Raw genomic sequence first — 56,129 nt, 5'->3', positions numbered from 1 at the left:
GTTTTGAACACGCCAGCCTGGCGAGCATTATTGATAGCACGCTGTTGCTGGCTCAACAGAAAGTCGCGGTAGACTGAGACCCCCATATTCGGATTGGCTTTCTCAAGCACCTTTGGATCAGTCCAGTCGTCACCTTCATCAACCGTATAGATCACGCCAAACAACTCGTCGTTCGGTACCGTGCCATTCAGCATTTCAATCACTTCACGTCGTTTGTCGTAGCACGGTCCTTCGATGTTGTAACCTGCTGTGGTGATCGCCCACATCAGCGGTTGTCGACGCGCCCCCATCCCCGTCAGCATAGTGGTGTAAAGCGAATCAGTAGGGTGTTCGTGATATTCGTCGACAATCGCACAATGCGGTGAAGCACCGTCGCCGGGATTGCCGATCAGCGGCTCAAAGCGGGCACCATCTTCCGGGCGGTTAAGATTTGATGCGTTTACCTCAATGCCGAACGCTTCCACCAGCATCGGCGTACGCTTGCACATCAGGCGAGCTGGGCGGAATACTTCCCACGCCTGCTTTTCCGTTGTCGCGCCAGAGTAAACCTCAGCACCGAACTCGTTATCACAGGTGAAACAGTACAGCGCCACACCAGCTGAAATCGCAGATTTGCCGTTCTTACGGGGAATCTCGGTATAGACCTCCCGAAAACGGCGAAGCTTCGTTCCCTTCTGTACCCAGCCAAAAGCACTGCACACGATAAAAAGTTGCCACGGTTCCAGGGTTATCGGCATTCTTTTGAACGCCCACTCTCCCTTTGTGTGCGGCAGCAGTTGAATAAACTTTGCGGCCTTCTCCGCTGCATCTTTATCGAAGCGGTACCTGAATTTCTTACTTTTCTCAGCGGCCATATCATCGATGTGGCGCTGGCATGCCTGAATGACGAACTGACATGCCGGAATCTTTCCCCGCACTACGTTACGGGCGTACTGATTCGCGGCATTAACGTTGGGGTACGATTTCCGGCTCATGAGCTAATCATCTTAAGGAATGGGTTAGAGGCTTGTTTCTTTCCGGCCAGGCCAACGAGCCGCTGACGGCTGCTTGGGTCAAGGCCAAGCATTGAACCGGTAGAACTCATCTCCGATTCCTGCTCTTTTTTGGCGGTGAGTTCGGGGTTTTTTATTTTACCGCCCATGGCCCCAGTGACTGAAAGACCTTCCACGGCGATATTTTTCACAGCCCTTCGCCAGAATTCATATGCGACACACCAGCGCTCCAGTACAGCTAGATCGGTGACACATAAAAGTCCCTGGCCGCATAACTCCTTTGTAGTCAGCTCCCACATGATCGTTGCCAGCGGCAGACCATCGTCTACATCGGAAAACCATTCTGGTGGCTCCACGCCTTTAATCGGCGTGAATACCGGTTCATCTTTATTCAGGGCTCGCTTGCCGGGATTTCCAGCCAGCTCCTTGCGCGCCGTTGGCTTAGGCCGACGCCCGGAACGCCCCGCCGTTCCAGCCATAAGCGACACTCCTGGTTAAATTTGATTTTTCGCGGGTAAAAAAATTCGAGGAGGCGGGCAGTCCGGAAGGCGCGCGGTTGCAGAGATTTAACCTCCCCCTCCCCTGAGTGATGATGACATTGATTCTCACTTGAGCCGCTCACGCGCGGTCTTCGCGGCGTGACACGACCAACACAGGCTTTCAAGGTTACTGTCATCATCAGTGCCGTCGTGAGCCTTCGCCTTAATGTGGTCCACACAGGAAGCCTGCTTTGCAATCCCCTGACGCAGATGGTTCTGGCACAGCCCTTTGTCACGCTTAAGTATCCGCTCCCGTATAACTTCCCATTTTGTTCCATATCCACGCTGCTGCCGTGATTGACCTGGTTTGTAGGATTTCCAACCCTCACCTTTGTGGGTTTCGCAGTAGCCTAACGGATCTGTGGTGGTAAAACGGCAGCCGCGAACACGGCAGGCTTTTGGTGTTCGTGGTGGCATATCCATTCCAATGAAAAAGCCACCAGTATTAACCGATGGCTTATATGTACTGTGGCATCCTGAGCAGATTGCTCTAGTTGCCATCCGAAGACATTCTGAATCAGATCCCCAATAATGGTCTTAAATCATTCAGTTTCTCTGCTTTTATAACTAACCCAAGGTTCATTCCAATCGAAGAACGAACAACGGCAGTTGCAGCAGTAGGAACATTTATGATTTCTATACTTCCATTCACATTAACCATTGGGCCTGCATAAAGTAACCCAAGAAAAATCAGTCGTTCCCCCATTGCCAACCCGTTTTCAGTTGCAAAAGACCCTTGATTCATAATATACACAGGGGATCCACTAGACCCGCCAAAGCATGCCATGTCGATCAAAAACTCCGGGTTCCCTTGCCAGTCATCAAAAGGCGATGACGCTGTTATGCCCTTTCTTGTAATCGGTCGATTATTAACCATATCCCACAAGCCGTTAGGGTAGCCCGTCATATAAACTTCTTCAATGGGGGTAATAAATGCAGTCGACAAGAAGTTACGATCAGTAAAGGAAAAAATGTCAGGTGCAAAACCCTGGGTTTCCAACTGGTTAAAAAAATTCGCAACCGGCAGTATACAGATATCAATGTTAGGGTCTGGATGCATAATGAAGTCACTTTCCCCATTGGGAATGACTCCATCATAAAATCGGATACTTTGGTTATCCTGGCGGCTAACATTTATCCGGATCCTAGTTTGTGTAGCCCCTTGTACAACATGCTTATTAGTCACGAGGAGGGGCACTTGCCTCTGATCGTCGACCATAAAACTGAACCAAAAGCCAGTTCCAACAGACAAACCATTACCAACATCACTCTCAATGCGTACTGTAGATTTATGCATCATTTGACTGATAGGCATAGACACGACCCTTATGTATTATGGGATAGTCGTTATATCACTATGTTCTTCTTCAAATTTTGATATTTGTTAGACTATTTCATTCACACATTGCATTTATAAGAATGAATTACTGGTATTGTCACAACCACACTCACGCAGTGGCCTCGCTCATGCCCTTGAGATCGTCACCCCAGTTCGTCTCAACTCCCCGTTAGCTCTAACCTGGGCGCGACTGGCTATCGCGCTGCGGACCGGTACGTCTTCTTCTTTATTGACCCTGACCAGCGTGTATTGCAGTTTGGACCTGCATCTGGCTCTCATTGAGACTCGGGGCCACATCATGACTGCGGCTTGTTAGTGCGGTCTGTCCGCTTTACTGCTTCATTTCAGTTCCTCCATTCAGACAGTTCGACTGCCACGCTTTGTTATGCGCCAACACATCACGCTTCGTCTGCTTATCCATCGCGGTAATTTCGTGGTCGGTAAGATAAATTGGCTTTACCCAATCGCACGCCGTATCAACGACTACCGGGACGCTTCCACGATTCCCGCAGCTCGTGATCAACATCGTCATCAGGAAGATGATTAACAGTCTGCTGTACATTGCTGGCCTCTTTGGTTACTTCAACCCGGCGTTTTGCTGCTGCGGCCGTCGCTGCGGCGTGTTCTTCAGTTCGCTGTTTCTCGGCTTTTGCTTCCGCCTTGCTGGTACCGCGAATATGGCCAATACCAAAACCGCCCGCAGCTGCAACGCAGATTGCACCAATAACACTAATGATGATTTCAACAATGCTCATACGATCACCGCTTTCGCTTTAGCGTAACGTTCACGGCGGTCATTTATTCCGTTCTGTCCGCCGTTGATGATCTGGGTGATACGAACCAAATCACCTGAGTGGCTCAGGCAGCCGCTGGAGGTGTAGAACCATGCTGCAGAACGGGCGGCGTTAATATCACTTTCCAGTTGGGAAGGATTAGCTACCAGGTCCAGTTTTAACGCAGCACCGCACTTAGTGTAATTTTCCCGCCCAGTGATCTGAATAAGCCCACGGCCACGAAACGCCCAGCCATCACCAGGCTCTTTGTTACCCATTCGACCACCGTAGACCAGATTAGCTATCTGTGGCTGATGGGCAACCTGCTGGATACCTACGCGCCCCAGCATCTCGCACTGGTACGCCGTAAGGCGGTTGCCAAACGTTGCTTTTAATCCTGCTACCGTGTAATTGAAGCTCTCAATAACACGGGTAAACCCTGCTGATTCATGCCCACATTGCGCAATAAACATCGCCTGGTCTAACGGCTTGGTGATACCACGCTCTTTCATCGCATCCTTGATAGGCTGAAACCAGCGCGCGGCTAATCCGGCGCTAATACCAGCCGCCTGTTGAAATTGTGATTGGTTCATTAGTGCCTCAGGTAATCGATCAGACGCGCAACGTTTCCACGAGCCCAGACAACAGCAGCGCAAATAAGAACGTTGACCAGCACCACAACCCAGTGGGATTCCTGATACAGGCCAAACAGATAACGGAATGGAACGCTGGCATACACCAGGACAGAAAAGTAAGCCACCAGCGATATTAACGGGCGATGTCTCGCCCCTTCGCGTTGGTAGAACATCAGGAACACAACAATCACCGCGCAAATCACAGCGTTAACCGTTGCGCTTGGGTCACTTGTTACCATTATTGGTCCCTCCTCCCCGCATGCGGGAAAGCATGCCGAACAGATTTGCCAGTTCCTGGTTGTTGATGAATGTAAGGAGCTTGATAGCCATTGCAGCAACTGCCACCGCGCCTAGTGCGTCCAGTGGTCGGTCACTATATCCCGTCCACTTGGCAAGATAGGAGCCCACCAGACCAGCACCGAGAACACCGACAATGAACGATGTCACGAAATAGCCCACCAGCTTCAGCCGGGTAATGTTTGCTGCTGTCGCTACGTAAAATACAGCACCTGCGAAAGCGCCAAACACCACGCCGTAATCAATACCGGTTGCGAAACCGAAAACGCTAGCTCCCATCAGGCCACCAGCAGCAACCGTAGTGCCAGAAACAGGATCGGACATAATCCCCCCATTGATATTGCTGTGAGTCCTCTCAGAATGAGGGGAATAAAAAAGGCCCGCCGAAGCGAGCCTTAAAAATGAGTAGTGCTTATTTGCAAATATATGCTGCTGAAACTGATGAAATCAGATCGCTTCTACAGGCGGGACACCAAGATTGAGGGATGATTCTTCCATCGTCCATCACTCTGTCGCCAAAATCTTCTAGCCGATAAAAAACGTGTGCTCCAACTCTTCCTGAACATTCAGGACAAGATTTCAGAGTCCCATCTTCATGATGCACGGTCAAAGAACGACGTAAGGGTTTAGCACATCCGCGACATACACTCATACCTTCTCCTTGCTGTGTGGAACATCATTTCTAACAGGGCAAGTAGAAGCAATCTATGAGCCGAATCACGAAAGTAAACACCTTAAGTTCGCGTTCAAGTGACCACTCTTAACAGATTACGATAGTTTTTGCGTACGCGTTAGTTTTTTCTTATGATGGTTCAACAATAATTTCCCATGGAGGTTTTATGGATTTCAAAGACATCCTTCCATTCATTACATTCTTTCTTGGTATATTTTTAACACCCTACATCGAAACCAGAAAAGAGAAAGCAAAAATAAAATCACTAAAGAAGAATATTTTGATAGAGCTCGAAGATGAACGTTTACTTCTGGAAAGGACGATAAAAATAACAAGCGACAGCATTGAAACAAGAAAAAAGCACCATAAAAAACACAAGCATATTTCCCTTGGAAAAAGATTCACCCCCATTCTTTTGAGCAAATATATTGACGATGTCTATTCAGACTTCAATCAAGACACAAGAAAAATATTAAAAAACATATTATCACTTTCCGATATAATAAAAGAAAAATATGATTTCGTGTGTGAAAACTGGAATTCTGACAACTTAGAATGTCAAGTAAAAGAGGAATCAATGCTCTACAGCATGCTAAGTGTTTATTATGCCTTAAATCAACTCAAAAATGAGGGGGATCGTTTCTGCCTTCAAGACCTTTCGAATGACGAAGTCGTTGAAAGAGCTGCTAAAGCTTTACAAATCCCCACCCCTTTTAAAGCGCCATGATATGGCGCTTAAACCAAAACTGACATTACTCCATCAATAAAACCCAATGCCGTCTGTAACTCCTTCCTGATCGTCCCATCAGAGCACCTACGCTTCTTCGCAATAGTGCGCAATGAAATTCCAACCACGAAGTGAGCAATAATTAACTCATACTCATCAGTTTTATACTTGCGTAAACGGGCCACACACCCATCAATTACGATGCCCTCATCGTCGCTGCATTGAAGCCGTGATTTCTTACCATGTGGTAAAAGTCCCTTGAACCCAGCGGCAATTGGTTGCCAGTCAACACCACTGCTATCAGCTGCCGCCCACGCGCCCCATAAATCCATTACTTCGTACATATCACGCATTAATGTTCCCCACTTAATCACTCCAGTACGCCGATTGCCAGCGCACGATCTAAAACGCGAAACAACAGCACCAGCTGGTCACCATATTTCGCTTCAAATGCCACAGGACTGGCATGCAACTCGTCGTGATGCTCTCTGCACAGAGGAATCACAAACAGGTCGTGTGCCTTGGTACCCATTCCACCTTGCCCGTGGCCTATCAGGTGGTGGGGGTCGTCTGCTGGGTTGTTACAGCACATGCACTGCTGTGACTTCACCCAGCGGGTATACTTCTCGTTCTCCCAGCGTCGACGCTTTGGCTTCAACATCAGGGATTCTGGCGTCTCGGGGTCAACCTTCACCGCGACTATCCGTTTGGCTTTTTCCTGCACCAGCTGCGTGGCCGCTTTAGCCGGAACAATGTCACATTCACGCATCACAGATTGATGGCGTTCCGGCGGCATGCGTAATGCTTTTCTCGCGATACTCTCCGGGATAACTGCAGCCAGGTCTTTTGTGACCAACCACCAGCAGAACTCCGGCAGGGTCAGTTCATGTTCCGGAGGAAAGCCAAGTTCACGACACGCAACAGAGATAACCCAGGATACCAGGTTTGCCCTCGCAATGCCTGCCTGACGTTCAGTCGCCTGGTCACGCTGCTGGTTATCACAGTGCCAGCACAAACGGATGGCGCCAGGGGAACGGCGCAACGTCGTGAAGTTGTGGTCATGGTAGTCGCTGAGTTCCCACTGACAGACAAGTTGTTGTTCCAGCCAGTCCTCAAGGCCCGGAATCCCGCCAGCGGCATTAACTACCCTCTCATCTTCAAACACACCAGCCATAAACGGATCGGCAGCCAGTGGTTGAGCGGCTGCAGGTATCGCGCCGGTTGCAAAGTTCGCGTATCCCTGCGGCTCAGTTTCCAGCAGCACGCGGCCGCGAGTAAACAGTGTCATCAGGTCAGCGCCGGGGCGAAACAGCACAATCCCCAGACGCGGGGCTACTTCCGGTGTTAACAGTGCTCTCACGCTGTATGCCCCTTAGCGACATGCTCTGCCCACAGACCGCCAATCCACTTCACCCCCTTGGGGGTGAATCGCGCCTGGCTGAAGGCGTAGTTTGATGCGTTTGTGGTCCCGGTCTTCACTTCGAACCGTCCTGCCTCAATGTGCTGGTGATACGGTGTCAGCACGTTACTCAGGCGATACATGATGTGGTTATCCAACAGGAATAACCTGAACTCCGGCTCTTTGGCGTTCAGCAACTTCGCCACCTGGCGGAACGACATTGAACCGGTAACCGTGACGTAACGATCCACAAACTCAGCCTTTGGCGCGGCGAGGGCCAGTTCTTCATGCAAGCGTTGTTTCTGCTCTTCCAGCTCAGCAGCCAGGCGCAATGCCTCGGAAAATGACTGCGGGACCTTCGGTTGAAGGCCCTGCTCCAGTTCCTGCCAGCGGTCCACCAGGCGGGCGGTAAACTCAGGGCAAAGCTGAGCGACAATCACATAGCTGTCACGTTTGTTGACTTCATAATGGTGGTAGGTCTGACCGTTCTGGGGATGGGTGTACTGCAATGCAGCATACCCCCCAATTACGCCACTTTTCATCAAGCGTTCGATGGCCACACACACATTGCCGTGCCGGGAATCCACGAGCGTGGCGATCTCACGACTGGACATCGTAATGCTCTGCCCTGACATAGCGGCGTGATGTGTCGGACAATTCACATTGATATTCATCTGGTTCATGCTCTTCTCCACTCAGGCGGCTGCACCCGCCGATTGATATCGGTTGATCGTTATCTCAACCTTTCCCTTCGGTACCACTGGTCCCCACTCCACCAGCATCCGCTTAACCTGACTGTCGTCCTCCCACACGCCAGCATGCGTCAGCGCGTCAAACAGCGCTTTGTTGTAGTTGTCGATATCCCGGCGGCGCTGATCTGGTGGATACAGGGTGATCTCTACCGCCGCGGCTTCGGATGATGGTTTTGGTAACTTGCGGAGCTGCTCAATAATGGCTGCACATGCTGCGCTCTGGAATTCGCGGCCCTTCTGGCTAATCAGATGGCGTCCCTTCAATGGGCCGCTGTGCGGTGCGCGCCAGTAGGTGTTCACGCTCGGCGGGAACGGCAGAACCAGCCTCATAATGAAGTCTCCTGTGCTTCCAGCCAGGCGATGGCAACTTCGCGAGCGTTGTCCTTACCTTCCAGCAGGTCTCTAACGATCGAAACAACATCGTGATCCACGATATCACCAGTTATCGCTATCCCGCGGGCGACACCCGGCGCGACGGTGATATAGCCCTTACGCTTCAGTGCGTTCACATGTTCTGCGGCGGCGTTTGGCGATGCGCAGCCGATCAGCCCCGCCAGTTCAATCATCGTCGGTGGGAAGCCCACTCTGGCCTTGTAATCCCTGATTGCGTTCAGAACATCACCCTGACGCGACGTTAACTCGTTCATTTTCTCACCCCATAGCGGTCATTCATGCGGCCAATGACACTGTAGAATTCATACAATTTCACACCCAGCGGAGCGACCTGCTGGTGATGTTTACGAAGGATCTGCAGGCATACTTTGTCCCATACAGGTTTCGGCTTAACCCGCATCGCGGCGCGCAGTTCCTCTGCACAACGGCGTGCTGCTGCACGAACAGCATTTTCATGCTCAGGCTTCACTCGACCACCTCCAGTACGGCTACCAGGTCCCGTGCAACTTCGCGGGTGCTGCTTTTGCAGGAAATTGATCGACGCGCCGGAATGGTGTGCAGACGGAAGCCGTGCTGTTCGTACAGATCAACGATGCGGGGCGCTATTGAGTTTGAGATAACGATGCTTGCGCCACGGCGGTGTGCAGCAACGCAGCATTCCACCAGTTCAATCTGGTTATCCCAGGTGAAGCCACCAGCGGAATATGCAGTAAAGCCACTGGTACCCGGCAGCGGTTCATACGGCGGATCGCAATACACCACATCGCTCTTCCCGGCCAGGCCGATCGTCCGACGGAAACCGGCAGTCATGAACACGCAGTTGTGCGCCATGCCTGCAAAGGCTTTGAGTTCCTTCTCTGGGAAGTACGGCGCTTTGTACTTGCCCCAGCCCACGTTGAACTGGTGAGACAGGTTGTAGCGCATCAGGCCGTTGAAGCAGTGGCGGTTCAGGTACAGGAAGGCAGCTGCACGTTCAGCAGCATCCAGAGTCTGGGCGTTGAACTCCTGGCGGATCAGCTCGTAATTTTCCGGCGTTCCCATCCGTTGGAACATCCAGCGCGCGCTGCTCTCGACGGTATCCGGCACAACCGCCAGCATCTGGTACAGGTTGATCAGGTCAGGATTCACGTCAGCCAGCAGGAAATTGGCGTGCTTATCGCTATTGAGAAACACCGAACCACCACCGACGAACGGTTCAATCAGGCGAAGTCCACTCGGGATGTGCTGGAGCAGATCGTTCAGTTGGGTAAACTTCCCGCCCGCCCACTTCAGGAATGGTTTACTCATGAGCGGAACCCCGTATTTTCAGGCAGTGAGTAATCCACACCCTGGTAGCTTGCGCGGTTAATCGCTGAACCGGGAACTGACGCACTGGAGGAAGCCGATAGCTTGAGGCTCAGTTCATCCCACTTTTCACGCAGCTTGGATGGGCTCAGGATGTTCTTGCACCAGAACGGGTCCCGGTTCACCCGACCATACAGCTCGCAGATCTGGCGATGAGTGCGACCATCCTGTGAGCACATCAGACGAACTTCGTTAGCCCAAGCAGTCCAGTTCGGGTCTTTCGGGCGAACCACTTCACCGTCAGATTCGGCAGCCTGTTCGTACAGCTTGATGATTCGTCCCCACAGCCATTCGGCACAGGTTAAATCCTCCTGACTACCCCACTGACGTTTTGCAGCGTTATGGACCACCGCTGTTGGGTAACGAGTCAGAAAATCATCTGGCTTGCCAGCGTCGTCCGGTTGCGAAGCTTCCGGACAAGAAGGGGTTTTATTCTCTGTAGTACTCTCTGTTGTAATCTCTGTAGGATCATCAGTGCAATTTGACCCGATGACAGCGGTTCGTTTTGACCTGATGGAGCGTTTCACTTTGACCTCTTCCATCGTGTCATTTTGACCTGATGGAGAAGCGCATTTTGACCTCTTCAATGCGCTCACTTTGACATCATCTAAAAGTGGACTTGCGTAGTCGATCGTGTAGTAGTTCGTCATGTCTCGCTGAGACTTATTCAGTTGCTCAACACGCAGAACGCCCAGTGTCCTCAGGCGGGTGAATGTGCGCTTCAGCGTGGACTCAGACCAGAACGGAAACTGCTCCAGCCACTGTTCGGTGGTGTTGTAGATCCACCGAACACCGTCGCGCTCCAGACCAGAGGTGGTTTCTTTCAGCCAGTAGTTCACCTGCTGCAATGCAATGGCCTCGTTCAGGCCAATACTGTATGCAAGGTCAGGATTTATCACTATCGGCCGCGTTGTCAGTAACAGGCTCATGGTCTTCGGCTATCCTTGTGAATTTTTCACGGAAACGCTCAACAGGCTGCATGCATTCAGGCGCATACCCTGCTCGCGTGAAAATGACCTGGCGTTTCTCACGCTCATAGCCAATGACATGGACTTCGATTCCCCTGTGGTCGCGGTAGCGCCGGTTAAGTTTCTCCACTCTTTGCGCCCCTTCTGGTTCATCTCAGCAAACGCCCCTACCAACACTGCACACGCCTGGTAGTTGTGACCGCCATTCTCACCACGTACTATTTCCACATAGCCGAACGGGGAGTTCTTCCCCACCAGCGGCAGGCATCTGAATTGCTTAGCTGGTCTGAATCGGTTTAAACTGTTCATGCGTTAGTTTCTCCACTTAAAGAACCGGCGCACCAGACGCCTCGAGCTGCACACTCGGGGCGTCACCTTTTCTGCCGGTTGAAACGAAAACATCCACTGCCTGATCCGAAACACCCACGCCGTACAGCGCCATGAAGCCCAGAAACCCATGAATCTGGTGGCGGAGTTTCTTACTGAATAAATCTGAAAGGGTTTTGCTCTCCGAGGTGTCGATCACCCCATCGGCTACAGCGGCCATCTTCGCGGATGCCAGTTCGCCAGCTGCCACTGTCACCTGCATCTCGATATCGAAGAGATCAACGTTGTCGATACTGTCTGCCTTCGGAACGTCCACCAGCCATTTACCGCAACGGCCAGCAAAGTATGCAGCCAGGTAAGAGCTGTTCGATAGAGACTGCATCTGCTCCAGCTCAGCTACTGTGAAAAAACGACTCCCGCACTTCTGGTACAGATGGTTGTGGAATTGGTCGATAGTCATCCCTAAATCAGAAGCCATACCTAAACGACCATGTTTATGTGCCTTACACATCAGGCGGATTGCTGTATTTATGCTGTCTACCATGTTGTTTTTCCTTTGGTAGTTATGCTCAAACACTGGACTTAGTAGACTTCTGATAAAGGCTTGTGTCGTACTTGAGTCTTCCATTAGTCCTATAAGCAGCCTCAGCTGCTCGACCTTTCGGAATCAAACGCCCAGGTCTGTTTCGCCATTGGTAAACGGCTTCACTAGTTATTCCAAAAAAATCAGCAACCTTCTCGGTACTACCGAAGTGCTTTTCAATATCATCAGTGGTCATAGGGCCTCCATTTACTAAGTTTTATTAGATATTAATTATCAATCTAAGTTTGGTCAACAAAAACTAAGATTACTTAGCTTTGTAACACTAAGGGTAAAAAATGGAATCAGTTGGCCAGAGAATTAAGGCTCTCAGACGCATAACGAAAACGACCCAGAAGGAGTTGGGCAAGTTTTGCGGCGTAAGTGATGTTGCAGTTGGCTACTGGGAGAAAGATTTAAATACTCCCAGTGGCGAAGCTTTGACAAAGCTCGCTAAATACTTCAATACCTCAACAGACTACATCCTTTATGGAACTAACTTCGAAGATAAGCTGATAACAAGCATGCGGAGAATCCCTGTAATTTCTTGGGTTCAGGCAGGTGCCTTTACTGAGAGCTCACAGACGCACAGCATCGAAGATGCTGTACGTTGGGTGGAGACCTCGTTGCGCATCAGTGACAGATCATTCGCTCTTGATGTAAAGGGGGACTCCATGACAAATCCCAATGGACTACCTACCATTCCTCAGGGAGCTACCGTCATAGTTGATCCTGATGCAGAAGTGTCGAACGGAAAAATTGTGGTCGCACGGTTAGAGGGAACCAACGAAGCTACTGTTAAAAAGCTTGTTATTGATGGCCCTCAGAAATTCTTAGTCCCCTTGAATCCACGCTATCCTAACATCCCCATCAATGGTAACTGCCTCATTATTGGCGTAGTCAAAGGCGTTCAATACGAACTTTGATTTTCATTAGATTCCAAAACATCAAGCTAAGAAAAGTTTGATGTTTTCTATTGACCATGAAACTAAGTTAAGTTAGATTTTGATTACTAACAGCGAGCAAGCAGGATGTTCACTCAGTAGAAATCTGTGACGTATGAATGACCGGGTGATTCGCAGACAACAAAAAAGCGCCAATAGGACGCTTCGCTCTTTAACATAATTGATAATTTCATGAATATTAAATTCTACGAGCTGTTCGTCTAGTCATTTGAACTGGCTCAATTGGCGGAACTTCATCCATTTTGAATTCACTTTTACATGATGGACAATAATGAATGAAATATCCTCCCATCGAATGATTTTTAGGACTTGGTTGTAACATCGACAATTGGTTATTCATAAAGCATTGAGGGCATGCATTTATTACAAACTCTTCATTACTTGCATTTTTTGAGTATACCATTGTCCCAGCAGCAGTTTTAGTTAGCACATACCCAACTGAGGACTGCTTAAAATCATCAATTTCTGCAAGTTTTGAGCGTAGTTGCGCAACCAACTCTTCTTTGCCTCGAATGACATCTCCAAGAGAAAAACAGTCTGATTGTAAACTTAGAAGCTTGCTTTGAAGTTCGACTGTCGCAGCTTTAATTTCCGCATCAGTCTTGGCGTCATTTATGGCTTTGGCGAGACTAGCAGTCTCCTTGATCGCGGCCAAAGCCGCTGAAAGTTCAGCAATCACTATGAATACTCGGCTTGTTGTTGGGGATATCCAGATTAACCGAATCCTTGTTGTTGGGAAATAGCATAAACCACCTTGCTTAATGTGGCTAAAAGCATGCATAAGTAGCGGTGCCGTACTTAGGGAATACTATCCCAAGGATCGCCATTTAGAGGGTCTAAAAGCATGATAGTTTGTCTGACAATGGCTTCGTTTTGCGGGTTATAAAATCCTGAAGATAGCTGCGTTGATAGTCGTTTAGTTTCTTCAACGAACTCTTTGGGTGATGTTCCCTCGCTTATGGCTGTAGCTATACGCCCTATCGCGTACTCAATTGCTTTAAGCCTGATGTCCAGATTGTCGTTCTCCATACCAGCTCCTTTGGATGTTTGAGACTGTCAACAATACCACCCGACCTGAGACGGGTAAAAGTCAGGAACTCAACTGAAAGCGCGTTCTGTCCATTTCGTTAAGTGTGTCAGTCGTTAAATCAGCCAACCGGAGCGCGCTTCCAGTTGAGTGGAGAAGCTAACAGGCGATTGCAGTCGCCCGTTTCACTAAGTGCCCTCCACTGGGTGCTTAGTGAAACGAAACCCAAAACTTTTAATCACCTTCTGGTGAGGGATTCGTGCAACCAAAATTCAGCGCCGTGCAGGGCGTATATAACACGGAGAAACTAACAATGGGCAACTTAGTAGTCGTTTCAGAGCAACAACCACGCATGACTAGAGAGCAGCTGATTGATGCTGCCCGTAAAGCCGCCCCGCTTCTTCCACCTGCTTCTCAGTGGCTGATGAACGAGTTGGCCAACCGATTGGATATTACCAGCGTAGCGCTGTGTGAATCGATGGAACAGCGTAAGGCTCTTGCCGAAGACGTTATCAACTGGGCGCGTGAATGTGATCGGGTCACTGAGCGACATACCAAGTCACCATGCAACCTTCACGTACTGTCAGCTCAAAGAGAACTGCGTGAGCTGGCCCCAACAACTGCCGTCGTGATTAGCGAAGGTGCTCTGTGATGGCTGCTAACTCATTCATAAAGGTGGCTATCATCCAGGTTATCGAAGGAGAAGGACAATGAGCGAAACAATCAAGCACCCAGCTATTCGTTATCACGGTGCAAAGTTCCGCCTCGCGCCGTGGATTATCAGCCAGATGCCAGAGCATGTTTGCTACGTTGAGCCGTTCGGCGGTGCCGCTGGCGTATTGATGCAAAAGGCACGCAGCTATTCAGAGGTTTATAACGATCTTGATAGCGAGGTAGTGAACCTGTTTACGGTCTTGCGCGACCCAGACATGAATCAGCGCCTACGCGATGCCTGCGCATTAACGCCTTACTCACGTGATGAATTCTGCGCAGCCAGAGAGATCGTTATGGAGCCCGTAGAGCGTGCCCGCCGCATGGTTGTACGTGCCTGCATGGGATTCGGCTCCGCGGCTGGTATCGGCGGTCAGTCTGGATTCCGTAGCGACAGTAAACGTAAATACGCTACGGCGGCGCACTTGTGGGAGCGCTACCCGGAAAACCTGTCGGCAGTCTGCTAGCGCCTGCAGGGTGTCATCATCGAAAACAAAGATGCACTGGCAGTGATGCGTGCACACGATGCCGAAACCACGTTGCATTACATTGACCCGCCGTACGTCGCAGAAACGCGGATACAGGGGAATCGCTACTACAACCACGAGATGACAATGGAAGGTCATGAGCAACTTTTGTCTGTGGCCAGAACGATGGCCGGAATGGTGATGATTAGCGGGTATGACCACGAGGTCTATAACGACCTATTAACCGGATGGAGAAAGATGGAAAAAGGCTCTCGCATCAGCGCTGGGCGTGGCACAAAAGTGCGCACTGAATGCCTATGGCTTAACCCGGCAGCGCAGCATAAACAGGAGCGTGCAGCATGACAACCAACTTAACAGCCCCTCAAGCACCAGTAACCGATGAAGAACTGGACCAGATGATATGGAAGTTAGAGCGTGACGGAGGCATGGCTCCAAAGTTGCTGTCGTTGATGCGAGAGCTGCGGGCGCTTCGAAAAGCACGCGAGGTCGTCATTCCACTAATCTGGAAACATTATACTGGCGCGCAGGTAGCGAGCATTTATGAGCTGGCTATGACAGAAGCAAATGTAAATTGGAGATTTTTAAGTGGTGCATGAACGCCTGACGAATGAAGAACTGGATGAATTACTGGCCGCGATGCTGGCCCACTACGAAATACAGAGTGAACTTGGCTCTGTAGATGTTGCTAACGAATGTCAAAAGGTGGTTATAGCCCTTAGTGAGCTTCAGGCATTCAGGGAAGCGGCATCCAAGCCGGTAGCAGATGTGGTGGCATGGACATCACCAAATGAAGAGAGGACGTGTGATGTTCGCTGGCGGCGGTTCGATGTAGAGCCAGGACCTCTATTCTCCCTACCACTACCAGAATCAACGGACGCTTTGGCAGCTGGCCGACAGCGTTAATGAACATCTAGCGATAACCGGGTGCAGCCGGTTTAAGTGGAGAACCCTATGTCACGCATGATGTCTTTAATTGACTGGGCTAAAGAAGAGTTTGGAGAGCAGGCACCTAGCGAGCGGGTCCTTAAAAAGTACGCCAAAGGAAAAATGATCGCCCCACCTGCTGTTAAGGTCGGCCGGTGCTGGATGGTGGACAGGGAGGCTCGTTACGTTGGGGTAATTGCTGAACCTGCGCTTCCTGCAAATTCAAACCCCAGACTAAAACGGATAATAGCTGATGGCTGCTAGACCTCGGACACATAAAATTTCTATACCTAACCTTTACTGCAAACTCGATAAGCGGACAGGAAAGGTCTACTGGCAATATAAGCATCCTGTTTCAGGAAGGTTTCATAGTCTTGGAACAGATGAAACTGAAGCAAAACAAGTGGCCATAGAAGCAAACACAATCATTGCCGAGCAGAGAACAAGACAAATTCTCAGCGTTAATGACCGCCTCGCCAGAATGAAGGGAAAAAGAAGTGATATCACCGTGTCTGAATGGATCGATAAATACGTCACCATCCAGGAAGAAAGGCTGAAAACTGGCGAGATCCGGAGAAATTCCTATCTACAGAAAGGCAAGCCTTTGCGGTTATTTAGAGAACATTGCGGAATGCAGCACCTAAAAGATATCTCGACGTTGGATATCGCCGAAATTACTGATGCCATAAAGGCCGAGGGGCACAACAGGATGGCTCAGGTTGTTCGGTTGGTATTGGTTGATGTATTCAAAGAGGCTCAGCATGCAGGTCACGTTCCACCAGGATACAACCCTGCGATGGCAACTAAACAACCACGACATAAAGTAACAAGGCAAAGGCTATCATTCGAGGAATGGATGAAAATCTATGAAGCCTCGCAGAATCAGCAACCGTACTTGCAAAGTGGAATGTTGCTGGCATTAGTTACCGGCCAGCGTTTGGGTGATATATGCAAAATGCAGTTTTCCGATATTTGGGATGACATGCTTCATGTACAGCAAGAAAAAACAGGATCACGGCTTGCTATACCTCTGGATTTAAAGTGTGAAGCATTGAACATGACATTGCGCGAGGTCATTTCAAAATGTCGTGATGCGGTGGTCAGTAAATACCTGGTTCATTTTCGCCATTCAACTTCACAATCTGTAAGAGGAGGAAGCGTCTCATCAAGCAGTCTTACCACCACATTCAAAAAGGCCAGGGAAAAATGCGGTATTGAATGGGAGAAAGGTACTGCACCAACATTCCACGAGCAGCGTTCCCTTTCTGAACGACTGTATAGAGAGCAAGGAATAGATACGCAGAAACTGCTTGGGCATAAATCACGGAAAATGACTGATAAGTACAATGATGACAGAGGTAAAGAGTGGGTCGTTATTGATTCAAAAACAGGGTGATTCCAGAGGGGTTTTGGGGAAACATTTTGGGGAGAGTTTTGGGGAAAGATTTTCTTCAGCAATAAAAAACGGGAACCATCAGGCTCCCGTTCGCATACAACCCAGAATCTGGATTACATGTTCGCGATAATCGCGTCACCAAACTCTGAACATTTCAGCAGCTTAGCGCCTTCCATCAGACGTTCGAAGTCATAAGTCACGGTCTTGTTGTTGATAGCGCCTTCCATACCTTTAACGATAAGGTCAGCCGCTTCGAACCATTCCATATGACGCAGCATCATTTCTGCGGACAGGATGATAGAACCTGGGTTCACTTTGTCCTGGCCTGCGTACTTCGGTGCGGTGCCGTGGGTCGCTTCGAACAGTGCGCACTCGTCACCGATGTTGGCGCCCGGTGCGATACCGATACCGCCAACTTGCGCCGCCAGGGCGTCAGAAATGTAGTCACCGTTGAGGTTCATACAGGCGATAACGTCGTATTCAGCCGGACGCAGCAGGATCTGCTGCAGGAACGCATCGGCGATCACATCTTTAATGATGATCTCTTTGCCGGTGTTCGGGTTCTTAATTTTCTGCCACGGGCCGCCGTCGATCAGTTCGCCGCCGAATTCGTCGCGAATCAGCTGGTAGCCCCAGTCTTTGAACGCGCCTTCGGTGAACTTCATGATGTTGCCTTTGTGCACCAGGGTCAGAGAGTCACGGTCGTTGGTGATCGCGTATTCGATCGCCGCACGCACCAGACGCTTGGTCCCTTCTTCGGAGCACGGCTTGATGCCGATACCGCAATGTTCCGGGAAGCGAATTTTCTTCACGCCCATCTCTTCGCGCAGGAATTTGATCACTTTCTCAGCGTCAGCAGAGTCCGCTTTCCATTCGATACCCGCATAGATGTCTTCGGAGTTTTCACGGAAGATAACCATATCGGTCAGTTCTGGGTGTTTAACCGGGCTCGGAGTACCCTGGTAGTAACGAACCGGGCGCAGACAAACGTACAGGTCGAGTTCCTGACGCAGCGCAACGTTCAGAGAACGAATGCCGCCGCCAACTGGCGTGGTCAGTGGGCCTTTGATAGCAACGCGGTAATCACGGATGAGATCCAGCGTTTCTGCTGGCAGCCATACGTCCTGGCCGTAGATCTGAGTGGATTTTTCCCCGGTGTAAATTTCCATCCAGGAAATTTTACGCTCGCCTTTGTAGGCTTTCTCAACAGCGGCATCAACCACTTTCAGCATTGCCGGAGTCACGTCAATGCCGATACCGTCGCCTTCAATAAATGGGATAATCGGATTGTGTGGCACATTCAGCTTGCCGTCTTTCAGGGTGATTTTTTGACCTTCCGCCGGAACAACTACTTTGCTTTCCATTCACCTCTCCTTCGAGCGCTACTGGTGTGCTCGTCATCCTTTACGCCACAGGTTCTTGCCGCTACTACACCCACTCCACCGAGTCTGGAGATGCACTGTCTTACCGTCTTCCTGCAACACAAAGAGTTAGAGCATTTTTGTTAATGTTTTGTAATAAGCCTGTCAATACTACCTGATTGTTTGGCGCCATGAAAGACTCTCGTTCTTAGGCTATAATGCGCGAATCTATAAAGCCTGAAAATACTATGATTAAAACTTCTTTTAGAAAACACCGGGTTGAGCGATTCAGCTCGAAACAAGGCGCTAAGCCGCGCCGGGATAACCAACCAAAACGCGTCATTCTGTTCAATAAACCCTATGATGTTTTGCCGCAGTTTACCGACGAAGCAGGCCGCAGCACGCTGAAAGATTTTATTCCCGTGCAAAATGTGTACGCTGCCGGACGTCTTGACCGCGACAGTGAAGGTCTGCTGGTGTTAACAAACGATGGCGCTTTACAGGCCAGGCTCACGCAGCCAGGTAAACGGACGGGGAAAATTTATTACGTTCAGGTCGAAGGAGAACCGACGGACGAGGCAATAGACGCATTGCGTCATGGCGTCACCCTGAACGATGGGCCAACGCTACCGGCCGGTATCGAACGCGTGGACGCACCCGAGTGGCTGTGGCCGCGTAACCCGCCGATACGTGAGCGTAAATCCATCCCGACGGCATGGCTGAAAGTGACGCTGTATGAAGGCCGCAATCGCCAGGTACGGCGGATGACCGCTCACGTAGGCTACCCGACGCTGCGATTAATTCGTTATGCAATGGGTGGCTACACGCTCGACAACCTCGGCAACGGCGAATGGCGGGATGCCAGCGGCGAGCACGAATAGTGCTCGCCAGGCCTTAGATATCAGGAAATATCGGGAACGATGATACTTTTGTATTTTTCAAGTACCGGCGAATTGATATCTGAGGCATTCTTCAGTTGCCACAGGTTGCGGCTAATCCCGTCATTGACCAGATAGATGACGCCGGTTTCAATGGCCGACATCAGGCACAGCATCACCGGTTCATTCACCGTATACCCCACTTCCCCCTCCAGCAGACGCTGGAAGTCGATATAGCGGAATACGCCGGCCTGGAACTCATAGGAGAGAATGGTTTTACTGGTATTCACGGAAGAAAGGACTTCGCCCGTGCTAACATTAACCACCCTCAGGTTAACGGCGATCTGATCGAGCTGATACTGCGTGCTGGCGCCAATGCCAAAGTATCGCGCCCCTGCCCCGCCCGATTTCACATTACTTTCGTAACCGATGATCGAGCCTTCAATCAGGATATTTGCCGCCACCAGCGATGGCAGCTGACTGCGATTATTCTCCGCGACAGTGCCATTTTCTTGAGCCGCGCGGATAATTTTGCGCTCATTGAGCAAGTTCTGTAGTCCCTGACGCTCCAGCGGAGTAAACCAGTTGGAGTCTTTCAGCGCCGAAACCAGCATGGCGGTGGCGCTCTGCGGGACCGAGGTTGAAAAGTTACTCGCCGGGTAGGGTTTGAACTGCCCGGTTTCATCCTGGATATTGTAAACTGAGACAAACAGTTTCCCCTGCGGTGGCGGCAGATGCGTTAGATCCTGGTAACTCTGCGAGCGCGGCAACAGCGTGGGTTTTGCCGCCTGTTTAGGTGGAGAGGTAATGCAGCCCGTCAACATCAAAAGGCTAATTAAAATGACCACAACGCCGGTTATATTTTTCATCTCAGCATCTCGCCACTGATTAATATGTTGAAACACTGCTCAGGCCGCTGACCTGAATAGAGGAAGTCTTTCCGGAAGAGCGATCAAGAATATTCATCATTAATTGACCATCGGTATTGGTGATATCAACAATAAAGTCTTTCGTCACCAGCCGTCCGGGTTTACCGCTAGAAAGGTTGCCCATCAGGCTGCCAAGGAGCTGTGATTGAACAGCAGAGGTGAAATTATCAAGCGATGAGCTTGATGTTGCGCTGCTCCAGTCGTAAGCATTTGGATCTTTATAGGAGTTTTGCGCGTTAGCCTCCGAAAGCAAAAAAGAACCATTATTGGGGTTGCCGCCAAAATTAGGGTTAATAAACTGGAAGGTCAGGTTCCCAGCCTGGGCGGTTGTAGATAAAAAACCAATGCCAAGAATCAGAGAAAGCACTTTCATAGTATGCTCCTAGAACTCATCTTTGGTTAAGTCGCCGGTATTTAATAACGCTTTATTAATGGCGCGTTTCTGCAAAGCCTCATACACGGAGGCTAGTGCGACATTAACTTGTTTATCAAAGTCATTGTGACCAGGAAATAAGAACGTCTGATACAATAAATCTTGATCGACTTTAATGGTTATCCAACTGCCCCATCGGGCGCTGGGCCGTTCATTAATCGTAATGGCGCCGGGGTATTCTTCCTCCCAGTGTTCGGTGAATGCTCTATAAAAATCGTGCCCCACGCGAGTGATAGTATTATCCGTCACCAGCCCCGGCACTTCTATTTCTGCTGCAGCGCTGGTGCGGATTACCAGTAGCATCATTAATGCCACCATTACCACTATCAATTTTTTCATGATTAGCGTCTAAGGTTTTCGTTGGCCCAGGTAACTGCCTGCGTTCTGTTTTTTACAGATATCTTGCGAAAAAGATTATATAAATGTGTTTTCACAGTATTCTCACTAATAAATAGCAGACGGGCAATTTCAATATTAGAAGCACCCATGCGCAGTTTATTAAGAATATCTTTCTCGCGTTGTGTCAGGCCGCTGGTATCGTCATGGTATCGATAACTGCCTGACTGATTAATAAGATAGCTGGTAAGATCGTGAGGGAAATGGCAACCACCGTTCATCACATTGCGAATGCCATTCACTAAAGTCTGTTCATCCACGGAAAGATGGAAAACGGCGCTGATTCCAAACCAGGACTCAACCTCATGAAAGTGATAGTCCTCTGGCATATTAATCAACAATACTTTGACTTTTTCTCGCAATCGCCGGAGTTCGCTTTGCCAGAGTAGCGTTCTTTTTTTATCTGACTCACTCAGATCAAACAGAACCAGAATGCGCTCGGCGTCAGGTTGCTCAAGCATTCTTTGAACATTCTGTATTTTGACATTTATTGGTAACGATGTTTTGAGTTGATGAACCAAAGCAGTTGCCTGCAATGACGGTCTTGTTATTAACAGCAAAATATCGTTATGCACCTGTTCAGTTTCTTTCGGCATTATGAAATCCCATCCCGATTGCGGCCCTGAACGCGGACTCTTTCTGCTATGCAGGTAATATGCATATGCAGAAAGAGTCGCGGTTCTGTGTAGTTGCTGAATTAATAAGTATGACAATAAAGGGTGTAAAGCACAGAAGGCGTGCTTCTTCCCAAAGTGCTGCAATACAGTTCAATCTAGACATTCGAATTTTTATCGCAAGAACTATTTGTGTTTCAAAATGTAACAAGAACATGTCATTTTATTTCAGAAAAATGCGTTATTCATTATGATTTATATAAAAAAATGCGTTTTATCCTTTCCCATAAGGACTGTATTAGTATGCGTATTTACACTCCAGACGATTCAAGATATGCCAGCTGCTGCCGAAAATGGCGCTCGCTGTAAACATTATTTTCCACGATGGGGCTTAGCGTGGAATAATTTAGCTTAGGACCTACAACAAATACGTTTACCCAGTCACCATCGCCGGGCTAATTAACATGGGCTGACTACCACACCGCGCCTGCTATCTCATCCCTGGAACCTCATACTATTGACTGACGTGTCTTTTCAAAATACGTAATCCAGGCGAAAACAGGGAATATATCTCCTGGACATACTCAATCCATAAATCAGCGCTACCGCACTCCGTCACGGATTAGGGTATCGCTGGTTTAACTCCTGACTTTAACCGTTGGTTAAATCAAGGTGCCATTATGAAACAGTGGTTATTAATAATACCCTTATTGGGCTGTTCATATCTGGCGACCGCGGGAGGCGATCTTGCTGGCTCTGAGTTTTCGGGGCTGAATCAATATCGTCAGAACCACGATATGGTAGCGATTACTGGTCAACATGGCAGTGGTAATAACGCGGCTATTAATCAGTCAGGCTCGCATATTTACGGTTCTATTTCCCAGGTTGGTGGATATAACAACGCGATATTAAACCAAAATGGTTTTAATAATCGCGCGGCAATAGCTCAATACGGTAACGGTAACAACGCGACGGTGAGTCAATCAGGGACGAATAATTCTGCTGTATTGGTCCAGGTAGGTTCGGCAAATCAGGCGGATGTTACACAAACCGGTTTTGATAACTCTGCGAAGATTGTCAGCAAAGGCGTTGGCAATATTACGCAGATTAATCAAACAGGCACAAGCCGCGGCGCGGCCGTTGTGCAAAATTCGGCAGGAATGGCAATTCGTATTACCCAAAATTAGTGTTTTAACTGATTGACCAATCTCTAAACCTATGGGGTATCTCAATGAAAACGTGGAAAATTGTTATTTTGTCATCGCTGTTAGTCTCTGGGGTCGCAGTCGCCGGGAATGAGGATAAAGGCGGTGGTAGTTGGCCTCCAGGAGGGGGTAGCTCCGGCGGCTCTGGCGTTACGCTTCCAGACATCCCGCTGATTACGGGCAAAGCACCTATCGTGCCGCAAAACGGTAAGTGGGATCAGGCCATCCATATTTACCAACCGGGCACCGGCAACTTCTCCCAGGCTAACCAGGCAAGCTCATCAGGATCCGTCATTGACGTCCATCAGTACGGCAATTATGGTAGCTCCACGGTAAACCAGACGGCGACCAAAAGCGCGGTATTCGTCAACCAGTATGGTACGGGTAACCAATCTTTGGCCACACAGAACGGTACAACCAGTTCAATCAGTGTGACTCAGAAAGGTACGAATAATACCTCTTCGGCAACACAGCAGTTGGGCGGCGCGGGTAATGCGATTGTGGTGTCACAAGACGGCATCGCCAACAGCTCCGGCGTTAAACAATCCGGTACCGGTAATTCAAGTTCGGTGCTACAGACAGGCAACCTCAATTTGTCTGATATTGTTCAGGCGGGTAAAAACAGTATTGTGGATGTGCAGCAGACTGTGGGCTCGAACAAATCTTACGTCACTCAAAGCGCTAATGATTCAGCTATCTTAGTCGCTCAGACGAATGCCGGTAACTTCAGTAACGTCAACCAGACACACAACACCGCTGTGACCTACGTTCAACAATCCGGTCTCGGCAACACCTCTTTCGTTAATCAGAACTGACCCACACAGCCGGATGAATATTCATCCGGCTTTTTTCTCTCAATGACGAGGCCGATTATGCATCTACTGCTTATTGCCGCTGCGCTCAGCAACCAGCTGTGGTTTGAAACCCAACAGCAGGACGATACGCTGGTGGTTACCCCCATGGCCACGCTGACGGATGACTGCAGCTGCCAGATGACCATTAACGTGATTCATCAGGGGCAGTCGGGGCAGAGCAACAGCAGCCAGAGCGGCAATGTGATTATAAAAGGGCAGCACCCGCAGCCGCTAGCCAGCATGATGCTGGATATCCCCCACGGCGAATGGACGCAAATCACCGTCACCTTAAGCGATAATAAAGGCATTCTTTTGCAACAGAGCTGGAGTTCACCGGCGAAGGTTTGATTTCCCCCACCTCTTCTTTATATCCTTATCGTCTCTCTCCCCCGATAAGGATGCCGCATGTTTAAACCTCACGTTACCGTCGCCTGCGTGGTCCACGCCAAAGGCAAATTTCTCGTGGTTGAAGAAACCATCAACGGTAAAGCGCTATGGAACCAGCCAGCCGGCCATCTGGAAGCCGATGAAACGCTGGTACAGGCCGCCGAACGCGAGCTATGGGAGGAGACCGGCATTCGCGCAACGCCGCAGCACTTTATCCGTCTGCACCAGTGGATTGCCCCGGACCGTACGCCGTTTCTGCGTTTCCTTTTTGCGATTGAACTTAACGATCTGTGCCCTACCCAGCCGCACGATAGTGATATCGATCGCTGCCTGTGGGTCAGCGCGGAAGAGATCCTTCAGGCGAAAAATCTGCGCTCTGCGTTGGTGGCGGAAAGCATCCGTTGCTATCAGCAGAACGAGCGCTATCCGCTGTCATTAATTGGCGCGTTTAACTGGCCGTTTACCGAGGGTGCCAAGTAACGGGCTGCGTGCTAGAATATGCCGCCTTGAAGTCCAATGTCGTGAGTATTCCAATGTCAGAAAGCCAGAAAAAAGTGATCGTCGGCATGTCCGGCGGTGTTGATTCCTCTGTTTCCGCCTACCTGTTACAACAACAGGGCTATAAGGTAGAAGGCCTGTTCATGAAGAACTGGGAGGAAGACGACGGCGAGGAATACTGTACTGCCGCCGCCGACCTTGCCGATGCGCAGGCGGTGTGCGATAAGCTCGGCATTGAGCTGCACACCGTGAACTTTGCTGCCGAATACTGGGACAACGTCTTTGAACTGTTCCTGCAGGAGTACAAAGCGGGCCGTACGCCGAACCCGGACATCCTGTGCAACAAAGAGATCAAGTTTAAAGCCTTCCTCGAATTCGCTGCAGAAGACCTCGGCGCCGACTACATCGCCACCGGCCACTACGTGCGCCGTGCTGACGTCAACGGTAAAAGCCAACTGCTGCGTGGCCTTGATGGCAACAAAGACCAGAGCTACTTCCTTTATACGCTGGGCCACGAACAGATCGCGCAAAGCCTGTTCCCGGTTGGCGAACTGGAAAAACCGCAGGTGCGTAAAATCGCCGAAGAGCTGGATCTCATCACCGCGAAGAAAAAAGACTCTACCGGTATCTGCTTTATCGGCGAGCGCAAATTCCGCGAGTTCCTTGGCCGCTACCTGCCCGCACAGCCGGGTAAAATCATCACCGTTGATGGCGATGAGATTGGCACCCATCAGGGGCTGATGTACCACACGCTGGGTCAACGTAAAGGCCTGGGCATCGGTGGCACCAAAGAAGGCAGCGAAGATCCGTGGTATGTCGTCGATAAAGACGTTGAGAACAACATTCTGGTTGTCGCTCAGGGTCACGATCACCCGCGTCTGATGTCGGTGGGTCTGATTGCCCAACAGCTGCACTGGGTGGATCGCGAACCGGTCACCGGCACCTTCCGCTGCACCGTGAAGACCCGCTACCGTCAGACGGATATCCCGTGCACCGTCACCGCACTGGATGCAGAACGTATTGAGGTTCGTTTTGATGAACCTGTTGCCGCAGTCACTCCGGGCCAGTCTGCCGTGTTCTATCGCGGTGAAGTCTGCCTGGGCGGCGGCGTGATTGAGCAGCGCCTGCCGCTGCCGGTGGAATAAAGCCCTCGTCTGAACAGGGCATAACGTAGCCTGCCTGGCGTCGCGCCGCCGGGCCAGGCGCCAACAAGGAGTTAGCGTGGCGAAGAATTACTATGACATCACCCTGGCGCTGGCGGGAATTTGCCAGTCAGCCCGTCTGGTGCAGCAGCTGGCCCATCAGGGGCACTGCGACGGCGAGGCGTTACACGTCTCGCTGAACAGCGTTATCGACCTCAACCCAGACTCCGCGCTGGGCGTGTTCGGTGGCAGCGAAGCGAATCTTCGTCTCGGCCTGGAAACCTTACTCGGCGTGCTCAATGCCAGCAGCCGTCAGGGTCTGAACGCCGAGTTAACCCGCTATACTCTTAGCCTGATGGTGCTTGAGCGCAAGCTCGCCGCCGCGAAAGGCGCTATGGAGACGCTGGGTAACCGCATCAATGGGTTACAGCGCCAGCTCGACCATTTTGATTTGCAGTCCGATACCCTGCTAAGCGCCATGGCGGGTATCTATGTTGACGTCATCAGCCCACTTGGCCCGCGTATTCAGGTCACCGGCTCCCCTGCTGTGCTGCAAAGCCCACAGGTTCAGGCCAAAGTCCGCGCCTCGTTGCTGGCTGGGATCCGCTCTGCGGTGCTGTGGCACCAGGTCGGTGGCGGACGTCTGCAGCTGATGTTTTCTCGTAATCGCCTGACCGCTCAGGCAAAACAAATTCTTGCTCATTTAACCCCGGAGTTGTGATCTATGGAATTATCCTCACTGACCGCCGTTTCCCCTGTCGATGGACGCTACGGCGATAAAGTCAGCGCGCTGCGCGGGATTTTCAGCGAATATGGTTTGCTGAAATTCCGTGTACAAGTCGAAGTACGCTGGCTGCAAAAGCTGGCCGCACACGCAGCCGTCAAGGAAGTTCCTGCTTTTGCTGCCGACGCAAACGGTTACCTTGATAGCATCGTGGCTAACTTCAGCGAAGAAGACGCCGCGCGCATTAAAACTATCGAGCGTACCACCAACCATGACGTGAAGGCAGTTGAGTATTTCCTGAAAGAAAAAGTCGCGTCAGTGCCTGAACTGCACGCCGTGTCTGAGTTTATCCACTTTGCCTGCACCTCCGAGGACATTAACAACCTGTCCCATGCGCTGATGCTGAAAACCGCCCGTGAAGACGTGGTGCTGCCGTACTGGCGTAAGATTATCGACGCCATCAAAGATCTGGCGGTGCAGTATCGCGATATCCCGCTGCTCTCCCGTACTCACGGTCAGCCTGCCACGCCGTCCACCATCGGTAAAGAGATGGCGAACGTTGCTTACCGTATGGAGCGTCAGTATCGTCAGCTCAGCCAGGTTGAAATTCTGGGCAAAATCAACGGCGCGGTGGGTAACTACAACGCCCACATTGTCGCCTATCCAGAGGTTGACTGGCATCAGTTCAGCGAAGAGTTTGTTACCTCTTTGGGCATTCAGTGGAACCCCTACACCACCCAGATCGAACCACACGACTATATCGCCGAACTGTTTGACTGCGTCGCTCGCTTTAACACGATCCTTATCGACTTCGATCGTGACGTGTGGGGCTACATTGCACTGAACCACTTCAAACAGAAAACCATCGCCGGCGAGATTGGCTCGTCCACCATGCCGCACAAGGTCAACCCGATCGACTTCGAAAACTCCGAAGGCAACCTGGGCCTGTCCAACGCCGTACTGCAACACCTGGCCAGTAAACTGCCGGTTTCCCGCTGGCAGCGTGACCTGACCGACTCTACCGTACTGCGTAACCTTGGTGTGGGTATCGGTTATGCACTGATTGCCTATCAGTCCACGCTGAAAGGGGTGAGCAAACTGGAAGTGAACCGCGATCGTCTGCTGGATGAACTGGACCATAACTGGGAAGTTCTGGCTGAGCCGATCCAGACGGTAATGCGTCGCTACGGTATCGAGAAGCCGTACGAGAAGCTGAAAGAGCTGACCCGCGGCAAACGCGTTGATGCCGAAGGCATGAAGCAATTCATCGACGGCCTTGCGCTGCCGGAAGAAGAGAAGACCCGCCTGAAGGCGATGACCCCGGCGAACTACATCGGCCGCGCCATCACCATGGTCGACGAGCTGAAATAATCGCGGCTCTCCCCTTCTTCGTTCTGGAGAAGGGGATTTTCCCTCATTTTATTGTCAGCGCTGGAAACTCGCCGCTAGCCCGTTGGGCTGATGTCCCAGGGCGTTCCTTATTGCAATAAAAAAAGCCAGCAACAATCGTCACTGGCTAATCAGCTATTTCAACGGTAATCAGAACGCGTAGCGCACCTTCAGGCTAATACTCTGGCTGGTGAATTGTGTTCGCTGATTCGCATCATACTGTACGGTGCCATCAAGTACATCTGTGAATCTGGCCGTCACACCAACACCGGCCATCGCAATCCACGGGCTTTCACTCATACCATGATAGGTAAACGGCGTGTCCGCTGCGCCAATAAATGCCGCCGTGGTTTTGCTACGATCGTTCTTTGTATCGTAACCCGCCCCGACATAACCATGTACATCAACAATCTCCGAAAGCTTGATACCCGCTTTCAATTTGCTGGAAACCACCAGGGCCTCGGTTGTGACCCCTCCCACCTTCAGGCCGACATCCTCGGCGCCAGTCTCCTGGTAACCTTTATCCTTCACGCGATAGTAATCAGTACGCAGTTCAGGAGTGAGCATGACGTCATCCATGGGGTGGAAAGTGCTTTGCAGCCCTATCCCAGCCTGGAACGTATCACTGTCGTAATCTGAGTGTGCGACGCCATTGTAGGCAGTGCTTCCATCGGTAGGGTTTTCAATATTCAAATAACGATTGCCGGTCGTATTATTTCGCCCGAAGCCAGTTTGCCAGGTTACAGCCGTGTCAGGCGTAAAATCATAGCCGCCATAAGCAAGAATATTCCAGCTATCCACACGCGCATCATGGCGGATGTCATCCGAGGTATCGTTAACGTCTGTTCGACTCATGCCCAGCGCCAGGCCAAGACGGGTTTTGTCTAATATCAGGCCATCCGCACCGATGGCGATCCCACGGGTATCGGCGTTATAACCTGCGTAATCGCCACGGTTGGACTGGTTATCCCAGCGTCCAACCGGGCGGATCCACAGGTATTTTTCAGGATTAAATTCGTTGGTATAACCCTGACCGCGAACAGACTCCTGACGGCTGTTTACGATATCGCCAAATGCGCGCAGATTATTCATTTCAATGTATGTCATGCTGCCATCCATCAACGGAGCAAGTTGAACCACATTTTTGTGAACCTGGCTGGCATTAAATGACGAGGTGATGGCACATACCGTACTCGCCAGAGCGCCGGTACAGTTCTGAGAGCCGGTATTATTGTTGTTGATAATGTTATCCACCACGGACCCAACACCAACCAATGACGTGTTCTGGCTGGTATTAGTAATGGCGTTATTGACGGTCGTCAGATTGGTCTCGGCAATTTTCAGGGAGTAGCTACTTCCGGTTTGCACCTGAATAAACTGATAACGAAGCGAGTCATCCAGTACCGCCGATGGTGAACCCGTGATATTACTCGCCGTTACGACATCAACCAGTTCATCACCATCAGCAAAACTTGTGCTACCTCGGGTGATCACCACTGTTCGTCCATTCAGTGAAGCATTCCCGGCGACATTTAACTGTCCATAGCTACTGGTGCTGTCTGCCTGCAACGCCAGCACACCATTGCTATTTTGAACGTAAGTATTAACCGTTGAGGGCTGCTGGCTGCTGAGCAACTCAAAAATACCGCTGTTACTCATCGCACTGTTCGGGGCATTAACTCGCCCAATAATAATCCCCTGGTTATTAATACCCCCGACAATTGTACTTGTGCTGGCAACCTGAATAGCATCACCCGTTAGTGAGCCAATTAACCCCTTGTTCTCGAACTGGTTCACCTTCGCAGTATCCGTTAACACCACGGCGTTGCCGCTACCACCACCAATGATAGTGCCTGTATTGACTAATGTTCCGGTCTGAGAGGTCCCCCCTAACGATACCCCTGCCAAGCCTCCATCAATAATACCGGCATTGAGAAGGGTATTTATTGCGGTATTATCAGTCACCGTAATACCCGTCCCATTCGGGGCATAAATAACACCATTTTCCAGGTTTTGCAGGGTCGTATCCGTTACGTTACTCCCGGCATTAATACCGTTGCTTCCGGCACCATTAACCGTGATATTACCGTTGTTTGCAATCAGGCTACTTTGGAAGGAGTTTGCATTAATACCATCAGCATTCGCCCCTGAAGTTGTAATATTGCCGTTATTTGTTATAGAGCTACGTAACACAGCATTTAAATAAATCCCATTAGCCCCATCTGCGGCCGTAGTCAATTTACCGGTATTTAATACTTCGCTATCTGCCACCTCAGCCACATTGATAGCATTAGTCTGGGTACCTGAAGTTGTCACGGTCCCCTTATTTTCAACTTTGGAATTATTTGTCGAGAAAAAACGAATCCCATCACCATCGGAAGTGATGTTCCCATTATTCAGCAAACTTGCTTTATGGTTGCCAAAATAGATAGCAGCATCCCCCCCAGTGGTTGTAAATTGCGTTCCCTGGGCAACAGTGACACTTTGTCCGTCAGTGCGAAAATATTGTGGCGTCGTAACACTGTTACTACAGGTTACCGTCGCACCCGATGGATCGGTACAATCCGCCAATGCCAATGGAGAAGCCAGCATGCCAGCACCTCCAAGGATGCTACTCATCACTAAACAACTGGTTTTCTTCTTCAAGGTGGTTCCTCAACATAATAATCACGATTTTAACAAATTTAGTTGCGAGATCTGATAGTTGCCATACGTTATCTTTTCACCATTATGCATTAGCACTAATTCTTCGTCTGCTTAGCAACCACAAAAATAACCATAGTCTATAAATCGTTTACCAACACCGCTTCAGAGCCGTGATACCGGGTCCGGATACCTTTAACAGTGAATAAACAAACGTCGGTTTTATCAGAAATGCTTAAGCTTACGAATGGGAGTCAGTTTATAGTTCACACACCCTGGAAAGGGCACCAGATTAAATGAGCAAAAGTGAGCCAGAGCGTTGTCAATCAATGAGATCGTCAGCAGGAACGCGAAAATGCACGTATGGTTTATGATGTGGGGCTCCGGCATAACCGTAGAGATAAAAATCATGTGATTTCAACATCATGTGGTTTGTAGCAATATTTAGCGCTAAACTATTCACGTCGTTAATTTAATGGAGAAACAGCATGCGCGTACTCGTCGTAGAGGACAACGCTCTGTTACGTCATCACCTGAAAGTTCAGCTCCAGGAAATGGGTCATCAGGTGGATGCCGCAGAAGATGCGAAGGAAGCAGACTATTTTTTAGGCGAGCATATTCCCGATATTGCCATTGTCGACCTTGGGTTGCCGGATGAAGACGGCCTGTCGCTGATTCGCCGCTGGCGCAGCCATGATATTTCACTACCGATTCTGGTGCTGACCGCGCGTGAAAGCTGGCAGGACAAAGTGGAGGTACTGAGCGCTGGTGCTGACGACTACGTCACCAAGCCGTTCCATATTGAAGAAGTTGCCGCCCGCATGCAGGCGCTGATGCGTCGTAACAGCGGCCACGCCTCGCAGGTGATCTCTTTACCCCCGTTCCAGGTGGACCTTTCACGTCGCGAACTGTCCATTAATGAAGAAGTGATCAAACTCACCGCCTTCGAATACACCATTATGGAAACGCTGATCCGCAATAATGGCAAAGTGGTCAGTAAAGATTCTTTAATGCTTCAGCTCTATCCGGACGCCGAGCTGCGCGAAAGTCACACAATCGATGTGCTGATGGGCCGCCTGCGTAAAAAAATTCAGGCTCAGTATCCGCAGGACGTCATTATTACCGTACGCGGCCAGGGCTATCTGTTCGAACTTCGCGAATGAAAAATATCCGACGGCATATTCTGCCGCTGTCGCTGCGGATGCGCTTTCTGCTGGCGACAGCCGCCGTGGTTATCGTTCTGTCGCTGGCCTACGGCATGGTGGCGCTGGTGGGCTACAGCGTCAGCTTTGATAAAACAACTTTTCGTCTGCTACGCGGCGAGAGCAACCTGTTCTATACCCTCGCCAGATGGGAAAACAATAAGCTGGACGTAGAGATCCCCGATAATCTGAATATGCAGGGCCCGACGGTGGCGCTGATTTACGGCGACAAGGGAAATTTGCTGTGGCAGCAAAAAAATCTGCCGTGGCTGACCCAAAGCATTCAACCCGAGTGGCTGAAAGGCAATGGGTTTTATGAAATCGAGGCCAATGCAACCTCCTCCAGTACGCTCCTTCACGGCAATCACGAGATTCAAAAGGAACTCAGTGAAATGCAGCAAGCCGGCGATGATTCGGAGATGACGCACTCGGTGGCCGTCAATAGCTACCCGGCGACCAGTACGATGCCCGCTCTCACCATCGTGGTGGTGGACACCGTGCCCATTGAGCTTAAACGCTCCTACATGGTCTGGAGCTGGTTCTCCTACGTGCTGGCCGCTAACCTGCTGCTGGTGATTCCGCTGCTGTGGATTGCCGCTCACTGGAGCCTGCGCCCCATCGCCGACCTTACCCGTGAAGTGCGTGAGCTAGAAGATCACCACCGTGAACACCTCAACCCGGACACCACCCGCGAGCTGACCAGCCTGGTACGCAACCTCAACCGGCTGCTGAAAAGCGAGCGCGAACGCTATGATAAGTACCGCACCACCCTCACCGACCTGACGCACAGCCTGAAAACGCCGCTGGCAGTGCTGCAAAGCTCGCTGCGTTCACTGCGCAGTGAAAAAATCACCGTCAGCGAGGCTGAGCCGGTGATGCTGGAACAAATCAGCCGGATCTCGCAGCAAATCGGCTATTACCTGCATCGCGCCAGTATGCGCACCGACAGTACGCTGGTCAGCCGTGAACTGCACCCGGTGGCGCCGCTGCTCGATAGCCTGACTTCCGCGCTCAATAAGGTCTATCAGCGCAAAGGGGTAAATATCACGCTGGATATTTCACCGGAAATCACCTTTGCCGGTGAGAAAAACGACTTTATGGAAGTCATGGGTAACCTGCTGGATAACGCCTGTAAATACTGCCTTGAATTTGTCGAGGTTTCCGCCCGCCAGACCGATGATTACCTGCATATTATCGTTGAGGATGATGGCCCAGGCATTCCGCAGAGCAAACGCGATATCGTGTTCGACCGCGGTCAGCGCGCCGATACCATGCGCCCAGGACAGGGCGTTGGCCTTGCCGTTGTCCGTGATATCGTCGAGCAGTATGACGGCCAGATTGTGACCCGCGATAGCCTCCTTGGCGGCGCGAAAATGGAAGTGATCTTCGGTCATCAGAATCTGGACGGTCACGAAGGGTAAATTCTGTTTCCGCAGCAGGGTAGTTTTGTGAATAAGATGTATAATCCGGACATACATCTGCTGCGGAAAAAGTCATATGGAATACCACTTAACGTTAAACTGGCCCGATTTTCTGGCGCGCTACTGGCAAAAACGACCGGTCGTGCTTAAACGCGGCTTCGCCAATTTTATTGACCCCATTTCACCGGATGAACTGGCAGGTCTGGCGATGGAAAATGAGGTTGATAGCCGACTGGTGAGTCATCTTGACGGTGACTGGCAGGTCAGCCACGGTCCGTTTGAAAGCTACGATCATCTGGGCGAGAGCAACTGGTCGTTGCTGGTCCAGGCCGTTGATCACTGGCACGAACCTTCCAGCGCGCTGATGCGCCCGTTCCGCGCCCTCCCCGACTGGCGTATCGACGATCTGATGATCTCCTTCTCCGTCCCCGGCGGCGGCGTTGGCCCGCACGTCGACCAGTATGACGTGTTTATTATCCAGGGCACTGGCCGTCGCCGCTGGCGCGTGGGCGAGAAAACCACGCTCAAGCAACACTGCCCGCATCCGGATCTGCTCCAGGTGCAGCCGTTTGACGCCATCATTGATGAAGAGATGGAGCCAGGCGATATCCTCTATATTCCACCGGGATTCCCGCACGAAGGCTACGCGCTGGAAAACTCGCTCAACTATTCCGTGGGCTTCCGCTCGCCAAACAGCCGCGAGCTGATTAGCGGCTTTGCCGACTATATTTTGCAACGCGATCTGGGCAACCAGCACTACAGCGACCCGGACGTTCCGGCACGCGACCACCCGGCAGATCTGCTGCCGCAAGAGGTCGATCGCCTGCGCGATATGATGCTGGGGTTGATACAACAACCTGAGCATTTCCAGCAGTGGCTGGGGGAATTTATCAGCCAGTCGCGCCACGAGCTTGACGTTGCGCCGCCGGAGCCGCCGTATCAGCCGGATGAGATTTACGACGCGCTGCAGCAGGGCGATATGTTACAGCGCCTGGGCGGGCTGCGGGTCATCCGCATTGGCGATGACTTCTTCGTTAACGGCGAGAAAGTGGACTCTCCGCACCAGCATGCACTGGATGCGATGGCGGGCAGTATTATGCTGGAGAGTCAGCACTTCGGCGAGGCGCTGGACGACCCGTCGTTCCTGGTGATGTTGACCGCGCTGGTCAACAGCGGGTACTGGTTCTTCGCAGAATAAACGACCGGACCAACGCTGATGGTAGGCCGGATAAGGCGTTTACGCCGCCATCCGGCCTACATAAAAAAACCCGGCTCAAATCTACGCCGGGTTTTCTTTGCCAGTTAGCCGCGCTGGGCCGTCAGCTCTGCGATACGCACAATCACCTTCACCGCTTTCTCCATCCCTTCCAGGGTCACGAACTCGTGCTTGCCGTGGTAGTTATAGCCGCCGGTGAAAATATTCGGGCACGGTAGTCCCATAAACGACAGCTGTGCGCCGTCGGTGCCACCGCGGATCGGCTTGAGATCGGGCTCAATATCGCAATCGCGCATCGCCTGTTGGGCGATATCGACAATGTGCGGATGTTCCGCCACCTTCTCACGCATATTGTAGTAGCTGTCTTCGATAATCAGCTCAATATAGCAGTCCGGGTGCAGCCCTTTGCCCACCTTCTTGGCGATCTCCATCATCTTGCGCTTGCGGGCTTCAAACTGCTTGCGGTCAAAATCGCGCACGATGTAGTGCATTTCCGCGCGGTCAACCGTGCCCTTAATGCTGGTGAGATGATAGAAACCTTCATAGCCTTCGGTTTTTTCCGGGCTTTCATCGGCCGGCACTTCCGCATGAATGCGCGTCGCCAGCGACAGCGCATTCACCATTACCCCTTTGGCCGTGCCCGGATGGACGTTGTTGCCGACAATTTTGATAGTGACCGACGCTGCGTTGAAGTTTTCATACTCCAGTTCCCCCACGCCGCCGCCGTCAATGGTATAGGCCCACTGAGCGTTAAACGCTTCAACGTCGAAGTGTTTCGCCCCTTTGCCCACTTCTTCATCCGGCGTAAAGGCCACACGGATATCCCCGTGCGGGATGTTCTGGCCTTTCAGCACCGCCAGCGCGGTCATGATTTCGGCGATGCCAGCTTTATCATCAGCGCCAAGCAGCGTTTTGCCGTCGGTGGTAATCAGCGTCTGGCCCAAGAGTTGATGCAACACCGGGAACATCACCGGCGAAAGCACTTCATCGCCGATGCCCAGCGCGATATCGCCACCGCGATAGTTTTCCACAATCTGCGGGTTAACGTTCTTACCACTAAAATCCGGTGCGGTATCCACATGGGAGATAAAACCAATCGCCGGAATGTCGCCGCTGACGTTCGCAGGCAGGGTCCCCATGACCGTGCCCTTCTCGCTCAGCGTAACGTTCACCAGCCCCATCGTTTCTAATTGCTCTTTGAGCAGATGTAACAGTTTCCACTGCCCTTCGGTACTCGGCACCTGACGCACGCCGGGCTTCGATTGCGTGTCCAGAGAAACGTACTGCAAAAAACGCTCAAGCAATTTATCCATGTAGCCACCCTCACTTTTTGTGACAACATTATCAATAAGCCATAAAAGACAAATATTGCGTCAGGTCACTTTTAGCCCGGCAAAGGCAACTTTTTTTCCCCGAACGGCATCTAATCGTCAGATATTCCTATAGTAAGTTTAACAAGGATTGGCGATTGAGCACGTTTGCCGTAGAATGCCAGCCCTTATTAATACGTATCAGACCTCTAAACGTCTAAAGGTGGTTAACCACAAACCCCGCATCGCCAGATTTTTTCGATGCGTTTACATGGGACAGAGTAATAAATTGAATACAAAATCGCGTTCGCTGTCACCGCTGGTGGAACTGGTGGGGATTCGCAAGGACTTCGATGGTAAAACGGTCATTTCGGATCTCGATTTGACCATCAATAACGGCGAGTTTCTCACGCTGCTTGGCCCCTCGGGCTGCGGCAAAACGACCGTCCTGCGCCTGATTGCCGGGCTGGAGAGCGTCGATGCCGGGCAGATCCACCTGGAAAACCAGGATATCACCCACGTTCCGGCTGAAGATCGCCACGTCAATACCGTATTCCAGAGCTACGCGCTCTTCCCGCACATGACCGTTTTCGACAATGTCGCGTTTGGCCTGCGCATGCAAAAAACGCCGGCCAGCGAAATTACGCCGCGAGTGCTTGACGCCCTGCGTATGGTCCAACTGGAAGAGTTCGCACAACGTAAACCGCATCAGCTTTCCGGCGGCCAGCAGCAGCGTGTCGCCATCGCCCGCGCGGTGGTCAATAAACCTAGCCTGCTGCTGCTGGATGAGTCGCTCTCCGCACTCGACTACAAGCTGCGTAAGCAGATGCAGAACGAGCTAAAGGCCCTGCAGCGTAAGCTCGGCATCACCTTTGTCTTCGTCACCCACGATCAGGAAGAAGCGCTGACCATGTCAGACCGCATCGTGGTCATGCGCGACGGTAAAATTGAGCAGGACGGCACGCCGCGTGAAATCTACGAAGAGCCGAAAAACCTGTTTGTGGCGGGCTTTATCGGCGAGATTAATCTCTTCGATGCGACCGTCATTGAGCGCCTTGACGAGCAGCGCGTGCGCGCCAACGTGGAAGGTCGCGAGTGCAATATCTACGTCAACTTCCCGGTCACCGCGGGACAAAAGCTCCACGTTCTGCTGCGCCCGGAAGATCTCCGCGTCGATGAGATCCACGATGGTACCGAGCTGGAAGGGCTTATCGGCTATATCCGTGAACGCAACTACAAGGGCATGACCCTGGAGTCGGTTGTCGAACTGGAAAACGGCAAGATGGTGATGGTCAGCGAATTCTTCAACGAAGACGATCCTGATTTCGACCACTCGCTGGACCAGAAAATGGCGATTAACTGGGTCGAAAGCTGGGAGGTCGTACTGGCTGATGAAGAGCACAAGTAAGTTCCAGAACGTGGTGATTGCCACCATCGTCGGTTGGCTTGTGCTGTTTGTGTTCCTGCCCAACCTGATGATCATCGTCACCAGCTTCCTGACGCGTGACGATGCCAACTTTGTCCAGATGGTCTTCACGCTGGACAACTACGCGCGCCTGCTCGACCCGCTGTATGCGCAGGTGCTGCTGCACTCGTTGAATATGGCGGCCATCGCCACGCTGGCGTGTCTGGTGCTGGGCTACCCCTTCGCCTGGTTCCTTGCCCGCCTGCCGCAGAAGGTGCGCCCACTGCTGCTGTTTTTGCTGATTGTCCCCTTCTGGACCAATTCGCTGATCCGCATCTATGGGCTGAAAATTTTCCTCAGTACCAAAGGTTACCTCAACGAGTTCCTGCTGTGGCTCGGCATCATTGATACCCCTATACGTATCATGTTCACCCCCAGCGCGGTGATTATCGGCCTGGTGTATATCCTGCTGCCATTTATGGTCATGCCACTGTACTCCAGCATCGAAAAGCTCGACAAACCGCTGCTGGAAGCGGCGAAAGACCTCGGCGCCAACAAGCTGCAAACCTTTATCCGTATTATTATTCCGTTGACCATGCCGGGGATTATCGCCGGTTGTCTGCTGGTGATGTTACCGGCGATGGGGCTGTTCTACGTCTCTGACCTGATGGGCGGCGCGAAGAACCTGCTGATTGGCAACGTCATTAAGAGCCAGTTCCTCAACATTCGCGACTGGCCTTTCGGCGCGGCCACCAGCATTACGTTGACGGTGGTGATGGGGCTGATGCTGCTGGTCTACTGGCGCGCCTCGCGTTTGCTGAATAAAAAGGTGGAACTGGAATGATCGGTCGACTGCTGCGCGGCGGCTTTATGACCGCCATTTATGCTTATCTCTATATTCCGATTATCATTTTGATCGTGAACTCGTTTAACAGCTCACATTTCGGGATCAACTGGCAGGGTTTTACCACCCAGTGGTACAGCCTGCTGATGAACAACGACAGCCTGCTGCAGGCGGCCCAACACTCGCTGACGATGGCGATTTTCTCCGCCACCGCTGCGACGCTTATTGGTTCGCTGACCGCTGTGGCGCTCTATCGCTACCGTTTCCGCGGTAAACCGTTTGTCAGCGGGATGCTGTTTGTGGTGATGATGTCGCCGGATATCGTCATGGCTATCTCCCTGCTGGTGCTGTTTATGCTGATAGGGATTCAGCTCGGCTTCTGGTCGCTGCTGTTCTCGCACATCACGTTCTGCCTGCCGTTCGTGGTGGTCACCGTCTTCTCGCGTCTGAAAGGCTTTGACGTACGGATGCTTGAGGCGGCGAAAGATCTGGGGGCCAGCGAGTTGACCATCCTGCGCAAAATTATTCTGCCGCTGGCTATGCCGGCGGTCGCCGCGGGCTGGCTGCTGAGCTTCACCCTGTCGATGGATGACGTGGTGGTTTCGTCGTTCGTCACTGGGCCAGGCTACGAGATTCTGCCGCTGAAGATCTACTCGATGGTGAAGGTTGGCGTATCGCCAGAAGTGAACGCACTGGCTACCATTCTGCTGGTTCTGTCGCTGGTGATGGTGATTGCCAGCCAGCTGATTGCACGTGATAAAACGAAGGGCCTGAAGGTCAGGCACTAAACTCAGGGGACGTAAAATGATGAAATGGTCACGCCACCTGCTCGCGGCAGGTGCTTTAGCGCTCGGTATGAGCGCAGCCCACGCGGACGATAGCAAAACGCTGTATTTCTATAACTGGACGGAATATGTTCCGCCAGGACTGCTGGAACAGTTCACCAAAGAGACCGGCATTAAGGTTATCTATTCGACATACGAATCGAATGAAACCATGTACGCCAAGCTCAAGACCTATAAAGACGGTGCCTATGACCTGGTGGTGCCGTCCACCTACTTTGTCGACAAAATGCGCAAAGAAGGGATGATTCAGAAGATCGATAAAACGCAGCTGAGTAACTTCAAAAATCTCGACCCGGAGATGCTCAACAAGCCGTTCGACCCGAATAACGACTACTCCATTCCGTACATCTGGGGGGCGACCGCTATTGGCGTCAACAGCGACGCGATTGACCCGAAAACCGTCACCAGCTGGGCCGATCTGTGGAAACCGGAATACAAAGGCAGCCTGCTGCTGACCGACGATGCTCGCGAAGTGTTCCAGATTGCGCTGCGCAAGCTGGGCTATTCCGGCAACACCACCGACCCGAAAGAGATTGAAGCGGCCTATAACGAGCTGAAAAAACTGATGCCAAACGTGGCCGCCTTCAACTCTGACAACCCGGCCAACCCGTATATGGAAGGCGAAGTGAATCTCGGCATGGTGTGGAACGGCTCGGCATTCGTCGCCCGTCAGGCAGGTACGCCGTTGGAAATCGTCTGGCCGAAAGAAGGCGGTATCTTCTGGATGGACAGCCTGGCGATTCCGGCCAACGCCAAAAACAAAGCGGGCGCGTTGAAGCTGATTAACTTCCTGCTGCGCCCGGACGTGGCTAAACAGGTTGCAGAAACCATCGGCTACCCGACGCCAAACCTGGCGGCGCGCAAGCTGCTGAGCCCGGAAGTGGCCAACGACAAGTCGCTCTACCCGGACGCGGAAACCGTGCAGAAAGGCGAGTGGCAGAACGATGTGGGCGCTGCCAGCACGCTGTACGAAGAGTATTATCAGAAGCTGAAGGCCGGGCGTTAATCCCGCCACCCGGTTGAGCACAGTGACACCGGGCTAGCGGCCACAAAAAAGCGGAGTCTGGGCTCCGCTTTTTCATTATCGACACCGCGAGATTACAGTTCTTTCAGCAGTTTCGCCACATACGCTGGCACCACTTCACTCGCCAACCCGTAGTGCTTTTCTTCAAACTCACTGCCGACCTGGCTGGGTTCAAGGTTGAGTTCCACGGTATGGGCGCCGTGTAGCTTAGCCTCGTGGACGAAGCCAGCAGCCGGGTAAACGTGGCCTGACGTACCAATGGCGATAAAAATGTCGGCCATCGACAGCGCGAGGTAGATATGGTCCATCTCAAACGGCATCTCGCCAAACCAGACGATATGCGGACGCAGCGGCGCCGGGAACTGGCAGCAGTGGCAGCGTTCGTCTACCGGCAAATCGCCCGGCCAGTCGAACACCTGGCCGCTTTGGGTGCAGCGCACCTTTAGCAGCTCACCGTGCATGTGCAGCACGTTTTTGTTGCCCGCGCGCTCGTGCAGATTGTCGATGTTCTGCGTGACCAGCATAAAGTTCTCGCCGAGCGCCTCTTCCAGCCGTGCCAGCGCCAGGTGCGCCGCGTTAGGCGCAATCTCCGGCTGCTGGAGCTGACGGCGACGAGCGTTGTAAAAGCTCTGAACCAGCTCAGGATTACGCGCGAAGCCTTCCGGTGTCGCCACGTCCTCAACCTTATGCTCTTCCCATAGCCCATCGGCCGCCCGGAAAGTCCGAATCCCCGACTCTGCCGAAATCCCCGCGCCGGTTAACACCAACACTCTTGGTTTATCCATCTCTTCTGGCATCACCCTGTCCGTGAAAAAAATCCGCTGGCGCAGACGCTGGCGCAGCTGACGTTTATTCCGACGAAAACGGCTCAATCGATGTAAGCGGCGCGACTGCATATCTACTCCATGTTAGTTGGTCAGATGAAGGAACGCAGCGCCGCGCATCCCTCCTGCATCACCGTGGCGTGCGCGTTCAATGCGCGGCGTGCGGGCTACAGGCAGTAAATGACGCGGTAAGCGGTGCGCAAGTCCATCGGCGATCGCTGAAAAATTTGATAACCCACCGCCGAGCACCAGCAGATCCGGGTCGACAATGGTCAGTATATTCCCCAGGCACACGGCAAGCAGATCAAGGTAAAGCTCAACGTGCTCGCGCGCCCTTTCGTCTCCCTGCTGCCAGAGGGCAACAATTTCCGGCGAGGTCAGCGGCTGCTGGTAGACATGGTTGTACAGCCACGCAAACCCACGACCGGATAAATAGTTTTCGATACAGCCGAGCTGGCCGCAGCCGCAGCGCACCAGCGGGAAATCACGCCCCACCACTTCCAGCGCGTCGACCGGCAGGCGAATATGACCAAACTCGCCGGTAATATAACTGTGACCGGTAATCGATTTACCGTTCAGCACGATACCGCCACCGACGCCGGTGCCAAGAATCAAGCCCATCACCAGCGGGTACTGGGTAAACTCGTCGTCCCAGGCCTCGGAGATGGCAAAACAGTTAGCGTCGTTATCCAGACGTACGTCGCGGTCGAGCAAACGGCTAAGATCCGCACGGAGCGGTCGACCGGTCGCCGCCGGGACGTTCGCCGCATACAGCGTGCCGTCTTCAGTTTCCGGCATACCGGGAATGCCGATACCCACGGTGCCACGGCAGTTAAAACGTGCGTCGGCTTCCGCCACCAGCCCGGTTACCGCTTCAAGGAAGCTTTCATAGCTCTCTTTCGGCGTCGGGATACGTTTTTCCCATTGAAGCTGGCGCGATGAATCAAATACGCCCAGCGCGATTTTGCTGCCGCCAATGTCAAATCCATAATGCATCATTGTTCATTCCTCTAACTGACGCACGCAGCAGCAACGCCGCGCGGTCAGGACGTCAAATTACTGGCCACTCAGCACCCTCGCAGGGTCGATACGGCTGGCGCGGCGGGCGGGATACCAGCTTGCCAGCAGACTCAGCAACAGTGCCGTGACCAGCACATAAACGACATCCAGCCAGTGCAGTTCAGACGGCAGGAAGTCGATAAAATAGATGTCACCCGATAAGAATTGATGACCAATAATCTTTTCAATCACCTTAATAATGTCGGTGAGGTACAGCGAAGCGAACACGCCGATAACCACACCACAAAGACTGCCCAACAGGCCAGCCAATAAACCATACCACACGAAAATTGCGCGAATCAGCCCGTCTTTGGCGCCCAATGTGCGCAGGACCGCAATATCGCTACTTTTATCTTTCACCGCCATCACTAACGTCGACACGATGTTAAAACAGGCCACGCCGATCACCAGCACCATCGCCAGATACATAATCGCGCGGATCATCTGAATGTCGCGATACATATAGCCGTAGGTGCCAATCCAGCTCTTGATATAGACGTAGTTATTGGTGACCTCGCCCGCGTCGCGCACCAGTTTGTTGGCGTTGAACACGTCGTTCACTTTAATGGCGATACCGGTGATGCTTTCTCCCATATCCAGATACTGCTGGGCATCCTGCATCGGAATCATGGCGAAGCTGTGGTCAAGCTGACCGCTCAACTGGAGAATACCGATGACGTGCAGGCGCACGCGTTTCGGTTGCAGCAGCTTATGCTCGGGATTCGAGTTGGGGATCATGATCGACACCCAGTCTCCGGCTTTCACCTTCAGCGCATCGGCGACGCCTTTGCCGAGGATAATTTGCTGCTCTCCGGCCTTAAAATTCGCCCAGGCATTCGCCTGAACAAAGCGCGGCAGAGCGCTCAGTTTACTCTCTTGCTGCGGATCGACGCCTTTGACCTGAATGGCGCGCAGGTTGCTACCGCTCTCCACCAGGCCGGTAAAGTTGATGTACGGCGCCGCGGCCTCAATGCCTTTCACGGCTTCAACTTTCGGCAGTACGTTTTGCCAGTGGTTCCACGGCGGGTTGACCGCTTCGATTTCGCCGTGCGGCACCACCGCAAGAATGCGGTTGTTCAGCTCGCGCTCGAAGCCGTTCATCGCGCTCAGGCCGACGATCAGCACCGCCACGCCCAGCGCAATCCCCACGGTGGAGATAACCGAAATCAGCGACACCATGCCGCTGCGCCGACGCCCGCGGCTAAAGCGCAGGCCAATCAGTAACGACAGCGAAGGAGCCATTAATGCGCTCCCATCAGGGTCAGTTGGTCGCTCAGGTGACCGTCGCGCATCTCCAGCTGACGCCCCATGCGTTTCGCCAGCTGCAGATCGTGGGTAACCACCAGGAAGGCCGTTCCCTGCGACTGGTTCAGCTCGCCGAGCAGTTTAAAAATGCTGTCGGCGTTTTTGGCATCGAGGTTACCGGTGGGCTCATCCGCCAGCACCAGACGCGGGTTATTGACCAGCGCACGGGCAATCGCCACGCGCTGGCGTTCGCCACCGGACAGCTCCGACGGACGGTGATTCGCACGGTGGGCCAGCCCGACCGCTTTCAGCATCTCCAGCGCGCGCGAGTTGATCTCAGCGGCTTTCTTTTTGCCAATCAGCAGCGGCATCGCCACGTTTTCCAGCGCGGTAAAGTCCGGCAGCAGGTGGTGGAACTGGTAGATAAACCCAAGCTTCTGATTACGCAGCTCAGCCTTCGCTGCCGAAGAGAGCTTGCTCATCGGCTGGCCGCTGAAAATGACGTCGCCGCTGGTTGGCGTATCCAGCCCGCCCAGCAGGTGCAGCAGCGTACTTTTCCCGGAACCCGAGGTACCGACGATAGCCATCATTTCACCCTCGCCCACGCTGAAGCTAACGTTGTGCAGCACGTCAGTCTGCACCGAGCCTTCCTGATAGCGTTTGCACAGGTTGTCGCATTGCAACAGGATCTTATTCATAACGTAAAGCCTCAGCGGGTTGAGTGGCGGCAGCGCGCCAGGAAGGGTACAGCGTTGACAGCAGCGCCAGGGCCATCGCCACCAGCGCAATCACGATAACCTGCAGCGGCTCGATGGCAACCGGCAACGCCGCACCGTCGAGGAACGCGCCGATAATCGGCATTAAATTATTGAGCTGGCTGGCAAGCAGCACGCCCAGCAGCGCGCCAAGCACCGCGCCGATGATGCCCGCACTGGCCCCCTGCACCATAAAGACGGTGAGGATCTGTCGCGGCGTCAGCCCCTGCGTTTGCAGAATCGCCACTTCGCCCTGCTTCTCCATCACCATCAGCCCCAGCGAGGTGATGATGTTAAACGCGGCGACCGCGACGATCAGGCTCAACAGCAGCCCCATCATGTTTTTTTCCATGCGCACGGCCTGGAATAGCTCGCCTTTACGCTCGCGCCAGTCCTGCCATTTGGTGCCTTCCGGCAGCGTTTGCTGGCTGAGGGTGTCGACCTGCAGCGGTTTATCCAGCCACAGACGCCAGCCGGTAATGTTGCCCTGCGGATAGAGCATCAGACGCGAGGCATCCTGGATATTGACCAGCATCTGATAGCCATCGACTTCGCTGTTGGCGGCGAAGGTGCCAATCACCGTGAACAAGCGCTGGCTCGGCAGACGCCCCATCGGGGTGAACTGGCTGGCAGACGGTACCATCACGCGGATTTGATCGCCGCGATTGACGCCTAACTGGCCCGCCAGTTGCTCACCAAGAATCACGTTGTATTTCCCGGCGGTGAGATCGGTTTGCTTGACGTTCACCAGATACGGCGTCAGCGGATCTTTTTGCGCCGGGTCAATACCCAGCATGACGCCCACCGAGACGCTACGCGCGCTTTGCAGCACCACATCGCCGGTGGTCAGCGGTGCAATACGGGTCACGCCCTGGAGCTTCACGCTCGCTTCCGGGATTTTTTGCGGATTCAGGGAACCCTGTTCAGCGCTCAGAATGGCCTGCGGCATCAGCCCCAGAATGTTGTTTTGCAGCTCGCGTTCAAAGCCGTTCATCACCGAAAGGACGGTGACCAGCGCCATCACGCCAAGCGTAATGCCGATTGTCGACAGCCAGGAAACAAAGCGACCGAAGCGGTCCGCTGCTCGCCCACGCATGTAGCGCAGGCCGATAAATAGTGCGACAGGTTGATACATGTAATCCGTCTGGTTGCTGATAGCAGAAGCACGAGTATATAAGCGAAAGCAGGATGGGTAAATGACTGAACCGTAAGCGCAAGGCTGACAATTCATCACAAGGGAATACGAATGTTGAAATTTTCAGCGACACGGTCAATAGTGATGTTTTCCATAACTCTTTGCGAAAGCCTGATGAACCGCACCGTTAACCCTCTGATATTGCGCACGGGGGCGCTGCTGCTAGCCCTCTTTCTGGTTTACACCGGCGTTAACGCCGCTGAAAAAGTGACCTGGCTGATGGAGGTCACGCCGGTGATTATCATCATCCCGTTGCTGCTTTTCACCGCCCACCGTTATCCACTCACCCCGCTGCTTTACGCGCTGATTTTCTGTCACGCCATTATTTTGATGGTCGGCGGTCAGTATACCTACGCGAAGGTGCCCATCGGCTTTGATGTCCAGCAATGGTTTAACCTGAGCCGCAACCCTTATGACAAGCTCGGCCACTTTTTCCAGGGCCTGGTACCTGCGCTGGCGGCACGCGAAATTCTGCTGCGCGGGAGTATCGTCAAAGGTCCTAAAATGCTGGCATTTCTGGTGTGCTGCGTGGCGCTGGCCATTAGCGCCACCTACGAGCTGATTGAATGGTGGGCCGCCCTGGCGATGGGGCAAGGCGCGGATGATTTCCTCGGCACTCAGGGGGACCCGTGGGATACGCAATCGGATATGTTCTGCGCCCTGCTGGGCGCGCTGACCACGGTGCTGCTGCTTGCGCGCTGGCATAACCGTCAGTTAAATGCGGGCAGGTGACACCAATGCCGATCCGGCCTACAGGATGGCTCCTGCAGGCCGGCTTTCTCTACCCTCGACGCAGCTTAATGACAAGAATTGGCATCGCAAACACCAGCGTCAGAAAATTCGCCATACTCACAGCCTTGTCTTCAATCATCAAACCGTAAACCAGCCACATCACCAGCCCGCAGACAAACATCACGTACATCAGACCCGAAATACCCTGGGTGTTGCGAGTGACAATAACCTTAATGGCCTGCGGCAAAAAAGAGAGCGTGGTGAGACAGGCTGCCAGATAGCCAATCCATGATGTCCATTCCATGATTACGCCTTCACATCCCGTACAACGCTCGCCAGTGGGGCTGGATTTTCCAGCGCCACGGCAGGCGATGGCGTTTTGCGATACTTATCCAACAGGTGAATCTGAATTTTACGCAAGGCATCGCCATTCAGGCGGTAATAACGGAAATACAGCACCAGCGTCATGATGAAAAACAGTGCCGGTAACGCAATCATAATGAACTGCATGCCCTGAATGGTTTGCGCCGACTGCACCACATTTGGGGTATAGCCGATGATGCCCAACACCACGGCGATAAAGAAAGCCGCAAATGCCGAACCGCCCTTCACCACCATCGTCTGCACCGAGTAAGCAATACTTTCGCAGCGAACGTTGAGCTTGTACTCGCCATAGTCGACGGTATCCGCCACCATGATGACCTGCAGAACCCAGAACAGCGCGGTTCCCACGTTAAGGAACACTCCGGCCACGATAATCAGCGGCGCGTTGTGATATCCCGCCAGCGCCATCGCAAACAGCCCGATGCAGCTGATCACCGGCAGAATTGACGCCCCGGCCCACAGTACGCGTCTCGACAGCGCGTTCACCAGCCTCGGGAAGAGAATCAGAGTGAGTAAATTCGCCGCGCCCGCGTAGGAAAGGTAGTACGGGAACAGTGCCGCATCGCCAATCACGTAGGTGAAGTAGTAAATCGCAAAGCCAGTAATGATGTTAGAGGCAATGTTGTAAGCCAGCGCCATCCCCAACAGGCAGGAGAGCTGATCGTTTTTGTAAATCAGCGCCACAATCCCTTTTAACGTCAGACGAGCACTATCGGAAGCCGCGTCGCTGTCGGAGGAGAAAACTTCGTGCACGTTGCGCAGCGTGACAACGGTCGAGACGATAAAGAAAGCAATCAGCACCAGCGTAAACATCTGGAAACCAAACCCACGATCCGCGCCGCCGACGGCCTCCACGAAAGGTAGCGTAATGCCTGCCGTGACAAATCCGGCCAGGCTGGCGAAGAAACGCGGATACGGAACCAGTTGTTCGCGTTCGCGCTTATCAAGGGTAATCGTCGGCACCAGCGACCAGAAAGGAATATCCATAATGGTGTAGGTCATTCCCCACAGGATATAGGTGACGCAGACAAACACGACCTGCGCGGTGCCTTCAAACAGATGAGCGCTGAACAGTAAAAACAGAATCAGCGAGTTCGCAAGCGTACCGATAAGGATCCACGGTTTGAATTTGCCCCATCGCGTTCGCGTGGCGTTCACTATCCATCCCATGATGGGGTCGTTAATCGCATCCCAGATACGCGCCACAAGGAACAGCGTGCCCACCAGGCCAACCGACAGCCCGACGACGTCGGTGTAGTAATACATCAGATACATATAAACAATGCCGATGGCGAAATCTTTACCAAACGCACCGAATCCGTAACTGAGTTTTGTTGTCAGAGAGATGCTCATAGGGTACCGGGTCACTGTTACCAGTGCCCGCCTTCTGTTATTAGCGAGAGGTAAAGCGCCGGATACTTTGCCCGGCGCCGTCATTTTTTTAGCGGTGCAGCCAGGCTGGCAACCAGTCGCCGTGGGCGGTAATCAGGTCATCCACCAGCGCATAGATTTCGTCGATGCCCAGTACGGCTGCGGTATGCGGATCCATCATCGCCGCGTGATAAACACGATCGCGATTTTCCGTCAGAATGGCCTCCGTCAGCAGCGTCTGCACGTTAATATTGGTCTGCATCATCGCCGCAAGGTGTGCAGGAATCGCCCCCACTTTTGTCGGCTGAATACCGTTCGCATCGACCAGGCAAGCAACCTCCACGCAGCTGCCCTGCGGCAGGTTATCAATCAGACCGTCGTTACGTACGTTGCCATAAATAACGCTCGGCTCGCCGGTCCACAGGGCGTTCATGATGGTGCTGGCGTACTCTCTCGACGGTTTAATATCAATACGTTCAGCGGTTTTGTACTCTTCCAGCTCCTTATGCCAGTTTGCCAACTGTTCAACGCAACGTTTAGGGTATTCGTCCAGCGGTACCTTGTAGCGTTCGATCAGATCTTCGCGCCCGGGCTTAATAAACCACGGCGTATATTCGGCAAAATGCTCGGACGATTCGGTGACGAAGTAGCCCAGCTTTTTGAACATTTCATAGCGCACAACGTTCTGGCAGCGCGTATTGCCATGAATATTTGGCTTCGGGGCCTCGCCTGCGGCATAGGCAGCCAGCAGTTCCGGGTAGAGATTGACGTACTCGCCGTCGGCGTTTTTGCGTTCCAGTTCAAGATAGAACGCCATGTGGTTAATACCGGCGCAGCGATAACGCAACGAAGCGGGATCAATACCGAGATCGCGAGCCAGTTCTTCCGCCGTTCCTTGTACCGAATGGCACAGCCCCACCTGTTTGATGTGCGGGTAGCGAGCGTACATTGCCCAGGTGTTCATCGCCATCGGGTTAACGTAGTTAAGCATGGTGGCATTCGGGCACAGCTCACTCATATCCTCACAAATTTGCCAGAGATGCGGGATGGTCCGCAGCGCGCGCATAATGCCGCCCGGCCCAAGCGTATCGGCGATGGTTTGTTCCAGCCCGTGGCGTTTACACACCTCGAAGTCGGTCACGGTACAGGGTTCATAGCCGCCAATCTGGAAGGCGACGACCACAAAGTCCGCGCCCTGCAATGCCGCGCGCTGGTCGGTATGACAGGTAATATGGCCAGATGCTCCGGCCGAATCCATCAGCTTGCGCACCACAATGTGCGACTCTTCCAGCCGCGTGGCATCGATATCCATCAGCGCAATATGCGCGGACTTCAATGCTTCACGATGAAAAACATCGCCGAGGATATTTTTGACAAAAATCGTCGACCCGGCGCCGATAAAAGTAATTTTGGGTGCTGTCATCATGACTCTCCAGAACAATAAGTGGACAAGAACATGGTGGCATGCGGTACTCGGGAAAACTTCCACCTTCCGCGATGAGCATTCCCATAAACTCAGATCGGCGACCGGGCAGCGAGTGATCTGAGCTTTTGGGAATAAATGAGCGCAAAAGCAGAGTATACGGCCTGAATTAGCGGTTACTATTAGACTAAGCGATGGGTTTTACAGCCGACTTCCCGGTTGTTAACTCCCCGCTCTGACGTCATTCTGATAAATCAGGAAATGGAGCCGCCATGAGCAACGAGCCAATCCCACTTCTTCCGCCCGACCCGCACATGTGCAATGGCGATGAAAAACAGACCCGTAGCCCACTCTCACTCTATTCGGAATACCAGCGTCTTGATGTTGAACTCCGTCCACCGCACGCCATGCCCGCCAGCCACTGGCACGGACAGGTCGAGGTGAACGTGCCATTTGATGGTGACGTCGAATACCTGATCAACAATGAAGTCGTGCAGATAAAACAAGGGCATATCACCCTCTTCTGGGCCTGTACGCCGCACCAGCTCACCCGTCCGGGACATTGTCAGCAGATGGCTATTTTCAGCCTCCCTATGCATTTGTTCCTCTCCTGGCCGCTGGACCGCGAACTGGTCAACTACGTCACCCATGGCATGGTGATAAAGTCGCTCGCCACTCAGCAGCTGAGCGCCTTTGAAGTGACCCGCTGGCAGCAGGAGCTTGCCAGCCCGAATGAACAGATTCGTCAGTTGGCCATCGATGAAATAGCCCTGATGCTTAAGCGTTTTAGCCTCTCCGGCTGGCAGCCTATCCTGCTGAATAAGACCTCACGCACGCACAAAAACAGCGTCTCGCGCCACGCGCAGTTTTACGTCAGCCAGATGCTTGGGTTTATTGCCGATAACTATGATCAGGCGTTAACCATCAATGACGTCGCGGAACATGTGAAGCTGAATGCCAACTACGCGATGGGCATTTTCCAGCGCGTCATGCAGCTCACCTTAAAGCAGTACATTACGGCGATGCGCATCAACCACGTCCGCGCGCTGTTGAGCGATACGGATAAAACCATCATTGACGTTGCCATGACCGCGGGTTTTCGCTCCAGCAGCCGTTTTTACAGCACCTTCAGCAAATTGGTCGGCATGTCGCCACAGCAGTACCGCAAGCTCAGCCAGCAGAAGCGGCAAATGATCTGAAACGCGCCATCCCCGCATTTTCAGCGGTTGCACTCCGGCCACCATCACGGATAATAAGTACAGCAAATTTATATTATTACCGTGGAAATACGGCCTTCTGGAGAACGTGCGCTGACTATGCCTGAACTTGCCCGTTATGCCCTACCGACAAAACCCGGCGACCAGCGCCTGCTTGGCGAACTGACCGGCGCGGCCTGCGCGACATTGGTGGCGGATATCGCCGAGCGTCATGCGGGGCCGGTGGTGTTAATCGCCCCGGATATGCAGAACGCCCTGCGCCTGCACGATGAAATTGCTCAGTTTACCGACAGCCTGGTGATGAACCTCGCCGACTGGGAGACGCTGCCCTATGACAGCTTCTCGCCGCATCAGGATATTATCTCCTCGCGCCTGTCGACGCTCTACCAGTTACCCACCATGCAGCGCGGCGTATTGATCGTGCCGGTTAGCACGCTGATGCAGCGCGTCTGCCCGCACAGTTTCCTGCACGGCCACGCGCTGGTGATGAAAAAAGGCCAGCGCCTGTCGCGCGACGCCCTGCGCAGCCAGCTCGACAGCGCGGGTTATCGTCATGTCGATCAGGTGATGGAGCACGGTGAATACGCCACCCGCGGCGCGCTGCTGGATCTCTATCCGATGGGCAGCGAGCAGCCCTATCGCCTTGACTTCTTCGACGATGAAATCGACAGCCTGCGCGTGTTTGACGTCGACAGCCAGCGTACGCTGGAAGAGGTGGAAGCCATTAACCTGCTGCCCGCGCACGAATTCCCGACCGATAAAACCGCTATCGAACTGTTCCGCAGCCAATGGCGCGATAAGTTTGAGGTCAAACGTGACGCCGAGCATATCTACCAGCAGGTCAGTAAAGGCACGCTGCCTGCCGGGATCGAATACTGGCAGCCGCTGTTCTTCAGCGAGCCGCTGCCCGCGCTGTTCAGCTATTTCCCGGCCAACACTCTGCTGGTGAATACCGGCGACGTCGAGGCCAGCGCCAACCGTTTCCAGGCTGATGCACAGGCACGTTTTGAAAACCGCGGCGTGGATCCGATGCGTCCGCTGCTGCCGCCCGCCCAGCTGTGGCTGCGTACCGAAGAGCTGAACAGCGAGCTGAAAAAATGGCCGCGTATCCAGCTTAAAACCGAGCATCTGGCAGACAAAGCGGCGAATAACAACCTCGGCTTCCAGCCGCTGCCGGACCTTTCCGTCCAGGCGCAAAATAAATCGCCGCTGGATAACCTGCGTAAGTTTATCGAGTCCTTTAGCGGGCCGGTGGTCTTCTCGGTAGAGAGCGAGGGCCGCCGCGAAGCGTTAGGCGAACTGTTGGCGCGGATCAAGCTGTCGCCAAAACGGATTCAGCGGCTCGATGAAGCAAGCGGTAAAGGTCACTATCTGATGATCGGCGCCGCCGAGCATGGCTTTATCGATACGCAACATAACCTGGCGCTGATTTGCGAAAGCGATCTGCTGGGTGAGCGCGTGGCGCGTCGTCGTCAGGATGCCCGTCGGACCATTAACCCGGACACCCTGATTCGTAACCTGGCGGAGTTGCACATCGGCCAGCCGGTGGTGCATCTCGAGCACGGCGTGGGGCGCTACGGCGGCATGACGACCCTGGAAGCAGGCGGCATCACCGCCGAGTATCTGATCCTCACCTACGCCAACGACGCCAAGCTGTACGTACCGGTCTCCTCATTGCACCTGATTAGCCGCTACGCCGGCGGCGCGGAAGAGAACGCACCGCTGCACAAACTGGGCGGCGATGCCTGGAGCCGCGCGCGACAAAAAGCGGCGGAAAAAGTGCGCGATGTGGCCGCGGAGCTGCTGGATATCTACGCCCAGCGGGCAGCGAAAGAGGGCTTTGCCTTCAAGCACGATCGTGAACAGTATCAGCTGTTCTGCGACAGCTTCCCGTTTGAAACCACGCCGGATCAGGCCCAGGCGATCAACGCGGTGCTCAGCGACATGTGCCAGCCGCTGGCTATGGATCGTCTGGTGTGCGGCGATGTTGGCTTTGGTAAAACCGAGGTCGCGATGCGCGCCGCCTTCCTCGCGGTTGAGAACCATAAGCAGGTTGCGGTGCTGGTGCCGACGACCCTGCTGGCGCAGCAGCACTATGATAACTTCCGCGACCGTTTCGCCAACTGGCCGGTGCGCATTGAGATGCTCTCCCGCTTCCGCAGCGCCAAAGAGCAGACGCAGATCCTGGCGGAAGCCGCCGAGGGCAAAATCGATATTCTGATCGGTACCCACAAGCTGCTGCAAAGCGACGTGAAGCTGCGCGATCTGGGGCTGCTGATCGTCGATGAAGAGCATCGCTTCGGCGTGCGCCACAAAGAGCGCATTAAAGCGATGCGCGCCGACGTCGACATTCTGACGCTCACCGCCACGCCTATTCCGCGAACCCTGAACATGGCGATGAGCGGTATGCGCGATCTGTCGATTATCGCTACCCCACCAGCCCGCCGTCTGGCGGTCAAAACCTTTGTGCGTGAGTACGATAGTCTGGTGGTGCGCGAAGCGATCCTGCGTGAAACGCTGCGCGGTGGCCAGGTGTACTACCTGTACAACGATGTCGAGAATATTCAGAAAGCCGCCGATAGACTGGCGGAACTGGTGCCGGAAGCGCGTATCGCCATCGGTCACGGCCAGATGCGCGAGCGCGAGCTGGAACGGGTGATGAACGATTTCCACCACCAGCGCTTCAACGTGCTGGTGTGTACCACCATTATCGAGACCGGTATCGACATTCCGACCGCCAATACCATCATCATCGAGCGCGCCGACCACTTTGGTCTGGCGCAGCTGCATCAGCTGCGCGGCCGCGTGGGGCGTTCGCACCACCAGGCCTATGCCTGGCTGCTGACGCCGCATCCTAAAGCTATGACCCCGGATGCCCAGAAACGTCTGGAAGCCATCGCCTCGCTGGAAGATTTGGGCGCAGGTTTTGCGCTGGCCACCCACGACCTCGAAATTCGCGGTGCGGGCGAACTGCTGGGCGAAGGGCAAAGCGGACAGATGGAATCCATCGGCTTCTCGCTGTACATGGAGATGCTGGAAAACGCCGTCGATGCGCTAAAAGAGGGTCGCGAACCGTCGCTGGAGGATTTAACCAGCCAGCAAACCGAAGTTGAGCTGCGTATGCCGTCGCTGTTGCCGGATGATTTTATCCCGGACGTTAACACGCGCCTCTCCTTCTACAAGCGTATTGCCAGCGCGAAGAACGAAAACGAGCTGGAAGAGATCAAAGTTGAGCTGATCGATCGCTTCGGCCTGCTACCGGATGCAGCGCGTAATCTGCTGGATATCGCCCGTCTGCGTCAGCAGGCGCAAAAGCTGGGGATCCGTAAGCTGGAAGGCAACGAGAAAGGCGGCGTGATTGAATTTGCCGAGAAGAATCACGTCAACCCAACGTGGCTGATTGGCCTGCTGCAAAAACAGCCGCAGCACTTCCGCCTCGACGGTCCGACACGGTTGAAGTTCTTCCAGGAGCTCGGCGAGCGTAAGACGCGCATGGATTGGGTTCGTCAGTTTATGCGTCAACTGGAAGAAAACGCCCTCGCCTGAACGAAATAACAGACTGATTATTTTTTTATTTTTTCATCCTTATACGGCCGCTGATGCGGCCGTATTGTTTTCTCTCCACTCCTGAAATCCCGTTTCATTCTTTCCCAATCGCATTCTTACTTTTGTTTACATTGTAATAAAAATGCGTATATTTCTCATTTGCATTCATTATGCGCATGCGCGTTGGCCTATAACACGACCGTCACCACAGAGCGGCGGACAAAAATAATGACGATTGATTAAGGGTTTATATGTCTCACACTTCCAATATCCGCTACGGCCGTCTGGCGCCGTCAATGCTGGCGATGGGCATCGCGCTCGCGTTGTCCCCAGGCTTAAGCTTTGCCGCCAGTGAAGATACGATTATCGTTGATGGCACCAGCAACACTGGCAACGATAGCGAAACGCAGGACTACAGCGTGAAAACCACCACTGCCGGCACGAAGATGCAGATGGTCCAGCGCGATATTCCGCAGTCGGTCACCATCGTCAGCGAGCAACGTATGCAGGATCAGCAGTTGCAAACGCTGGGCGACGTGATGAACAACACCATGGGCATTACCAGCAGCCAGGCCGATTCCGACCGTACCAGCTACTTCTCTCGCGGTTTTGAAATTGACAACTATATGGTCGATGGCATTCCGACCTATTTTGAATCCCGCTGGAATCTGGGCGATGCCCTTTCCGATACCGCGCTGTTTGAACGCGTGGAAGTGGTTCGCGGCGCGAACGGCCTGATGACCGGCACCGGTAACCCTTCCGCTTCGATCAACATGGTTCGCAAACACGCCATCAGCCAGACGTTTAAAGGCAATCTCTCTGCCGAATATGGTAGCTGGAATAAGCAGCGCTACGTTGCCGACCTGCAAAGCCCACTGACCGAAGACGGTAAAGTGCGTGCGCGTATCGTGGCCGGCTATCAGAACAACGACTCCTGGCTTGACCGCTACAATAACGACAAAACCTTCTTCTCCGGCATTCTCGATGCCGATCTGGGCGACACCACCGCGCTCTCCGTTGGCTATGAATATCAACGTATCAATATCAATAGCCCAACCTGGGGCGGCCTGCCGCGCTGGAATACCGACGGCAGCACCAACCATTACGATCGCGCGCACAGCACTTCACCGGATTGGGCCTACAACGATAAAGACATTAATAAGGTCTTTATGACCCTGACGCAGCGTTTCGCCGATACCTGGCAGGCAACGCTGAACGCCACCCACTCCGAGGTGAAGTTCGACAGTAAAATGATGTACATCGATGCTTACGTCAATAAAGCCGACGGTACGTTAGTCGGCCCGTACGGCAGTTACGGCCCGGGCTATGACTATGTGGGGGGAACGGGCTGGAACAGCGGCAAGCGTAAAGTAGACGCGCTGGATTTGTACGCCGACGGCAGCTATGACCTGTTCGGGCGCCAGCACAACCTGATGCTCGGCGGCAGCTATAGCAAGCAAAATAACCGCTACTACAGTTCGTGGGCCAACGTCTTCCCGGATGAGATTGGCAGCTTCTATAACTTCAACAGCGCCAGCTTCCCGCAAACCAGCTGGGATCCGCAAAGCCTGGCGCAGGACGACACCACGCGCATGAAGTCGCTGTACGCCGCGACGCGTATTTCGCTTGCCGACCCACTGCACCTGATCGTCGGCGCGCGTTACACCAACTGGAGCGTTAACACGCTGTCCTACACCATGGAGCAGAACCACACTACGCCGTATGCGGGCCTGGTGTATGACATCAACGAAAACTGGTCTACCTACGCCAGCTATACCTCTATCTTCCAGCCGCAAAACGACAAAGACAGTTCCGGTAAATACCTGAAGCCGATTACCGGCAACAACTACGAGGTGGGCCTGAAATCCGACTGGATGGACAGCCGCCTGACCACCACCCTGTCCGTGTTCCGTATTGAGCAGGATAACCTGGGGCAGTCTACCGGCGTGCCGATTGCCGGCAGCAACGGCGAAATCGCCTACACCACCGTCGACGGCACCGTCAGCAAAGGCGTAGAGTTTGAAATTAACGGCGCGCTCACCGATAACTGGCAGATGACCTTCGGGGCGACCCGCTACGTCGCAGAAGACAGTGATGGCAAGGCGGTAAACCCGAACCTGCCACGCACATCCGTGAAGCTGTTTACCCGCTATCGTCTGCCGGTGATGCCGGAGCTGACCGTCGGCGGCGGCGTGAACTGGCAGAACCGCGTGTATAAAGACACGGTAACACCGTACGGCACTTTCCGTGCCGAGCAAGGTAGCTATGCGCTGGTGGATTTGTTCACCCGCTACCAGGTGACGAAAAACTTTGCCCTACAGGGCAATATCAACAACCTGTTTGATAAAACCTACGATACCAATATCGACGGTTCTATCGTTTACGGTGAACCTCGCAACGTAAGCATTA

Annotated in this window: 62 protein-coding genes and 2 pseudogenes (2 of these 64 only partly in view); 27 read left to right on the top strand and 37 right to left on the bottom strand. The window is 52.9% G+C overall.

All coding sequences use genetic code 11. The features are described from left to right. The 9 genes from K7B04_RS15100 to K7B04_RS15060 form a co-directional block, all read right to left on the bottom strand. A protein-coding gene (locus tag K7B04_RS15100) for a terminase large subunit (RefSeq protein WP_223802393.1) crosses the window boundary here: on the bottom strand, positions 1-974 show its 5' portion. The gene continues 760 nt to the left of window position 1, outside the view; only the first 974 of its 1,734 coding nucleotides appear in the window; it begins with the start codon at positions 972-974; the stop codon falls past the left edge of the window. Continuing rightward, positions 971-1,471, bottom strand: a complete 501-nt coding sequence (locus K7B04_RS15095; protein ID WP_074477539.1) for a phage terminase small subunit P27 family — start codon at positions 1,469-1,471, stop codon at positions 971-973. Before K7B04_RS15095 ends, K7B04_RS15100 begins: the two co-directional genes overlap by 4 nt. A 126-nt stretch (positions 1,472-1,597) precedes the next feature. Next, complete coding sequence (locus K7B04_RS15090) at positions 1,598-1,948, bottom strand: HNH endonuclease signature motif containing protein (protein ID WP_223802392.1); 351 nt, start codon at positions 1,946-1,948, stop codon at positions 1,598-1,600. Between the two features lie 100 nt (positions 1,949-2,048). Continuing rightward, positions 2,049-2,846 carry a serine protease gene (locus K7B04_RS15085; RefSeq protein WP_223802391.1) on the bottom strand — a complete coding sequence of 266 codons (798 nt, stop codon included), beginning with the start codon at positions 2,844-2,846 and terminating at the stop codon, positions 2,049-2,051. A 355-nt stretch (positions 2,847-3,201) separates the two neighbouring features. Next, entirely contained in the window at positions 3,202-3,396 is a 195-nt protein-coding gene (locus K7B04_RS15080) for a hypothetical protein (RefSeq protein WP_223802390.1), read from the bottom strand. Next, the gene (locus K7B04_RS15075) at positions 3,347-3,625 is read right to left on the bottom strand and encodes a hypothetical protein (protein ID WP_223802389.1); all 279 of its coding nucleotides are present in this window, start codon (positions 3,623-3,625) and stop codon (positions 3,347-3,349) included. The genes K7B04_RS15080 and K7B04_RS15075 overlap by 50 nt, the downstream gene beginning before the upstream one ends. Further along, positions 3,622-4,236, bottom strand: coding sequence for a glycoside hydrolase family 19 protein (locus K7B04_RS15070; protein WP_223802388.1), 615 nt, complete (start codon positions 4,234-4,236; stop codon positions 3,622-3,624). Before K7B04_RS15070 ends, K7B04_RS15075 begins: the two co-directional genes overlap by 4 nt. Further along, positions 4,236-4,517 (bottom strand): phage holin family protein, encoded by a 282-nt coding sequence (locus K7B04_RS15065; protein ID WP_223802387.1) that lies wholly within the window; start codon positions 4,515-4,517, stop codon positions 4,236-4,238. The genes K7B04_RS15070 and K7B04_RS15065 overlap by 1 nt, the downstream gene beginning before the upstream one ends. After that, positions 4,504-4,899 (bottom strand): phage holin family protein, encoded by a 396-nt coding sequence (locus tag K7B04_RS15060; protein ID WP_223802386.1) that lies wholly within the window; start codon positions 4,897-4,899, stop codon positions 4,504-4,506. The genes K7B04_RS15065 and K7B04_RS15060 overlap by 14 nt, the downstream gene beginning before the upstream one ends. A gap of 515 nt (positions 4,900-5,414) precedes the next feature. Here K7B04_RS15060 and K7B04_RS15055 point away from each other — a divergent pair. Beyond that, positions 5,415-5,975 carry a hypothetical protein gene (locus K7B04_RS15055; RefSeq protein WP_223802385.1) on the top strand — a complete coding sequence of 187 codons (561 nt, stop codon included), beginning with the start codon at positions 5,415-5,417 and terminating at the stop codon, positions 5,973-5,975. A gap of 8 nt (positions 5,976-5,983) precedes the next feature. Here K7B04_RS15055 and K7B04_RS15050 read toward each other — a convergent pair whose 3' ends face one another. The 11 genes from K7B04_RS15050 to K7B04_RS15000 all read right to left on the bottom strand — a co-directional run bounded on the left by K7B04_RS15050 (position 5,984) and on the right by K7B04_RS15000 (position 11,937). After that, on the bottom strand, positions 5,984-6,328 hold the full coding sequence (locus tag K7B04_RS15050; RefSeq protein WP_223802384.1) for an antiterminator Q family protein: 345 nt from the start codon (positions 6,326-6,328) through the stop codon (positions 5,984-5,986). Positions 6,329-6,345: 17 nt separating this feature from the next. Next, positions 6,346-7,335: a DUF968 domain-containing protein gene (locus K7B04_RS15045; protein ID WP_223802383.1), complete on the bottom strand. Its 990-nt coding sequence runs from the start codon at positions 7,333-7,335 to the stop codon at positions 6,346-6,348. Beyond that, positions 7,332-8,057, bottom strand: a complete 726-nt coding sequence (locus tag K7B04_RS15040; RefSeq protein WP_223802382.1) for a DNA-binding protein — start codon at positions 8,055-8,057, stop codon at positions 7,332-7,334. Before K7B04_RS15040 ends, K7B04_RS15045 begins: the two co-directional genes overlap by 4 nt. Positions 8,058-8,069: 12 nt before the next feature. Continuing rightward, on the bottom strand, positions 8,070-8,456 hold the full coding sequence (locus K7B04_RS15035) for a RusA family crossover junction endodeoxyribonuclease (protein ID WP_223802381.1): 387 nt from the start codon (positions 8,454-8,456) through the stop codon (positions 8,070-8,072). Beyond that, complete coding sequence (locus K7B04_RS15030; protein WP_223802380.1) at positions 8,453-8,773, bottom strand: LexA family transcriptional regulator; 321 nt, start codon at positions 8,771-8,773, stop codon at positions 8,453-8,455. The genes K7B04_RS15035 and K7B04_RS15030 overlap by 4 nt, the downstream gene beginning before the upstream one ends. After that, positions 8,770-8,988, bottom strand: coding sequence for a hypothetical protein (locus K7B04_RS15025; RefSeq protein WP_223802379.1), 219 nt, complete (start codon positions 8,986-8,988; stop codon positions 8,770-8,772). Before K7B04_RS15025 ends, K7B04_RS15030 begins: the two co-directional genes overlap by 4 nt. Then, on the bottom strand, positions 8,985-9,806 hold the full coding sequence (locus K7B04_RS15020) for a Dam family site-specific DNA-(adenine-N6)-methyltransferase (protein WP_223802378.1): 822 nt from the start codon (positions 9,804-9,806) through the stop codon (positions 8,985-8,987). Before K7B04_RS15020 ends, K7B04_RS15025 begins: the two co-directional genes overlap by 4 nt. After that, on the bottom strand, positions 9,803-10,792 hold the full coding sequence (locus K7B04_RS15015) for a hypothetical protein (protein ID WP_223802377.1): 990 nt from the start codon (positions 10,790-10,792) through the stop codon (positions 9,803-9,805). The genes K7B04_RS15020 and K7B04_RS15015 overlap by 4 nt, the downstream gene beginning before the upstream one ends. Continuing rightward, the gene (locus tag K7B04_RS15010; protein ID WP_223802376.1) at positions 10,749-10,961 is read right to left on the bottom strand and encodes a DUF4222 domain-containing protein; all 213 of its coding nucleotides are present in this window, start codon (positions 10,959-10,961) and stop codon (positions 10,749-10,751) included. Before K7B04_RS15010 ends, K7B04_RS15015 begins: the two co-directional genes overlap by 44 nt. A gap of 195 nt (positions 10,962-11,156) precedes the next feature. Continuing rightward, positions 11,157-11,702 carry a YmfL family putative regulatory protein gene (locus tag K7B04_RS15005; protein ID WP_223802375.1) on the bottom strand — a complete coding sequence of 182 codons (546 nt, stop codon included), beginning with the start codon at positions 11,700-11,702 and terminating at the stop codon, positions 11,157-11,159. A 25-nt stretch (positions 11,703-11,727) separates the two neighbouring features. Beyond that, positions 11,728-11,937, bottom strand: a complete 210-nt coding sequence (locus tag K7B04_RS15000; RefSeq protein ID WP_223802374.1) for a Cro/CI family transcriptional regulator — start codon at positions 11,935-11,937, stop codon at positions 11,728-11,730. Between the two features lie 100 nt (positions 11,938-12,037). Here K7B04_RS15000 and K7B04_RS14995 point away from each other — a divergent pair, with 100 nt between their 5' ends. After that, the gene (locus tag K7B04_RS14995) at positions 12,038-12,664 is read left to right on the top strand and encodes a LexA family transcriptional regulator (RefSeq protein WP_223802373.1); all 627 of its coding nucleotides are present in this window, start codon (positions 12,038-12,040) and stop codon (positions 12,662-12,664) included. Between the two features lie 217 nt (positions 12,665-12,881). On the opposite strand, the gene K7B04_RS14990 is transcribed toward K7B04_RS14995, so the two are convergent. Next, complete coding sequence (locus K7B04_RS14990; protein WP_223802372.1) at positions 12,882-13,382, bottom strand: hypothetical protein; 501 nt, start codon at positions 13,380-13,382, stop codon at positions 12,882-12,884. Positions 13,383-13,501: 119 nt separating this feature from the next. After that, on the bottom strand, positions 13,502-13,732 hold the full coding sequence (locus K7B04_RS14985) for a hypothetical protein (protein ID WP_223802371.1): 231 nt from the start codon (positions 13,730-13,732) through the stop codon (positions 13,502-13,504). 311 nt (positions 13,733-14,043) lie between these two features. Between K7B04_RS14985 and K7B04_RS14980 the strand changes: the two genes are divergently transcribed. From K7B04_RS14980 to K7B04_RS14955, 6 genes and pseudogenes are all read left to right on the top strand, one after another. Then, entirely contained in the window at positions 14,044-14,382 is a 339-nt protein-coding gene (locus tag K7B04_RS14980; protein WP_223802370.1) for a hypothetical protein, read from the top strand. Between the two features lie 58 nt (positions 14,383-14,440). Next, positions 14,441-15,271, top strand: a pseudogene (locus K7B04_RS14975) (DNA adenine methylase). Further along, on the top strand, positions 15,268-15,525 hold the full coding sequence (locus tag K7B04_RS14970) for a hypothetical protein (protein ID WP_223802369.1): 258 nt from the start codon (positions 15,268-15,270) through the stop codon (positions 15,523-15,525). Before K7B04_RS14975 ends, K7B04_RS14970 begins: the two are co-directional and overlap by 4 nt. Then, on the top strand, positions 15,515-15,832 hold the full coding sequence (locus K7B04_RS14965) for a hypothetical protein (RefSeq protein ID WP_223802368.1): 318 nt from the start codon (positions 15,515-15,517) through the stop codon (positions 15,830-15,832). The genes K7B04_RS14970 and K7B04_RS14965 overlap by 11 nt, the downstream gene beginning before the upstream one ends. A 48-nt stretch (positions 15,833-15,880) precedes the next feature. Beyond that, a complete protein-coding gene (locus K7B04_RS14960) occupies positions 15,881-16,117 on the top strand; it encodes an excisionase (RefSeq protein ID WP_223802367.1) in 237 nt (78 codons plus the stop codon). After that, positions 16,107-17,249 (top strand): phage integrase Arm DNA-binding domain-containing protein, encoded by a 1,143-nt coding sequence (locus tag K7B04_RS14955; protein ID WP_223802366.1) that lies wholly within the window; start codon positions 16,107-16,109, stop codon positions 17,247-17,249. The genes K7B04_RS14960 and K7B04_RS14955 overlap by 11 nt, the downstream gene beginning before the upstream one ends. Positions 17,250-17,362: 113 nt before the next feature. Here K7B04_RS14955 and icd read toward each other — a convergent pair whose 3' ends face one another. Beyond that, positions 17,363-18,613 (bottom strand): NADP-dependent isocitrate dehydrogenase, encoded by a 1,251-nt coding sequence (gene icd / locus K7B04_RS14950; RefSeq protein WP_064546336.1) that lies wholly within the window; start codon positions 18,611-18,613, stop codon positions 17,363-17,365. A gap of 215 nt (positions 18,614-18,828) precedes the next feature. Here icd and rluE point away from each other — a divergent pair, with 215 nt between their 5' ends. After that, complete coding sequence (rluE, locus tag K7B04_RS14945; protein ID WP_223802365.1) at positions 18,829-19,491, top strand: 23S rRNA pseudouridine(2457) synthase RluE; 663 nt, start codon at positions 18,829-18,831, stop codon at positions 19,489-19,491. 20 nt (positions 19,492-19,511) lie between these two features. Here the strand turns inward: rluE and csgG are convergent, their stop codons facing one another. The 4 genes from csgG to csgD are packed head-to-tail and all read right to left on the bottom strand — an operon-like array spanning position 19,512 to position 21,842. After that, positions 19,512-20,357: a curli production assembly/transport protein CsgG gene (gene csgG / locus K7B04_RS14940; protein ID WP_163448795.1), complete on the bottom strand. Its 846-nt coding sequence runs from the start codon at positions 20,355-20,357 to the stop codon at positions 19,512-19,514. Positions 20,358-20,376: 19 nt separating this feature from the next. Then, positions 20,377-20,790 carry a curli production assembly/transport protein CsgF gene (gene csgF, locus K7B04_RS14935; RefSeq protein ID WP_163448796.1) on the bottom strand — a complete coding sequence of 138 codons (414 nt, stop codon included), beginning with the start codon at positions 20,788-20,790 and terminating at the stop codon, positions 20,377-20,379. 9 nt (positions 20,791-20,799) lie between these two features. Next, the gene (gene csgE / locus K7B04_RS14930; RefSeq protein WP_223802364.1) at positions 20,800-21,189 is read right to left on the bottom strand and encodes a curli production assembly/transport protein CsgE; all 390 of its coding nucleotides are present in this window, start codon (positions 21,187-21,189) and stop codon (positions 20,800-20,802) included. A gap of 2 nt (positions 21,190-21,191) precedes the next feature. After that, a complete protein-coding gene (csgD, locus tag K7B04_RS14925; protein WP_163448798.1) occupies positions 21,192-21,842 on the bottom strand; it encodes a biofilm master transcriptional regulator CsgD in 651 nt (216 codons plus the stop codon). Positions 21,843-22,540: 698 nt separating this feature from the next. Here csgD and K7B04_RS14920 point away from each other — a divergent pair. The 7 genes from K7B04_RS14920 (at position 22,541) to purB (ending at position 28,041) form a co-directional block, all read left to right on the top strand. After that, positions 22,541-23,047: a curlin gene (locus tag K7B04_RS14920; RefSeq protein WP_223802363.1), complete on the top strand. Its 507-nt coding sequence runs from the start codon at positions 22,541-22,543 to the stop codon at positions 23,045-23,047. Positions 23,048-23,091: 44 nt separating this feature from the next. Beyond that, positions 23,092-23,880, top strand: coding sequence for a hypothetical protein (locus tag K7B04_RS14915; RefSeq protein ID WP_163448069.1), 789 nt, complete (start codon positions 23,092-23,094; stop codon positions 23,878-23,880). Positions 23,881-23,937: 57 nt separating this feature from the next. Then, entirely contained in the window at positions 23,938-24,267 is a 330-nt protein-coding gene (csgC, locus tag K7B04_RS14910) for a curli assembly chaperone CsgC (RefSeq protein WP_223802362.1), read from the top strand. Between the two features lie 57 nt (positions 24,268-24,324). After that, on the top strand, positions 24,325-24,786 hold the full coding sequence (locus K7B04_RS14905; protein WP_223802361.1) for an NUDIX hydrolase: 462 nt from the start codon (positions 24,325-24,327) through the stop codon (positions 24,784-24,786). Positions 24,787-24,839: 53 nt separating this feature from the next. Continuing rightward, positions 24,840-25,949 carry a tRNA 2-thiouridine(34) synthase MnmA gene (gene mnmA / locus K7B04_RS14900; protein WP_223802360.1) on the top strand — a complete coding sequence of 370 codons (1,110 nt, stop codon included), beginning with the start codon at positions 24,840-24,842 and terminating at the stop codon, positions 25,947-25,949. Positions 25,950-26,025: 76 nt separating this feature from the next. Then, positions 26,026-26,667 carry a high frequency lysogenization protein HflD gene (gene hflD, locus K7B04_RS14895; protein WP_167576170.1) on the top strand — a complete coding sequence of 214 codons (642 nt, stop codon included), beginning with the start codon at positions 26,026-26,028 and terminating at the stop codon, positions 26,665-26,667. A gap of 3 nt (positions 26,668-26,670) precedes the next feature. Further along, complete coding sequence (purB, locus tag K7B04_RS14890; protein WP_167576171.1) at positions 26,671-28,041, top strand: adenylosuccinate lyase; 1,371 nt, start codon at positions 26,671-26,673, stop codon at positions 28,039-28,041. Positions 28,042-28,209: 168 nt separating this feature from the next. Here purB and K7B04_RS14885 read toward each other — a convergent pair whose 3' ends face one another. Next, a complete protein-coding gene (locus K7B04_RS14885) occupies positions 28,210-30,705 on the bottom strand; it encodes an autotransporter domain-containing protein (RefSeq protein ID WP_223802359.1) in 2,496 nt (831 codons plus the stop codon). A gap of 485 nt (positions 30,706-31,190) precedes the next feature. Between K7B04_RS14885 and phoP the strand changes: the two genes are divergently transcribed. The 3 genes from phoP to K7B04_RS14870 all read left to right on the top strand — a co-directional run bounded on the left by phoP (position 31,191) and on the right by K7B04_RS14870 (position 34,523). Further along, the gene (phoP, locus tag K7B04_RS14880; protein ID WP_167576173.1) at positions 31,191-31,865 is read left to right on the top strand and encodes a two-component system response regulator PhoP; all 675 of its coding nucleotides are present in this window, start codon (positions 31,191-31,193) and stop codon (positions 31,863-31,865) included. Continuing rightward, positions 31,862-33,325 (top strand): two-component system sensor histidine kinase PhoQ, encoded by a 1,464-nt coding sequence (phoQ, locus tag K7B04_RS14875; protein ID WP_167576174.1) that lies wholly within the window; start codon positions 31,862-31,864, stop codon positions 33,323-33,325. The genes phoP and phoQ overlap by 4 nt, the downstream gene beginning before the upstream one ends. A 76-nt stretch (positions 33,326-33,401) precedes the next feature. Then, positions 33,402-34,523 carry a cupin domain-containing protein gene (locus tag K7B04_RS14870; RefSeq protein ID WP_167576175.1) on the top strand — a complete coding sequence of 374 codons (1,122 nt, stop codon included), beginning with the start codon at positions 33,402-33,404 and terminating at the stop codon, positions 34,521-34,523. 104 nt (positions 34,524-34,627) lie between these two features. Here K7B04_RS14870 and pepT read toward each other — a convergent pair whose 3' ends face one another. Next, entirely contained in the window at positions 34,628-35,854 is a 1,227-nt protein-coding gene (pepT, locus tag K7B04_RS14865) for a peptidase T (RefSeq protein WP_163448079.1), read from the bottom strand. Between the two features lie 268 nt (positions 35,855-36,122). Here pepT and potA point away from each other — a divergent pair, with 268 nt between their 5' ends. The 4 genes and pseudogenes from potA (at position 36,123) to potD (ending at position 39,951) form a co-directional block, all read left to right on the top strand. After that, positions 36,123-37,259, top strand: coding sequence for a spermidine/putrescine ABC transporter ATP-binding protein PotA (potA, locus tag K7B04_RS14860; protein WP_163448080.1), 1,137 nt, complete (start codon positions 36,123-36,125; stop codon positions 37,257-37,259). Further along, positions 37,243-38,100, top strand: a complete 858-nt coding sequence (gene potB, locus K7B04_RS14855) for a spermidine/putrescine ABC transporter permease PotB (protein ID WP_163448081.1) — start codon at positions 37,243-37,245, stop codon at positions 38,098-38,100. Before potA ends, potB begins: the two co-directional genes overlap by 17 nt. Next, positions 38,097-38,908 (top strand): annotated as a pseudogene (gene potC / locus K7B04_RS14850) (spermidine/putrescine ABC transporter permease PotC). The gene potB and the pseudogene potC overlap by 4 nt, the downstream one beginning before the upstream one ends. Further along, a complete protein-coding gene (gene potD, locus K7B04_RS14845; RefSeq protein ID WP_064549194.1) occupies positions 38,905-39,951 on the top strand; it encodes a spermidine/putrescine ABC transporter substrate-binding protein PotD in 1,047 nt (348 codons plus the stop codon). Before potC ends, potD begins: the two are co-directional and overlap by 4 nt. A 92-nt stretch (positions 39,952-40,043) precedes the next feature. On the opposite strand, the gene cobB is transcribed toward potD, so the two are convergent. Genes cobB through lolC form a run of 5 tightly spaced genes read right to left on the bottom strand, consistent with a single transcriptional unit; the run spans position 40,044 to position 44,987 of the window. Next, positions 40,044-40,865, bottom strand: coding sequence for a Sir2 family NAD+-dependent deacetylase (gene cobB / locus K7B04_RS14840; protein WP_163448083.1), 822 nt, complete (start codon positions 40,863-40,865; stop codon positions 40,044-40,046). Between the two features lie 12 nt (positions 40,866-40,877). After that, positions 40,878-41,789 carry an N-acetylglucosamine kinase gene (nagK, locus tag K7B04_RS14835; RefSeq protein ID WP_065356372.1) on the bottom strand — a complete coding sequence of 304 codons (912 nt, stop codon included), beginning with the start codon at positions 41,787-41,789 and terminating at the stop codon, positions 40,878-40,880. A 60-nt stretch (positions 41,790-41,849) separates the two neighbouring features. Next, positions 41,850-43,094 carry a lipoprotein-releasing ABC transporter permease subunit LolE gene (lolE, locus tag K7B04_RS14830; RefSeq protein ID WP_163448084.1) on the bottom strand — a complete coding sequence of 415 codons (1,245 nt, stop codon included), beginning with the start codon at positions 43,092-43,094 and terminating at the stop codon, positions 41,850-41,852. Continuing rightward, the gene (gene lolD, locus K7B04_RS14825; protein ID WP_064549182.1) at positions 43,094-43,795 is read right to left on the bottom strand and encodes a lipoprotein-releasing ABC transporter ATP-binding protein LolD; all 702 of its coding nucleotides are present in this window, start codon (positions 43,793-43,795) and stop codon (positions 43,094-43,096) included. The genes lolE and lolD overlap by 1 nt, the downstream gene beginning before the upstream one ends. Next, complete coding sequence (gene lolC, locus K7B04_RS14820) at positions 43,788-44,987, bottom strand: lipoprotein-releasing ABC transporter permease subunit LolC (RefSeq protein WP_163448085.1); 1,200 nt, start codon at positions 44,985-44,987, stop codon at positions 43,788-43,790. The genes lolD and lolC overlap by 8 nt, the downstream gene beginning before the upstream one ends. Before the next feature lie 174 nt (positions 44,988-45,161). Between lolC and K7B04_RS14815 the strand changes: the two genes are divergently transcribed. After that, entirely contained in the window at positions 45,162-45,779 is a 618-nt protein-coding gene (locus tag K7B04_RS14815) for a DUF2238 domain-containing protein (protein WP_223804172.1), read from the top strand. A gap of 49 nt (positions 45,780-45,828) precedes the next feature. Here the strand turns inward: K7B04_RS14815 and K7B04_RS14810 are convergent, their stop codons facing one another. The 3 genes from K7B04_RS14810 to K7B04_RS14800 form a co-directional block, all read right to left on the bottom strand. Further along, on the bottom strand, positions 45,829-46,083 hold the full coding sequence (locus K7B04_RS14810; protein ID WP_163448086.1) for a SemiSWEET transporter: 255 nt from the start codon (positions 46,081-46,083) through the stop codon (positions 45,829-45,831). Between the two features lie 2 nt (positions 46,084-46,085). After that, positions 46,086-47,516 (bottom strand): melibiose:sodium transporter MelB, encoded by a 1,431-nt coding sequence (gene melB, locus K7B04_RS14805; protein WP_223802358.1) that lies wholly within the window; start codon positions 47,514-47,516, stop codon positions 46,086-46,088. An 88-nt stretch (positions 47,517-47,604) separates the two neighbouring features. Beyond that, positions 47,605-48,960 (bottom strand): alpha-glucosidase/alpha-galactosidase, encoded by a 1,356-nt coding sequence (locus tag K7B04_RS14800; protein ID WP_163448088.1) that lies wholly within the window; start codon positions 48,958-48,960, stop codon positions 47,605-47,607. Positions 48,961-49,229: 269 nt separating this feature from the next. On the opposite strand from K7B04_RS14800, the gene melR reads away from it, so the two are divergent. The 3 genes from melR to fhuE form a co-directional block, all read left to right on the top strand. Next, complete coding sequence (gene melR / locus K7B04_RS14795; protein ID WP_163448089.1) at positions 49,230-50,156, top strand: transcriptional regulator MelR; 927 nt, start codon at positions 49,230-49,232, stop codon at positions 50,154-50,156. Positions 50,157-50,273: 117 nt separating this feature from the next. Then, entirely contained in the window at positions 50,274-53,720 is a 3,447-nt protein-coding gene (gene mfd / locus K7B04_RS14790) for a transcription-repair coupling factor (protein ID WP_223802357.1), read from the top strand. Positions 53,721-53,971: 251 nt separating this feature from the next. Next, positions 53,972-56,129, top strand: the 5' portion of a protein-coding gene (fhuE, locus tag K7B04_RS14785; protein WP_223802356.1) for a ferric-rhodotorulic acid/ferric-coprogen receptor FhuE. Its footprint extends 20 nt past the window's final position; 2,158 of the gene's 2,178 nt are visible here — the first part of the coding sequence; it begins with the start codon at positions 53,972-53,974; its stop codon lies beyond the right edge, outside the window.

The organism is Kluyvera sp. CRP, assembly GCF_019930565.1.
Classification (GTDB): Bacteria; Pseudomonadota; Gammaproteobacteria; order Enterobacterales; family Enterobacteriaceae; genus Kluyvera; species Kluyvera georgiana_A.
Note: the sequence above shows the minus strand (reverse complement) of the source record. Positions and strands in the feature narration are given on the sequence as shown.

Coding starts and splice junctions, on each gene's coding strand:
- K7B04_RS15095 (WP_074477539.1), bottom strand. CDS start 1,471: ATGGCTGGAACGGCGGGGCGTTCCGGGCGTCGGCCTAAGCCAACGGCG.
- K7B04_RS15090 (WP_223802392.1), bottom strand. CDS start 1,948: ATGCCACCACGAACACCAAAAGCCTGCCGTGTTCGCGGCTGCCGTTTT.
- K7B04_RS15085 (WP_223802391.1), bottom strand. CDS start 2,846: ATGCCTATCAGTCAAATGATGCATAAATCTACAGTACGCATTGAGAGT.
- K7B04_RS15080 (WP_223802390.1), bottom strand. CDS start 3,396: ATGTTGATCACGAGCTGCGGGAATCGTGGAAGCGTCCCGGTAGTCGTT.
- K7B04_RS15075 (WP_223802389.1), bottom strand. CDS start 3,625: ATGAGCATTGTTGAAATCATCATTAGTGTTATTGGTGCAATCTGCGTT.
- K7B04_RS15070 (WP_223802388.1), bottom strand. CDS start 4,236: ATGAACCAATCACAATTTCAACAGGCGGCTGGTATTAGCGCCGGATTA.
- K7B04_RS15065 (WP_223802387.1), bottom strand. CDS start 4,517: ATGGTAACAAGTGACCCAAGCGCAACGGTTAACGCTGTGATTTGCGCG.
- K7B04_RS15060 (WP_223802386.1), bottom strand. CDS start 4,899: ATGTCCGATCCTGTTTCTGGCACTACGGTTGCTGCTGGTGGCCTGATG.
- K7B04_RS15055 (WP_223802385.1), top strand. CDS start 5,415: ATGGATTTCAAAGACATCCTTCCATTCATTACATTCTTTCTTGGTATA.
- K7B04_RS15050 (WP_223802384.1), bottom strand. CDS start 6,328: ATGCGTGATATGTACGAAGTAATGGATTTATGGGGCGCGTGGGCGGCA.
- K7B04_RS15040 (WP_223802382.1), bottom strand. CDS start 8,057: ATGAACCAGATGAATATCAATGTGAATTGTCCGACACATCACGCCGCT.
- K7B04_RS15035 (WP_223802381.1), bottom strand. CDS start 8,456: ATGAGGCTGGTTCTGCCGTTCCCGCCGAGCGTGAACACCTACTGGCGC.
- K7B04_RS15030 (WP_223802380.1), bottom strand. CDS start 8,773: ATGAACGAGTTAACGTCGCGTCAGGGTGATGTTCTGAACGCAATCAGG.
- K7B04_RS15020 (WP_223802378.1), bottom strand. CDS start 9,806: ATGAGTAAACCATTCCTGAAGTGGGCGGGCGGGAAGTTTACCCAACTG.
- K7B04_RS15015 (WP_223802377.1), bottom strand. CDS start 10,792: ATGAGCCTGTTACTGACAACGCGGCCGATAGTGATAAATCCTGACCTT.
- K7B04_RS15005 (WP_223802375.1), bottom strand. CDS start 11,702: ATGGTAGACAGCATAAATACAGCAATCCGCCTGATGTGTAAGGCACAT.
- K7B04_RS15000 (WP_223802374.1), bottom strand. CDS start 11,937: ATGACCACTGATGATATTGAAAAGCACTTCGGTAGTACCGAGAAGGTT.
- K7B04_RS14995 (WP_223802373.1), top strand. CDS start 12,038: ATGGAATCAGTTGGCCAGAGAATTAAGGCTCTCAGACGCATAACGAAA.
- K7B04_RS14985 (WP_223802371.1), bottom strand. CDS start 13,732: ATGGAGAACGACAATCTGGACATCAGGCTTAAAGCAATTGAGTACGCG.
- K7B04_RS14980 (WP_223802370.1), top strand. CDS start 14,044: ATGGGCAACTTAGTAGTCGTTTCAGAGCAACAACCACGCATGACTAGA.
- K7B04_RS14970 (WP_223802369.1), top strand. CDS start 15,268: ATGACAACCAACTTAACAGCCCCTCAAGCACCAGTAACCGATGAAGAA.
- K7B04_RS14960 (WP_223802367.1), top strand. CDS start 15,881: ATGTCACGCATGATGTCTTTAATTGACTGGGCTAAAGAAGAGTTTGGA.
- K7B04_RS14955 (WP_223802366.1), top strand. CDS start 16,107: ATGGCTGCTAGACCTCGGACACATAAAATTTCTATACCTAACCTTTAC.
- icd (WP_064546336.1), bottom strand. CDS start 18,613: ATGGAAAGCAAAGTAGTTGTTCCGGCGGAAGGTCAAAAAATCACCCTG.
- rluE (WP_223802365.1), top strand. CDS start 18,829: ATGCGCGAATCTATAAAGCCTGAAAATACTATGATTAAAACTTCTTTT.
- csgG (WP_163448795.1), bottom strand. CDS start 20,357: ATGAAAAATATAACCGGCGTTGTGGTCATTTTAATTAGCCTTTTGATG.
- csgF (WP_163448796.1), bottom strand. CDS start 20,790: ATGAAAGTGCTTTCTCTGATTCTTGGCATTGGTTTTTTATCTACAACC.
- csgE (WP_223802364.1), bottom strand. CDS start 21,189: ATGAAAAAATTGATAGTGGTAATGGTGGCATTAATGATGCTACTGGTA.
- csgD (WP_163448798.1), bottom strand. CDS start 21,842: ATGCCGAAAGAAACTGAACAGGTGCATAACGATATTTTGCTGTTAATA.
- K7B04_RS14920 (WP_223802363.1), top strand. CDS start 22,541: ATGAAACAGTGGTTATTAATAATACCCTTATTGGGCTGTTCATATCTG.
- K7B04_RS14915 (WP_163448069.1), top strand. CDS start 23,092: ATGAAAACGTGGAAAATTGTTATTTTGTCATCGCTGTTAGTCTCTGGG.
- csgC (WP_223802362.1), top strand. CDS start 23,938: ATGCATCTACTGCTTATTGCCGCTGCGCTCAGCAACCAGCTGTGGTTT.
- K7B04_RS14905 (WP_223802361.1), top strand. CDS start 24,325: ATGTTTAAACCTCACGTTACCGTCGCCTGCGTGGTCCACGCCAAAGGC.
- mnmA (WP_223802360.1), top strand. CDS start 24,840: ATGTCAGAAAGCCAGAAAAAAGTGATCGTCGGCATGTCCGGCGGTGTT.
- purB (WP_167576171.1), top strand. CDS start 26,671: ATGGAATTATCCTCACTGACCGCCGTTTCCCCTGTCGATGGACGCTAC.
- phoP (WP_167576173.1), top strand. CDS start 31,191: ATGCGCGTACTCGTCGTAGAGGACAACGCTCTGTTACGTCATCACCTG.
- phoQ (WP_167576174.1), top strand. CDS start 31,862: ATGAAAAATATCCGACGGCATATTCTGCCGCTGTCGCTGCGGATGCGC.
- K7B04_RS14870 (WP_167576175.1), top strand. CDS start 33,402: ATGGAATACCACTTAACGTTAAACTGGCCCGATTTTCTGGCGCGCTAC.
- pepT (WP_163448079.1), bottom strand. CDS start 35,854: ATGGATAAATTGCTTGAGCGTTTTTTGCAGTACGTTTCTCTGGACACG.
- potA (WP_163448080.1), top strand. CDS start 36,123: ATGGGACAGAGTAATAAATTGAATACAAAATCGCGTTCGCTGTCACCG.
- potB (WP_163448081.1), top strand. CDS start 37,243: ATGAAGAGCACAAGTAAGTTCCAGAACGTGGTGATTGCCACCATCGTC.
- potD (WP_064549194.1), top strand. CDS start 38,905: ATGATGAAATGGTCACGCCACCTGCTCGCGGCAGGTGCTTTAGCGCTC.
- cobB (WP_163448083.1), bottom strand. CDS start 40,865: ATGCAGTCGCGCCGCTTACATCGATTGAGCCGTTTTCGTCGGAATAAA.
- nagK (WP_065356372.1), bottom strand. CDS start 41,789: ATGCATTATGGATTTGACATTGGCGGCAGCAAAATCGCGCTGGGCGTA.
- lolE (WP_163448084.1), bottom strand. CDS start 43,094: ATGGCTCCTTCGCTGTCGTTACTGATTGGCCTGCGCTTTAGCCGCGGG.
- lolD (WP_064549182.1), bottom strand. CDS start 43,795: ATGAATAAGATCCTGTTGCAATGCGACAACCTGTGCAAACGCTATCAG.
- lolC (WP_163448085.1), bottom strand. CDS start 44,987: ATGTATCAACCTGTCGCACTATTTATCGGCCTGCGCTACATGCGTGGG.
- K7B04_RS14815 (WP_223804172.1), top strand. CDS start 45,162: ATGAACCGCACCGTTAACCCTCTGATATTGCGCACGGGGGCGCTGCTG.
- K7B04_RS14810 (WP_163448086.1), bottom strand. CDS start 46,083: ATGGAATGGACATCATGGATTGGCTATCTGGCAGCCTGTCTCACCACG.
- melB (WP_223802358.1), bottom strand. CDS start 47,516: ATGAGCATCTCTCTGACAACAAAACTCAGTTACGGATTCGGTGCGTTT.
- K7B04_RS14800 (WP_163448088.1), bottom strand. CDS start 48,960: ATGATGACAGCACCCAAAATTACTTTTATCGGCGCCGGGTCGACGATT.
- melR (WP_163448089.1), top strand. CDS start 49,230: ATGAGCAACGAGCCAATCCCACTTCTTCCGCCCGACCCGCACATGTGC.
- mfd (WP_223802357.1), top strand. CDS start 50,274: ATGCCTGAACTTGCCCGTTATGCCCTACCGACAAAACCCGGCGACCAG.